Genomic DNA, 57,671 nt, shown 5'->3' with positions numbered 1-57,671 from the left:
TCCTTATGTCGAGCAAAAACAAGGGATGGTGATCTCGATTGACAAGATGTGAAAGCACGTTCACGGGGAGGACTCCAAGGAACAGATTGCTATCTTATCCGATGTTTCTCTAGAAATCGGTTATGGGGAAATTGTGATTATTTTAGGTCCATCAGGTTCGGGGAAAACTACCCTTTTAAACCTAATAGGCGGTTATGACTCAATTTCTTTGGGCAGCTGTGTGGTGGCCAATTGTCCCTTGGAAAAATGTACCACCGAACAGCTCTTAACTTACCGCAAGTTAAACCTGGGTTATGTGTACCAACGCTATAACCTCATAGAACTCTTAAGTGCGTATGACAACATTGCCATCTCGCAAAACCTAATTCCTAAAGAACAACGCCACTTAGACATCGAGGAGTTAGCGGCTAAACTCGACATTAAGGAAATCTTGTACAAGTTTCCGTACGAGATGTCGGGGGGTCAAAAGCAACGGGTGGCGATTGCCCGTGCCATTATTAAAGAACCGCGCTTGTTGCTCTGTGACGAACCTACGGGGGCTTTAGACAGTAATTCAGCCGAAAACATTATTGCCTTATTACAAGCAATCAATAAGGAATATAAGCAAACTATTCTAATGGTGACCCACGATGAAACGTTAACGCGGATCGCTAACAGGATCATTAAGATCTCCGATGGTAAGATAGTGTCTAACGAATTGGTGCGTCCTTTATCTTAGTTATAATACTTAGCGCTGTATCATGAAACGTACATATCAACCAAGTAAATTAAAGCGAGCAAAAACCCATGGCTTTTTAGCTCGCATGGCCACTGCTTCTGGTCGTAAAGTATTGAAGTTAAGAAGAAAAAAACAACGCGCCCAACTCACCGTATCCAGTGAGCGCTAAGACCAAGCACCACCTCCGTGATCGTAAAGTATTTGCTGCCCTTCTAAGGAGTAAAAGACGCTTCTTCTCGACCTTTTTGATGGCCTACTTTATGCCGAACCGCGTCCGCACTTGAAGGGCAGCGGTTTCGATATCAAAGACCAAATACAAGTTAGCGGTTGAGCGCAACTTAATTCGACGGCAAGTTAAAGCGATCATGCGGGAACAGTTTTGCAATTTAAACGCTGTTGATGTTTTGGTTATTATTAATCAAGGCTTCCTTGAATTAACATTTAAAGAAAAGCAAACGATCTTTTTAAACCTTTGCCAAAAGCTCCAAGAACTCGATGCCCCTAAACCTAAATAAGAAGCATAAAGAGCTCAAAACCACCTTTAACCCTTTTTGATCAGCGGCCGTTGTTAACGAAAAGAACGGCCTCAAAAATCTCAAAAAGGCCTGGGGCATTATCTTTAAAGTCCTTAAAGTAGCGATCTTTATCTTTTTAACCATAGTAGGTTTATGGGGTTGTACCCAAACCCTAGCACAGCCCTGAACGGGAACCAACCAACTGTTAGGTTCGGGGTTAGAAATTGGTTATAACTTTGGTACTACGGGGGACTACCGGTATGACTTGCAGTCCAATAATGTGGGGCCCTACTTTACCTTTAGTGACTATACCTTAGCGTATGGTCCCTTTTATGGTTGGTTTGTCTGACCAGCATCGCAAATAGTGTTGCCGATTATGTACGCTACCAGGGTTCCTCTAGGTAGCGGTCCGGAATTGGGCTTCAACATGATCTTGTCTTTGATTGTGTTGTTGTTCCTAGTACGGTTAATTACCATAGTGATTACCCTCAACTCCACGCTGGCGTTAGAAAAAATGAACGAGGTCCAGGGCAAATTAGCAGAAATTAATGCCAAGTACAAAGGGGCGTTGGACTTACAGAGCAAACGCAACCGCCAGATGGAGATCATGTCCTTGTACAAGAAGCACAACATTAAGTCTTCTGCTTCCTTTGTTCAGGTCTTTGTTACCTTACCCATCTTCCTCATTATTTACCGGATTGTCACGACTTTAAGACCAATTAAAGCGATTATCCTGTTTAACTTCTGGGACTTATCTAAGGTACCGTTAACGGAAATCTTCTCGAACTTTACCAGTACCGGGTGAACCTTTATTATCTTCTTAATCATTGTTTTACCAGTGCAATTTATCTCGCAAAAGTTGCCCCAAATTTGGGCTAGCAAACGCAATGAGAATGCTAAAGCGCATTCGCAAAAGAGCATTGAACAGCTCAATAAAACAAAGCGAATGCAGTTAATTTTCTACTTTGTGTTTGCTGTTATTACGGCTTTTAGTGCCGCTGGTGTGGGTGTGTACTGGTTCTTAAATGCCTTGTTTACCTTACTCCAGTCTTATCTAACCCACCTCTTTATTGTTAAAAGGCGTACCAGAAGACGGTTAACGTATTCCAAATTAGAACAAATGTTAGAACGTGAATAGTTTTTATCCTTCACGCAAATTAGGGCAAAACTTTACGGTTGACCAGAGTGTAATTGCCAAAACCTGTCGGTTAATTAAGAGTCTCAACCCAACGGCCTTAATTGAAGTGGGGCCGGGTAAGGGAGCGTTAACCAAGGCTTTACTCAAGTTACAACTACCATACCATGGCATAGAGTTGGATAAACGCTTAGCGGAATACCTCTTGGTCAACGAAATCTTAACTGAAGAACAACTAACCATTGGTGATGCCTTAAAACAAAACTTGGATCAGTATTTTCCTGACACTATACCTTTGCTTTGTGGCAACATTCCCTACAGTATTAGCTCCCCTTTGATTGCTAACTTTTTGGCTTCCAAACTACAACAATTTGTGCTGGTGTGCCAGTGGGAGTTTGGTCAAAGGTTAGTAGCACCGGTAAATTCGCCTAACTATAGTGCCTTTGGTGTGTTTTGCCAATACCATTTGCAAATTAAATCAGTTTTTAAAATTGATAAGGTTGCTTTTAAGCCCAAGCCCCAAGTGGATTCGGTGTTAATGTTGTTAAAAAAGAAACCCCAAGTAGCCTATGAAGCTCATTTTGGCCGGTTCTTAAAACAGTGTTTTCACCAGCGCCGCAAGCTGTTAGTCAATAACCTCAAGCAGCTTCTCCCACCCACCTTGTTAACTAATGTTTTACAACAACAGGACTTGGCGGCAACGGTTAGAGCCCAAGAGTTAACCCCGACCCAGTTGTTTCGTTTGTATCTTAGCCTTAAACCACATTTAAGCGATGGAAAAGATTAGAACCCGTTATGCCCCTTCCCCTACCGGTTACCTTCATGTTGGGGGTGCGCGTACTGCTATCTTTAACTTCTTGTTAGCAAAACACTTTAACGGCGAGTTTATTATCCGGATTGAGGACACTGACACTGAGCGCAATGTGGAAGGGGGAATTGAATCACAACTAGAAAACTTGCGCTGGTTAGGAATTATTCCCGATGAATCAATTTACAACCCGGGTAATTATGGGCCTTACATCCAAAGTCAAAAGTTGGCTACCTACAAAAAACTAGCTTATGAACTTGTGGGCAAGGGTTTGGCCTACCGTTGTTTCTGTACTAAAGAAAAGTTAGAACACGAACGCCAATTGGCTTTAGAACACCACCAAACCCCGAAGTATTTGGGAACGTGTCGCAACTTACACTCCAAGCACATTCAAACAAACTTAGACAACCAAGTACCCTTCACGATTCGCTTAAAGATTAACCAGGACGCTGAGTTTGCCTGAAACGACCAGGTTCGGGGCAAGATTACTATTCCCGGGAACTCCCTCACCGATATTGTTTTATTGAAGGCCAATGGCATTGCCACGTATAACTTTGCCGTAGTCATTGATGACCATGACATGGAAATTACCGATGTGTTGCGGGGGGCGGAACACATTTCCAACACCGCTTACCAACTAGCAATTAACCAAGCCTTAGGCTATCAAAAGATTCCCCGCTTTGGTCATTTATCGGTGATAGTCGACAAGAGTGGCAAGAAACTGTCTAAGCGTGATACCAAAACGATCCAGTTCATTGAACAGTTCAAACAAGAGGGTTACCTACCAGAAGCGGTGGTAAACTTCTTGGCCTTACTGGGTTGAAATTCGGACTTTAACCGCGAGTTTTTTACCATCAACCAACTAATTGAAAGCTTTACGGTCAATCGAGTAGTGGGCGCCCCCGCTTTCTTTGACATTAAGAAACTCCAGTGAATTAATGCGCACTACATTAAGGAGTTGAGTGATAATGCCTACTTTAACTTTATTGATAACTACTTAACGATTGACTTTGATTACCTCAAGGACAAGCGCAAAGAAGTCAGTCTGTTGTTCAAAAACCAACTAGCGTTTGGCATTGAAATTAACCAACTGATTAAGGAAACCTTTGCCCCCAAGTTAGGGGTGCAGCATTTAAGTGTTAAGCACCGTGAACTCTTCAAAGAGCTCCAACCAGCCCTACAACAACTGAGTGAACAACTCCAAGCCCTACCTGATTGGACGAAGGACAATGTCAAAAGTACCTTAACCCAAATTGGTGAACAGTTTAATCTGAAGGGCAAAAAGCTGTTTATGCCACTACGGTTGATCTTTACCAACAAAGAGCATGGTCCTGATTTGGCGGGCATCATGGTGCTGCACGGTAAGACTCAGGTATTAGCGCTGCTTCAAGAATTTATTCATGCAACAAATCTTTTTTAAAGATCCCATTTTAGGGGAAGTGCTGTTTGACCAACAAACTAAGTGGATGTATGAGTTGGTGGAAACGGAAGCGTTTCGCCGTTTACGTAACATTAAGCAGCTAGGAATTAACTTTCATTTTTATCCGGGGGGCGTGCACACGCGTTATTCCCACTCCTTGGGGGTTTATGAACTGTTAAGGCGGATCTTAAACACCCCCGCGTTTGCTCCGATTAATGAAAACAAAAAGCAAACGGTGTTAGTAGCGGGATTACTGCACGACATTGGTCATGCACCGCATTCCCATGCCTTTGAGATTTACTTTGCCAAAGCCCCTAACTTTAAGAAGGAGCTGTTTATCCACGAAGAAGTTACAACCTTATTTGTCAACAGTGAACCGATTAAATCAATCTTAAAGGCGAACCAGATTGATCCTAAACTAGTAGCTGCTTTAATTGATGAAAACAAGGAGTTAAAGCCATCCAACTACTGGATGCGCCAGTTAATTTCATCTGACTTGGATGCTGACCGGATGGATTACCTGTTGCGCGATTCCTACTTTACGGGTACCAGTCATTCCTTGATAGATTACCAAACGATTATTAAGGAGATGGACTGTGTCAAGGTCAAGGGGATTTACGAAATCTTCTTTAAGGATAAGTGCTTGCCCTTAATTGAAAACTTCTTAATTACCCGGCACCACATGTACCAATCAATCTACAGCGATGGCAGGAGTATTTCCACCGAGTTAAACCTTTGGTTTGTCTTTCAACGAATTAAGGACTTAGTGGACAAAAACCAGTTTGACTTCAACGGTTATAAAACCTTAGAACAGGTGTGCTTACCACTACTCAAGAACGAACACTTTGACAAAAAGATGCTGCCAGCGTTTGTTAAGTTAGATGACTATGTGTTCCAATCGTTCTTTGTTAACTTGTACCAAACCACCAAGGACAAGATCTTAAAGAAGTTGTTGGACAGTTATTTAAACAGTTTGAAGTTCGAAATTAAGTTTTACGAAACCAAGGAACAGAGGGACTTAGACTTTGAAAAACAGGCGAGCAAGTACAAGGATGCTAAGTACTTTATTACGAAGTTTAACAATCAGTTTAAGGGCTTTTATGAGGGTTGAAGTAGTCATAAGAATGAGCTCAAAATTAAAACTATGCAAAACAAGCACACTAACCTCAGTGAAATCAGTATGTTGGTAAAGCGTAGTAATGAACTGTTCTTTGAAAATGCACTGTACAAGTGGGCTAACGTTTTCTACCGCCTTTAAGCATTGATAGAAGATATTCAAAACCATGAAGTTGATACTTAAACGTTATCTTCAAGAAAAAGCCTAAGTTAGTTGGTTAAGCTTAATTAATTCACTGAGTTTATTTAATTGAAACTAAGAAAGCTTCTAAAAAGCTTTTTTGGTGTTAATAACTACCTTTTAGGTGAGTTTTTTATAACTAGATTGCAGTAGACAGAATTATTCAACTATTTTAGTCGCCTCCTGCTCAGTATAGAAAGAAAGCCACTCCGAAGGTTAGTTATTTCTTTTATAATAAAACTGCAGTTAGCGGAATGGGACAACCTATTTATTTAGTTCGCTTTCTGTGTATATGGAAAAGCCACCCTTCGGGTGGCTTTTATATTGTTCTTTAACACTATTTAATTACCTTGGGTAGTGTAAAAACTCCCTTTAATCTCATATGAACTCATTTTTATTAGCCCTTATGGGCATAAGTCTTTCGCGTTTGCAAAGGCATCTGTTGCGTTGGTTCTCGCATCAACATTTGTTGTTTCTAAAAGGAATTCGGTAGTGTCTACTTCTTTTTCTAATTACTTAAGTAAGAAAGGGGGTTTTGACTTTGAATAACAAATGATATTCCGAAAGGGAATACAAGAAGTTTAGAAGTCAGTGTGAGGTTCTTGAATTAAAATCAAATTGGATTCCGTTGCCAGACGGAACTTTTGATGTTATAATTAAGGAACGTTGGCAACGAAAAGTGAAAAAGCCAAAAACATAGTACGTTACCCGGAAAGAGTTTGAGGAATACAAGGTCATGGTTGATCGAAGGTTCGCAAACATTGAAGCGGAGTTGAGAGACTTCAAAGTAGAAGTTAGAGAAACTTTTAAAGTTGTGCTTCAGAGCCTTCAAGCCATCAACGAACGTTTAGATAGGCTTGAATACAAGAAATAACATTTCTTCAACAGAAAACGCCAACAGTTAACATTCAGTTAGCTGTTGGTATTTTCATTCTTTACAGATTTCTATTTAAAAATTCATTTTCTTGGTACTTCTAAATAACCGCTTCCATTTATTTAGTAAAGGAGCTTAAAAGAAATGATTAACATTTTTTGAAAAATTGGACCCTCTTTAAATTTGGCCCAACACTCATATAAAGCTTTCTGTTTTTTTAAATCCTGTAAAGAAAGGAGGTTTTGACCATTAAACGCGAAATTTCAATTACTTTGTTCAAAAGAAATTTGAAAAAAGATAAGATTAAAACAGCAAAGGCCTGAATCGAAGATCTATCTGATGGTAGCTATAACATGGGCTTTTATGGCAATTTAAACCATATGGAAAAAGGCAAAAGCGGATACGTAACCCATAAACAATTGGACAAAAAACTAGAAGTTTTTAAACAAGAGCTTTTAGTTGAGTTTGATCAAAGATATGTTACTAAGGCAGAATTTAAAGAATTCCAAATAGAAGTTAGAGAAGGCTTTCGAATTCAGGGTGAAGCAATGAACGCCCGCATGGATCGCTTTGAAAGTCTTGTGCTTAAAAGCCTGGAATCAATTAACAATACCTTAATAGACTTTGGCAAACGTATAGACAAATTGGAATCTAAATAATTCCAACTCAAACTAAAAATACCAGCATTTAATCTTTAAGGTTGAGTTGCTGGTATTTTTATTCTTTTCAAATAAATAAAAAACCATCTGCTCAAGTTGACAAGCAGACGGCTAAAAAATATTTTTTAACGATATTGAAAACTAACGAAGAATATTAGTTTGAGTTGTAAACACTAAGATGTATGAATTTAAATATTTTTCTAGTTGGCCGGGAGCAGCAAAAACTTTCAACAAAAGTCGGTCTTCCTGCTCCCACTTAATAAATTGAATGAATTTGACAAATACGCCAAAAAGTTTGCCTATTTTTTAATAAACAAAACAAGCACATCAACCCCAATGGGTCAGCATGCTTGTTTTGTTCTAGTAGTTAACTAGTTTATTTATGTCTACAGTTAAACTAATTCTTATAGTTTAGCTAACTTAATGTTGTCCTTCAATACTTGGATTGATTTGTCCAAGCCTGCTTTTTCTGTAGCAGACAATTCAATTTCCAAGATCTTTTCCACACCATTGCGTCCCAAGACACAAGGGGTGCCAAACATTACATCTTTAGCACCATATTGGCCATTAATTAACGATGCTACTACTCGTACTTCTTTAGTGTCGCGGAGAATTAATTCTGCTACTTCGGCAGTTGCTTCCCCGATGCCATAAAAGGTGGCTCCTTTGCGTTCGATGATTTCATAAGCTCGACGGCGAATAAAGTGGTCAATTTCAGCAAATTCTTTTTCTATATCACTTGCTTTCGAGAAGTGTTTGAGTGGTAAGCCAGCAATCTTAGCGGAGGAAATAATACTTACTGAACTATCCCCGTGTTCACCTAACACATATGCTTGGACATCCCTGCTGCTCATACCGTATTTTTCAGCAATCGCAAACTTTAACCGGGCGCTGTCTAGTAAGGTTCCAGAACCAATTACCTTATTCGGTTCAAACCCCGTTACCTTTAAATAGGTGTAAGCCATAATGTCGACTGGGTTGGAAGCAATTAAGGTAATGCCCTTAAAGCCCGATTCCTTCACGGCTTTGGCAATGTTCTTCATAATTTCGACATTACCTTCAAGGAGTTGTAACCGGGTTTCCCCACCTTGCTTTTGGGGTCGACCAGCACCAATAAAGATAAAGTCGTAATCTTTGAGTTGTTTGTAATCACCAGCAATTACCTTACTGTATTGCGGTGATGATGGTACAGCATCTTGGAGGTCAAAAACATTCCCTACTTGGGATTTTTCGTTAATGTCGATAACCATGTATTCACTCGCTAAACCACGGCTCATAGCAGCGTAGAGAAAGCTGGTGCCCACTGCACCAGAACCAATGAGTGCTACTTTAAGACTCTTCATAACTAATTTATTCAAGCTTGCCTTCATTTTAATTTGGTTTAAGCCACCAATCATTTACTGTTCCCAATTGAGATTTGATCTAAATAAAACCTGCTGCCAAGCTTTGTCTTTTTTAGCTCTCAACATAAAAGGAAAAGGGGGTGGGCAAAAGTATAATTAACAGATACCACGATGCAGTTTAGAGTTGGCCTAGGTAAGAAAAAATACCGCATTAAACCGAGAGCAGAACAGAAGAATAAATTTTGAATAGGTGGGGTGGAAATAGAAGATTCCAAGTACATTTATGACCACGATGCTAGTGATGACGCCAGTGACGTTATCCAGCTAGCAGTAGCTGATGCTTTATTTGGTGCTACTGCCTTAGGTGATGGACAAATTGTCTTCAATAAAGAAAAAACCCAGATCCCTTTAAAGGGTAATCCGCGTAAAGAAGCGCCCCGTATTTTGGCACGGACTTACAACTTTATTCGCAAGAACTGGTACATCAATAACATTGATATCACCTTAGAAATTCCCTCACAACAAAAGATGGATGACTATAAGCATGCCATCTTTGACTTTATTTGTACGGCTTTACGGATTACCGAACTGACAATTAACCTCAAGGTACGTGAACCGTTGAATTCGAATGAAATTAGTTGTTTAGCGGTCGTGTTAGTGGAACGACAAAGATTAAAGTAATGGGCATTAAATCTATCATCATTGATCAAAAACAGGTTGAAGCGGGTTGTAACGCTGCGCTCAAATGGTGTAATGAACATTTTGCTGGTAAACAGGTCATAGTATTAGGGATCTTGAAGGGTTGTATTCCCTTTTTGGGCAAACTTATTAGTCAGTTTACCTTTGATTTACAACTGGACTTTGTGGCAGTCGCTTCTTACCATGGTGGCAGTCGCCAACAAGAAGCACCGAAGATTGTCCTAGATATGTCCCATGACCCTAAAGGCAAGGACATTCTTTTAATAGAAGACATAATCGACAGTGGTCGTTCTATTAAATTAGTATTGGACTTACTCCACACCCGAAAGGCCAAAAGTGTGATCTTAGTGAGCTTCATTGAAAAGCTCAAACCCAGGGAAGCTGACATTAAGGTGGACTATTCTTGCTTTAAAAACCAAGACGAATTCTTGGTTGGTTTTGGGTTAGACTACCAGGGCTTTTATCGCAATTTACCCTATGTTGGTGTCTTTGATCCTGAAGATAATTAAGTCGCGCTATTTAGAATTTTATGCGATGGTTTAGTGTGTTGGTTTCCCTGGTAAAAAAGCACAAAAAAATCATCTTAATTACCTTTCTAACTTTGGCTGGTTTTGCAGCAGTGGGTGTATTAGTTACCCTTAGTGTTGTTAGAATAAAAACCAGTCAAATCACCCAACAAACAACAACAAATGAAAAAAAATAAAGGACTTAACGAGGCGACTACGAGCGAAAAACCGCAGTTTCCCAAACGCACAGCGTGAAAGATTTTTTGGTGAGTGGTTATCCTAGCCATTATTATTGGTATTTTGGTTTATATCCTAATGCCAAGGGCTACCACGGCTGTAATTGAAAAGTGGGAGCTTAGTGGAACTACACTTTCGGCTCAAATCAAAGGCTTATCAGGCAAACACACCTTCCAAAGAATTAATAATTCCACCTATGTCACCGATGACATTCTGCAGGTTTCCATTAGTTTCCAAGGGATAAATCCCATAGTAGTAACTGCCCACAAAGCTACTAATGGTAGTGGGGAAACTATCTTTAATATAGCAAACCTCTCGATTAATCAGTCAACTGGAAAGGCCATAGTTAATGGAATGATGACCCAAGACCAAAAAAGTAACAATGGCACTGAATTAGCTTCTATTAAAGGTCTCCATGACATCGGTACCTTTGTTGCTCCTGATACGAGAGCACGTGATGTGCTCAACATCTTCTTTGGCCTACTACCAATTATTATCTTTGTCATTTTCTTCTTACTCTTTTGACGTTCTGCTCGCGGTATCTCTGGTGGTGGTCGCAGTGAGGAGGACAACATCTTCTCAATTGGTAAGACCCAAGCTAAACTCGCAAAGTCTTCGGTGAGGTTTGACAACATTGCGGGACTCCAAGAAGAAAAACACGAGTTACTGGAAATTGTTGATTACCTCAAAAACCCCTTGAAGTATGCCCAAATGGGCGCTCGTTCCCCACGCGGTGTTATTCTTTACGGCCCTCCTGGTACGGGTAAAACGCTGTTAGCGAAAGCTGTTGCTGGTGAAGCTGGTGTGCCTTTCTTCCAGTCCACGGGTTCTGGCTTTGAAGATATGCTGGTTGGTGTGGGCGCCAAACGGGTACGGGACTTGTTCAATAAGGCTAAGAAAGCGGCCCCATGTATTATCTTCATCGATGAAATTGACTCGGTTGGTTCTAAACGGGGTCGCGTGGAGTTGTCCTCCTACTCGGTGGTCGAACAAACCTTAAACCAACTGTTAGCGGAAATGGATGGGTTTACTAGCCGCACTGGTGTTGTGGTGATGGCTGCTACCAACCGCTTGGATGTCCTTGATGATGCGTTATTACGCCCAGGTCGGTTTGATCGTCACATCCAGATTAACCTTCCCGACATTAAGGAACGCGAAGGCATCTTACAAGTGCACGCCAAGAACAAGAACTTGTCTTCCAAGATTAGCTTATTGGATGTTGCTAAACGTACCCCTGGTTTTAGTGGGGCTCAATTGGAAAACGTCATTAATGAAGCTACCCTGTTAGCAGTCCGTGATAACCGGACCACGATCAACATGAACGACATTGATGAAGCCATTGACCGGGTCATAGCTGGTCCTGCCAAAAAATCTCGGGTGGTCAGTGATGCTGATCGTAAACTAGTGGCCTACCACGAAGCAGGTCATGCTTTGGTTGGCCTCCATGTTCACAGTAACGATGAAGTGCAAAAGATTACCATTATTCCCCGGGGTCAAGCGGGTGGTTATACCTTGTCAACCCCTAAGAGTGGCGATCTCAATTTAAAGCGTAAATCTGACTTGTTAGCGATGATTGCTACAGCCATGGGCGGCCGTGCTGCAGAGGAAGAAATTTACGGTCCCCTAGAAATTACCACTGGCGCTTCCTCGGACTTTTATAAGGCGACCAATATTGCCCGTGCCATGGTTACCCAGTTAGGAATGTCCAAGTTAGGGCAAGTGCAATATGTACCTAGTCAAGGTACCGTCCCACCAGGTACCAAACTGTTCTCTGAGCAAACAGCAAAGGATATTGACTTTGAGATTAACGCCATTATTGAAGAACAGTACAAGAAGGCACGTACCATTATTAAAACGAACCGTAAGGAGTTGGAATTGTTAGTTGAAGCCTTGTTGATTGCCGAAACCATCTTAAAGAGTGACATCGATTACATTCACGAACACACTAAACTCCCTCCAGAGATCCTAGCGCAAAAGCAAGAACAGCAAGCCAAACAAAAGGCAGAAGCCAAGGAAGCTAAGTTAAATAAGAAGACTGAGAAGGATACAGAAAAAGACAGTGAAACAAACAGTTAAGTTTGCTAGTTTTGTCGATCAGCTCCTAGTTAACCTCGCGCACTTGCAAAAGCAGCTCAACCACTTGCAACCCGATTTGGGCACCTATAGCTTTCAGTGTTTTACCACCCTCAACGATGTTGGTAAAACCCCGCAAAACTTTATTGCAGTCTTAAAGCAACACTCCAACTTGTTGGGTTGTGAAACCAATGCTGTGCTAACTTGGTGGGAGGCTGTAGAATACCTGTTGTTAGAAGAAAACAAGGATGTGATTACCGTGGTGAAAACCCTTGTTAAACACACCGAAAAATTGATACAAACTAAAGCAATTACTTTAGGTCACAAACGGGTGTGGGATTTGTTGTATTACTTTTGTAAAAGCTTCTTGCAATTAGTAAACCGCACCAAAAGGCAGTACAAGCAGCTCGATGGGGTGTTAGTTGAACTGTATGAACGGCTTTGTCAAACCCGGGCGCAGTTTGGCAAGGCGCAGTTTTTAGGGAAACGTTCTGTAGGGCAAACAACTCCAGCGTTGTGTTTAACTTATCTTTTCTTACAATCTTTTATATACGCATGCCAGAGCTAACTCGTTTTCAAAAGTTCTTTTTAACACCTGAAAAGTTCAATAAATTTACAAGAGTTGTTGGTTTTTGTGGTGTCTTTGCTTTAATTGCCCTTTCTTTAGGGATTTACAGCTATGTTGGTCAGGGTTCAATTGTTCCTAAAGTGGCAGCTCTTTTCCTAATTGCCTTAGGCGGGTTTACCTTGCTGTTGAGCTTTGTGATTAACTTTGTAGCTTTGTACAAACGCAGTCAGTTAATTCATTTGGTCAACCGTCAAGATCGTACTGATTTGTGGTTACAAAAGATGGCAAACAACAAGCAGTTTGAGCAATTTGAATTGTTTGAAAAAGGTCCAATTAGTGCGGATATTCTACCGACTTTTTACCCTGCTACCATCTATAACTTTGAGTTAGTTCCCAAGCAATTTAAGGTACAGTACAAGAATGGTCAAACGCTTAACTTTGCTAAGTTAAGTGCCATTAAGAGAAGTACTTCCAAAAATGAAAAGGTGGCTTGCTTAGTCGCTATTATTGATGCTGTTAGTGACCAACACTGGTTCTTAACTAAAAGCGATTTCCCCTTAATTAACACTGGTTTTTACGAATCTTTAACTGAAAGTAACCGCCAGAACAACGTTTTGCTCTACACTGAAAAAGACGCTAGTTTTAACTTTAATCAGTTAGATAAGGAGATGATAAAGCAGGTGTTGTTTAACCCGGTTAATGTGTATGCTAACTTTAACGTTTACAACAATACCACACACACTTACCTCATGATGAGTGTACCGATTACCTTCATGGATACTTCTTTAAGAATGGAGGAAGCTGTGGGTGATTTAGAACTCAATATTACCCGTCAAGCTGGTTATGACGCTGCTACCTTAGATTCATTCCATAAGGTAGTGGAACTGTTAAAGACCAAACTCATTGGTGATTTCAACAACGCTGAAACTACCAGTGCAACAGAAACAACAGTTGTGGCTGAAGTTACTGAACCCACAACCAATTCCAAGCGCAAACCAGTTAAAGCGAAGAAGGCTAAGAAATAACACTAAGTTCATTAAAAGACCACTCTCAAAGATGGTTTTTTATTTGGTGTTAGCTATCACTTGCACCGTTACAAAACGCTTTTTGCCCTTACCAATCACTAGTGGTTGGGAACTCGCTTGTAGGACCATTTCCACATCAGTCACTTTTTCTTGGTTAATCGTTAAACCACCTTGCTGAATCACCCGGCGCGCTTCTGATCTGGATACAACTAAACCTAAATCAACAATCACATCCACTAACCTGGTGCCAGCTCGCACGGTTTTGGTTTCAGTATCAGGTTGAAAGGCAAAGATTCGGGCACTTTTCGCTTGGGCGGCTAAAGCTGCCTTGGTACCATGAATAGCGTCAGTTAACTCGAAGGCTAGTTTTGCCTTGGCCTCCTTAATGGCAGCGCCCTTCAAGTTGCAGAGGGTTTCAATTGCCTTGGTATCTAATTTAGTGAGCATAAGGAAAACCTTTTGCAAACTAGCATCATCAAGGTTAATCCAATACTGGTAGAAGTCATACGGACTGGTCTTTTGTGGATCTAACCATAAAGCTCCACTAGCACTCTTACCCATCTTTTCCCCATTAGCTTTCACTAATAAGTTAGTGGTCATGCCGTACACCTGTTTTTGGGTTTTGCGTCTAATTAAATCAGCCCCCGCTAGGATATTAGCCCACTGGTCACTGCCCCCTATTTGCAGTTGCACCCCATACTTTTGGTTTAAATAATAGAAGTCATAGGCCTGTAATACCATGTAGTTCAATTCCATCAACGTTAAACCGCGTTCCCAACGAGCACTAAAGGCATCGGTCGCTAACATCTTGTTGACCGAAAAGCAGGGTCCCAATTCCCTGATGACCTCAATGTAATTGAGTTTCTTTAACCAGGTCTCGTTTTGGCAAAACACTACATTACTACCCAAAAAGCGCCTAATTTGTTTTTTAATGTTGCGCGTATTTTCGGCAATTGTTTCACGACTCATCATCTGGCGCAGTTCCATTCTGCCAGTAGGATCACCTATTAAAGCCGTCCCACTACCCAACAAGACGTGGGGAATATGACCCATTGCTTGGAAGATTTGTGCTACATGGAGCAGCACATAGTTGCCAATATGGAGTGAGGGTGCTGTGGGGTCAAAGCCAACATAGAAAGCAAATGATCCTTGGTTTAATAATTGCTTTAATTCCTTTTCAAAGTTAGCTTGTACAAATAAGCCCCGTTCTTTTAAAAGTGCTAGGAGATCTTTTGTCATCTTTCTAAATATAATATCAGTAACAATGGCAGTAATTTACAAAACAACAGCACACGCTAGCGCCGGCAGGGAAGGCGTTGTCCAAACCGTTGATGGTTTTACCGTTAGTTTAGCATTTCCTAAACCTGGTGCTACTCACCAGGACAAAAACAACCCCGAACAGCTGTTTGCTTCAGCTTATGCTGGTTGTTTTTCGCAAGCTGTGCGTGTGGTTTTACAACAGCACCAACTGCAATTAGCTACTCAACCTATTGTGGGTGTTAGTGTCGAACTGCATGACCAGGACGGTCTGTTCCACATTAAAGCCGGTGTTGAATTAGCGATTACGGGCGTGGACCAAACCACAGCGCAAACAGTCATTACGGCAGCGCATGCCATGTGTCCGTTTAGCCGTTTAATTAAACCAGAAAACTTCTTGGGTTTAACCTTGAACGGTGCCAAGCTTTAAGCAAATTGTTTAAACAAATTCCTTGAGGATGGCCAAGACTTCATCCTTAGTAATGGCATCGGTTTTTAAAGCCGTGTACAGGTTCGCTTTAATAAAACCATTTTTAGTACCGACATCAAACCGGGTACCACCAAAGTGCTTGGCAAAGAAGGGTTCCCCTTGCTGTAAACAATAGTTCAACCCATCAGTCAACTGTAACTCACCTCCAACACCAAACGGTACTTGTTTAAGAGCTGTAAAAATACTGGGTTTAAGGATGTAACGGCTCAAAATGGCTAGGTTGCTCTTGGCTTCGTTGACAGCTGGTTTTTCCACCATGCCCAAAATTTTGACTAACGCTTGTTTTTGTCAATTAGCTTCAGGGGTTACTATGCCATACTTGTTGACCTGGTCATGGGGCACTTCTTGCACGCCTATTACCTGACAATCTGTTTGTTCATAAGCTTGAATACATTGTGCTAATGCCGGTTGTTCACCAAACACGACATCATCACCTAAAAGGACGGCAAAGTCTTCGTTACCAACAAACGACTTGGCGTGCAAAATGGCATCTCCTAAACCGTGTTGGTGTTTTTGGCGGACAAAGTAAATGTGCGCTAAGTTGGCAATATCCTTAATTTCTTGGTGTTCTTGATCTTTGTGCTTTTGGAGTAAAGCATTTTCCAAGATAAAGTCATAGTCAAAGTGGTCAATAATCGCTTCCTTTTTAGAAGACACAATTACTAGGATTTCCTTAATGCCACTCGCTACTGCTTCTTCCACAATGTACTGAATTGTGGGTTTATTGACTAAGGGCAACATCTCTTTGGGAATGGCCTTAGTGGCTGGGAGTAATCTGGTACCCAGTCCGGCTGCGGGAATAACGGCTTTTCTTATTTTGGGCATTTATTGGTTGCACACTTAAATTGTGCTTTTAGAGGTCTATTCAATAACTTACATTGCAAGGCATAAACCGCTAAGAAGCTCAAGGGAAAGTAAATGAAAAGGAAACAAATTACTACTGGTCAAGCGACGATCGGGTTATCCTTGGTGTTGGTAATCTCCCCATAAACCACATAGGTAGTAGACTTACCATCATCACTCACATAATGACCCCTTACATAAGGAATGGTCGCTAAGTACAACCCATACACTAAGGGATAGATCATGAAGTAACCCAAACTTTTTCAAAAATGATTAAAGGTTACATCCTTGTCCGTTTTCATCTTAACTATACCTGCAACCAAGAAAGCAATTGGTGCCAACACATGGAGAAAGACAGAACTTGCCAAGGAATAAGCATCCTTATCACTGTAAGCTTGTTGTGAAGCCGCCAAAATGACGTTGTAGCCTAAAAAAGTAAAGATGATGTAAGCAAAGGCACTCAAAAAGAACTGCTGGTTCTTGAGATAATGGCTCTTTGGTTTGCTTACATACCAACATGCATAAATGAGCAACATAACATTGCTCTGGTTAGTAAACTTATCTATCTCTTCTATAATGTGGCCTTTATTTTGCAAACTGATGACAATGTCAGCAATTACAAAAACAAAACAAATAAAAAATAAGGGAATTACCCCCAAGAAGACCTTTTGTGCTAACGCCAGTTTGGCAAATCAAGTTCTGATTTTGCAATTATTTTGCTCCATATGAATTACACTACTCCAAGAATTATAAGCCTCTCTACAGCTTTATCTCAAACTTATGTAAAATTAGAGACGTAATTCAAACACATGGCAAGAGAGAAATTTGACCGATCTAAACCCCACGTTAATGTAGGTACTATTGGCCACATTGACCACGGTAAAACAACTTTAACAGCAGCTATTTGTACTGTATTAGCAAAAGAAGGTAAATCAGCTGCTACTCGTTACGACCAAATCGATAAGGCTCCGGAAGAAAAAGCACGGGGAATTACGATTAACTCCGCTCACGTGGAGTACTCCTCTGACAAGCGTCACTATGCTCACGTTGACTGTCCAGGACACGCTGACTACATTAAGAACATGATTACTGGTGCTGCACAAATGGATGGTGCCATTCTAGTAGTTTCAGCAACTGACAGTGTTATGCCCCAAACCCGTGAACACATTTTGTTGGCCCGCCAAGTGGGTGTGCCACGCATGGTAGTGTTCCTAAACAAGTGTGACATTGCAACTGATGAAGAAGTGCAAGAGTTAGTAGCAGAAGAGGTACGTGACTTATTAACTTCTTACGGCTTTGATGGCAAGAACACCCCTATTATTTATGGTTCTGCACTTAAAGCGCTTGAAGGTGATCCTAAGTGGGAAGCTAAGATCCATGATTTAATGAATGCAGTTGATGAATGGATTCCAACTCCTGAACGTGAAGTGGACAAACCCTTCTTGTTGGCAATCGAAGACACCATGACGATTACTGGCCGTGGTACCGTGGTTACCGGTCGGGTTGAACGTGGTGAATTGAAAGTAGGTCAAGAAATTGAAATCGTTGGTTTACGTCCAATCCGTAAAGCAGTTGTTACCGGAATCGAAATGTTCAAAAAGGAACTTGATTCAGCAATGGCTGGGGACAACGCTGGGGTATTACTCCGTGGTGTGGACCGTAAAGAAGTGGAACGTGGTCAAGTGTTAGCTAAACCAGGTTCGATTAAACCGCACAAGAAATTTAAAGCGGAAATCTATGCTTTAAAGAAGGAAGAAGGTGGTCGTCACACCGGTTTCTTAAACGGTTACCGTCCCCAATTCTACTTCCGTACTACAGACGTTACTGGTTCGATTTCCCTACCAGAAAACACCGAAATGGTGCTACCAGGTGACAATACCTCGATTACAGTTGAACTAATTGCACCAATTGCTTGTGAAAAAGGTAGTAAGTTCTCCATCCGTGAAGGTGGTCGAACGGTTGGTGCTGGTTCAGTCACGGAAGTGCTTGAATAGTGAGAGTCGCATTCTTAGTTGACTCTGTTAGTAACCTCAAGGAAAGCCAGGCACAACATCTGTATGTGCTACCGCTTTTCATCATTGAATCAACTCCTGAAGCTGAAACCACCTTTAGTTCGGGGTTTGACATTGATTTAAAAACCCTCACGGACAAGATGGCTAACGCTCCGAAGGGAGTGAAGTTCTCCACATCGCAAACTACTGAAGAAATAGTGCGCGCTAAGGTGAGTGAACTAGTGGAGCAGTATGACCTGATTATCGGCATTCCGATTGATAAGGAAATCTCCGCTTCGTACGCGAACTGGAAGTTAGTTGAAAAGGATTACGCTTCGAAGTTCCATGTATTGGATGCCAGAGCGGTGGAAATGATCATTGATTGGCTAATCAATGACATTAAGGGTTGGTTGAATACCAATCCTTATTCCAGGGAAGGCTTGGATCGCTTTGTGGAGCAGTACCGCAAGAAAACGGCCGCAGTGTTGTTTGTCACTGATACCAAACCACTAGTGGCAGGCGGGCGGCTTTCCAATCTTAAATCCTTTATTATCAAGAGCTTAAAGTTTCACTTACTGATTAGTTTTTTAGGTGAAAATGGTAAGTTACAGTTCTTTGATAAAGCGCGTTCGACTCATGATGCGCATAAGCTAGCAGTCAAGTTTTTAAAGAAACAGCTGTTAAAACACTCCGCTAAACTGAAACGGGGTGCCTTTCTTACCACCGTCTTTGACGAACAGACCAACACTAATTTAGTCCAAGAGTTTGATAAACTGTTGGATCATTCCATTAATATAGAACAGAGCTTACTGTCCCCGGTCATTTGTACCCACACGGGATTGAACAGCTATGTAATTGTGCTGCAAGGCGAATAGTTAACAATGCGTTACGGTTTTTTTGATATTTCTCAGGACTTTATCACCATTTTTTGTCCCAAGAAAACACTTAAGAACTGTATGTTTGGTTTAATTGGTAGCCGCACGCAAGCTACTTTGCGCCAAGAAAAGAACCAGAACTTTAGCTTCTTTGTCAATGAAGCCAATGAGATTGCTGGGTTTAACTTCTTTGACATTAAAAAGAGCTTTCGCAGGGGATTAATTTCCCATCACTTTACCGCAGGGTTGAATTACCCTTCTTTGAAGTTGGTCAAAAAGATTAGTGAGCTGTTGAACTATGATTTAACACCCTTAGCCAAAAAGGTACCCTTTGTGGTTTGTGAGGTCATTTCGGCCATTCCGATTCCCAACACTCATTTGAAAAGGTGTAAGGTCAACACTGGTTCCAATAAGTCCTTGGATGTCGTGTGTGGGGCGGATAATGTTCGGGTTGGCCTTAAAACTGTTTTAGTCCATGTTGGTGGTGTTTTACCTGATGGCACGATTATCAAGAAGGCTAAAATTGCGGGGTATGATTCCATGGGAATGCTCTGTTCGGAAAAAGAGCTCCATTTAAAACCTAAAAATCAGGGTATAATTGAAATTAAGTCGCACATCAAAATAGGCAAAAGTTTCCTTGATGTTTACTTAAATAATAGTGAAAAATTCAGTGCATGAGTAAGTACCAAAAAAAGAGTGACGGGGAACTAAAGCGGACCTTAACTAAACTACAGTACGACGTTACCCAAAACGCACACACCGAACCGCCCTATACTAATGAATATAACCGCCATTACGAAAAGGGTATTTACGTTGACATTACGTCCGGTGAACCGTTGTTTATCTCAACTGATAAGTTCAAATCCGGTTGTGGTTGACCAGCGTTTACCAAACCAATTAGTCAAGACTTAATTGCTAACTACCGCGATGAATCACACGGGATGATCCGCACCGAAGTACGCGCCAAAAACTCCAACAGCCACCTAGGGCACGTCTTTCGTGATGGTCCCGAAGAGCATGGTGGTTTGCGTTACTGCATTAACTCCGCTGCTCTAAAGTTCATTCCGTTTGCGGAAATGGAATCGGCGGGGTATGGTGAATACCTCAAATTATTTAAGGAATCTAACTAAGTGAATAGCCAACAAGATCGTCTAGCGAAGCAAGTCCTCATCCAAAAATCCTTTGAATCGAAAAGACTGTTTCTAACGATCTTGCGCTTTGCTATTCCGACTTTTTTCTTTGCGCTGTTTTCCGCTGCTTATGTCTTTGTGGACCAAATTATGGTGATTAAGTTTGTCCCGCATGGACCACTTAATCCCGATTCAATCTTTACTGACCAGGCCTTAATTGAGGAATTTAAAGCATCCGCGTTTTATAAGGGTGGGGACATTCCCAACCACACGGAACTAACAGCTAGTCAATTAGTCAAAACAGTCTTAAATATTAGCCAGCCAATTGTAGTCATTCTCAACGCCATTACCATCTTTGTGCCGTTGGGTACGGGGGTGATCTTTTCCAAAACCATTGGTAAGGGTGATGAGAAAAAGATTAAGGATGCTTGGAATACCGGGTTAGTTTCCACTACCTTATTTGCCCTAGTGACCCAAATTATTGTGCTAGCGATTGCCAAAGAGTGGTTGCAGTTTAACTTGGATAAAGTCGATGAACAACACCACGTGCAAGTAGCGGATCAGTTTCAACACTTCTTTAACGAAAAGGCGGTTGCGATTGGTTCAGAGTACGTTTACATTTTGATTGGCTTTAACATCATACCGATGTTGAGCCGCTTGTTTTTTTACTTAGGCCAATCAGAGGGCCGGCAACTGTTTATTGCAATTGTGCCTCCTTTATCGAACTTACTGAACGTCCTGTTTGTTTTCTTGTTAGTGCGTTTTTCCACTTTAGGGGTTGTGGGCTCCGCGGTGGCTGCGATTTTGGTTTACTTCATTACCTTTATGGCTTATGTGGTGTACCTTATTAGTTTAAATAAACGTGGTTTAACCTACCTTTCGTTGAGGGACTTTTCCTTTAAACGGGTTAGTTTTAACCTCTTTTTGGTCATTTCAATGGTGGGGTTAGCCTCCTTTTTCCGTAATGGTTCGCTCTCAATTCTCAACACCTTTTACGAAAGCTTTTTGGTGAATTTGACCAAAACGCTTACGGACCAAAGTGATACCTTTTACTTGGTGTTACTAACGGGACCCATTGCAATTGCTAACCTAACTTCAGCCGCCATCTTTGGTGTTCTCCAAGGGGTGCGGACAGTGGTATCCTACAAGTTTGGTCAGGGCCAGTTGGCTGACATTAAAAGGATTAATGTTTATACGTTGTTAGTGTGTTTGGTATTTGCTGCTTTGCTGTATTTAATTCTGGCAGTTGGATTGGGCAAAGAAATCCTAGTGCACCTGTTTGATACAAGTGCAGCTACCTTAATGCTCGCTAATCAGTTTTCCTTAATTGTGCAAGCGCAAGTGTTCTTTGTGGCCATTGGCGCTACCAGTCAACAGTACTTCCAAAATACCAACCGGGTGTTGTATTCGTGAATAGTTTCCTTAATGCAAGGGGTTATTGTTTTTGTACCCTTGTTGTTTATCTTTCAAGCAATTACCTTACAAACAAAAAACATTGAAATCTTTATCTGGTTATTAACGGCTAACGCTGCTCTGGCTGGATTGATTAACGTTTTGATTGGCCAAGTACACATCCACTTCTTTATGGATAAATACTTCGCTCAAAAACATAAGAGTCGGATTGTCCAGTTCATTGAGCGCTATTCTTAGAGTTAGGTAAAACTACCTAACGGCAATGTATAATTATCCGCTTTATTTTAAAAGGAGACTTGATTGGTAAAAATAAGATTAATGCGCATGGGTCGTGTTCACTACCCAACCTACAGAATAGTAGCTGTTGATTCCAGAGTTAAACGTGATGGTAAGTACATTGCGTTAATTGGCCATCTCAATCCTGCATTAAAAGAAAATAAGTGCAAGATTGATGAAGCTGTGGCCTTGGAATGACTCAATAAGGGAGCAAAACCAACTGATACAGTTCGCTCTTTGTTTAGTCAGACTGGTCTTTGGAAAAAGTTTGTAGAAAGTAAGAAAAAGCCAGTAGCTAAGTCCAAGTAAGTGTGAAAATCACTGTTTTAACCCTCTTTGAACAGGTAGTTTGACCTTACTTAAACGCTTCGATTATGGCCCAAGCTCAAAAAGCAAAGCTCGTTGAGTTTGAAGTAATTAACTGAAGGCAGTATTGCAAGGACAAACACCAAACGGTTGATGATATGGCTTACGGAGGAGGTGGCGGGATGATTCTAAAAGCTGAACCAATTCTCAAAGCTTTAAAGGCTTGTAGAACTCCACAATCGAAAGTAGTTTTATTATCACCTGAGGGACAACAGTTTTCCCAACCCATGGCGCAAGCTTTAACCCAAACGGAACACCTCATTTTGATCTGTGGTCACTATGAGGGCTTTGATTACCGCTTGTATAAACATGTCGATCAAATTATTTCGTTAGGTGACTTTGTGTTGAGTGGTGGGGAGTTAGTGGCTTTAAGTGTGATTGATGCCACTGTTCGTTTAATTAAGGGTGTCATTAATGATCAGAGCTTAATCCACGAATCATTTAACAACTACTTACTGGATTTCCCCGCTTACACTAGGCCATATGATCTAGACGGGGATAAGGTACCTGAAATATTATTATCAGGTGACCATAAAAAGATAGAGGCTTATCGCAAAGAACAACAACTGCTCAGAACGGCTCAATACCGTCCTGATTTGTATAAGCAATATTTAGCAAAGAAAGATGAAAAAAATAAATAAACAAGCTTTAATAGATTTAGTAGAACAAAAGCAATTAAAGGCTTATGTGCCTGAGTTTAGCGCTGGTGACGAAGTGAATGTTGCCATCAAACTTAAAGAAAAGGAAAAGGTCAGAATCCAAAACTTTACGGGAACTGTCCTACGCCGTCGTGGTAAAGGTATTAGTGAAACCTTCATTGTGCGTAAAACCACTGATGGTATTCCGATTGAAAAAAACTTCCAAATTCATAACCCTAATATTTCAATTGAATTGAAAAGACGGGGTAAAGTAAGACGCGCTTACATTTCATATATGCGTGAGCGCTCTGGTAAAGCTGCCAAAATTAAAGAGCGAAAACAATAGTTTTACTTTTTCACCATGGATTGACTGAAAAGGTGATTCACAAGGAAGGATCAAGACAAAACTGAAACTACTTCAGCTTCTAAAAGGGCCAAGATTACTAGTTCGCTGTTGATGTTTAGTGCCCTTTATGAGGCTAAAAAACCTTTAAAGTACACAATTGTCTACATCCTGGCTTTAGTGAACGCCTTCTTTTTGCTGGTGTTTATCCAACAAACGGGATTGTACAGCTTTGGGATTAGTTCGCTAACCCAAGGTTTTGCGCGTTTACTGTTTGTCTTGTTGAAGAACCTCGAAGATGGACAACGCAACCTAGTGTTCAACATCTTTTACTGGCTGTTTTATGTAATAGTCAACATTCCCCTGATTATTTTTTCTTACAAAAAAATTGGGAAACGTTTCACCATTCTGTCAACCCATTACGTGGTCGCTTCCAACGTCTTTGGTTTTATCTTTAGTATTATTCCGGGGGCTAATCAATTGCCATCGATGTTGTCCGCAGTGCACCACACTGAATTTTGGGAAGCTGCAAAAAAAGCTGAAGGTGTTGATCAAAGCGCGTTATTTGTACCGTTCTTATGAAATGATACTTCACAAGGCAATGTCATTATTTCGACCTTTATTTATGCCGGGATCTATGGTTTTGTTAACGGTACGAGTTTAGCAATCCTCTACATCTTGGGATCTTGTGCTGGGGGTGCCGATTTCCTAACGCAATACTTTGCGAGAAAGAAAAACCGCTCCGTGGGGCCAATTCTCTTTTATGTCAATACCTTTATTTTGATCATTGCGATCTTAATGGGTTCGTTTGTCGCTGGCAGTATTGTGCTCCAAGATATTCCCGATTACAAAAAAAGTGCTTGACAGGTTAACCTTTTCTTTTCACCCAACTTAATCGCCACTTTCTTTTCGGTGTTATTTACGGGTACAGTAGTGAGTCACCTTTTCCCAAGGTATAACTTTGCTGAAATTAAGGTCTTTACTGACAAGATTGAAGAAGTGAGGTTGGCTCTGCTCAACGATAAAGCGACTCACAGTCTGTCCATTCAAGAAACGATGGGTGGATACTCATTAGCCAAAAAACGGATGATAGTTTCAGTAACTATGTATGTGGAAATTCCTAACCTCATCCGCATCATCCGGAAAATTGACAAAGATTGTTTAGTATCAATTACAAGGATCCGAGGGATCGATGGATACATTTACCTCTGCAGTCAAGATTAACTGGTTTCCGGGTCACATGAAGAAGACCCATGACCAACTCAAAAAACTAGCTAGTAGTTTAGATGGTGTAATTGAGGTAGTTGATGCGCGTGCACCAACGTTAACCCAAAACCCCGAAATTACGGCTTACTTTACCAATAAACCGAAACTCACTTTAGCTTTAAAGGCTGATTTAGCACAAACAGTGGCTAACTCCAATATTTTATGGGGAACCTTAAAGCAAGGTTTGCAACTTAAACGCTTAGTTATTAAGAAACTGCAAACTTTGTTTCAAGCAAAAAAGAATCAGTTAAAAGCCAAAGGTTTATTAGTGCACCAGTTTCGGTTAGCGGTTATTGGAATGCCCAACGTTGGTAAATCCAGTTTAATTAACTTGTTACTAAATAAAAATCACTTACAGGTAGCTAATCGGGCTGGGGTTACCAAGTCAATGAGTTGAAACCAAATAAGTTCGGAGTTTTATTTGAGCGATACCCCAGGAGTCTTCTTTAAACGAATTGATGAAATGGCTGTTGGTTACAAGTTAGTTTTAACTAACGTTATTAAAAGGGAAGTAGTCCCTTTGGAAGATGTAGGTGCGTTTGCTTTTTGTTATTTAAGCAAACATTATCCGCAATTGTTACCATATGAAGGTACAGACTTCACTGAGTTTTTACATAAATTTGCTATCAGTCGTAAGTTGTTGCAAAAATCGAATCAGCTCAACATTAATTTAGCGTGCGAACTGTTTGTTAGTGAACTGATAAACGGGAAGTACGGTAAACTGAGTTTTGAGTTAGATTAGACAAAATAAAAGCAAGCCGATTTTGGCTTGCTTTTATTGTTAGTCGTGCTCTATAAGCCACTTTAAGATTTTTTCATTCTCTAAAGATTGTTTGTATGTTTTTCTTTTTCAATTTGGACCTTTTTCTACAAGCTTAAGTTTCTTAGTCACTTCATAATCACCATTAGGTAATTTTTCAGAAAAAGCTTCAAAAGAAATTAGTTCACATTTTTTTAAAAGTTCCTTATATTCTTCTTTAGATTCGAAAAATCCTTTAGATTTAATATCACCTATCTTTTTATATTTCATAATTAACACCTCCTTTCTAGAGGATTCTAGAAAATCAAAAAAATTGCATTTTGCTCCTCCACTAAATAAATTGAAATAGCAATTAAAAAGTGCCAACAAAATTGCAAAAAATTTTTTGGGCAGTTTTAGATGAATAAAAATGCCAACAGCGTTTTAGCCATTGGTATCTTCTTTTTAGCCTAAAGCTATTTGGGCGAATCGATCTTGTCTAAGCGAGTTTCCATTCTGTCCAGACGATCGTTCATCTTTTGCAGTGTTTTCAAAATTAGCTGTAGGGTTTCACCCTGGGCTTTTTGCTCCACTTTCAGTTCTTTGATTTCTTCGCCCTGAGTTTGAACAATTTCAGCTAATTTGTCGACTTTGACTTCTAACTTATCAACCTTATTTTCAATCTTTGTAAGTCGTTGATTGTTTGAATCTTTGAATTCGTTGAATTCTTTACGAGTTACGTATTCTTCAGGTGTTGGCATCTTTTTATTTCCTGCATTAGGATTATCGGGACCACCTGGTTGATCTGTTTCTTTGGGTTCTTCTGGAGAATCCGGCTCCTCAGGATTGTCAGGACCTTTAGGCGGTTTAGGGGGTTTAGGAGTTTTAGGTGGCTTTGGCGACTCCGGTTGATCTTCAATTATTTTAATTGGTATTTTTGGCTTATTCTCAACTTCATGCAGTATTTTGAACTTTTGCCGACCGTTTTTCTTTTTTAGGACTTTCACATTAAAAAGAAGTTCAATTTTATTGCGGCGCATTTTTTTGTACTGTTTTTTAGTTATAGTGAAATATTTATTATTGTTGCTCATTGGTAATTTAAGTAAATAAAGTTAGGCAACACACTGATCAAGCTAAAAAAACCACTTGTCACCCTTCTAACTAATGAATTGCATGAGTAGAGAAAAAGTGCTAACAAAACTTGCAAAAAGTTTTTGAGTATTTTTTAGATGAATAAAAATACCAACAAAGATAGCTTTTCTAATTTAAAAAGTTCATTTTTTAAATAACGTTTAAACAGAAATTTCAATTAATTTCCTCTTCTTAAAAAGGCTTTTCCAAAAAAGCAAAATCATGCATTATTTTTTATGTTAATGCGTAAAAAGAAACTTTTGTCAAGGATTTCCTTCGGTTCTTTGTTTTTGTTATGTGGAACAATATTAAGTGCTTGCACATGGATCCAAGCCAATCTTAGGAATCTTCTTAAAGAAACAACTGGCAAAGATTTTGATTTGTCTAAAGCAATTAAAATTCCGGAAGGTAGGCAAAACCTCATAAATTCTTTAAAGAAATCTTATGAAGTTAATCCAAAAGATACAACAAAGCTATTGTTAGACGCATGAAAACAAAGCTCAGAAGAGGGCAAATTAGGCATTGCGGATCTTGATTTTGACCAAGTAACTAATCCAACAGAAAAAGATCCTTTTAAAAATGGAGCGAAAGGTAGAGCGTTTCGACATTGAATATCGAAGTATTAAAATTTTTCAATTAGTGCTAAGTTGATCTATACCTTTAATTGGCATGGACAGTATTCCAATAATGGCTTCACTGCCAAGAATGGTGATAAGAGTATTCTTTCGATCTTTCCCTTACTATTAAACCTAATCAAAAAAACAATTTACAGCAGAAAACTTCATCGTTAAAAATGAAGAATTAAAAGCTGAAAAAATAGTAACAGAATGAATTTAGCTTAAAGTTTCACTTAGCTGATCATTAAAAGGACAAGATGAACTTAGCCAAAAAAATCTGGATAAAATTTTTTAAATGACTATATTAGTTACAAAACTGACGAAAAGCAAGTTAATTTATTTAGTTACTTACTATTTTTAATTAAGTAATATTGTGACTGCTTAGTTGTGTTTTGCTAAAAATTCAAGTACCTTATCTTGTGTTAAATCCTTATCTTTAACTAACTTTTCCACTTCTTCAGGGTCTGAAAAAGCTATTGCTAAAGATTGCAACGCATCCATTTGGTGCTCACCTTTTAAGGCTAAACCACAGATAAATTTAATTGGTTGACCATCAATGTTAATTACATCTTTTAAACCAATAAACACCATTTTTTCTTTTTGAATGTTTGCTATTTCGTCATAAACTGGGTGGGGTAAAAAGAGGTAATTACCAATTGCTACACTAGCTGCTTTATCGCGTTCCACAATTGCTGGTAAAAAACTATCTAGTACAGCACCATCTTCTTTAAACTTTTTAAAAACAAATTCAAAAATTTCTTGTTTGTTTTTTAAATAAACGTTAATGTAAATGTTATTTTTTAGTAATTTCACGGCTTAATTCTTGTTTAATTAGGTTTCATTCTGACTCTTCTAAACTGGATAATTTCGCTAACTCTGTTCAAGCTTTTTCATTTATTAATTTAGCAATTTGTTGGCTTTCGGTATCATCTGTTATATTAGTTTTTAAAACCATCAGATAAACTTGCAAAATATTATTTAGTGCAATCTTATTCTTTTTAAAGAGTTTATAAATGGCATAAAAGCGTTCATTTTGGTTAAGTTTACGTAATGGTTCCCTAATTAAGCGTGTGTTTAAATCTTGAATCTTGGGATTAGCAAAACGGACTAAGTTATTTTTGCCATAACTTAACAAATTATTTTTATTAAATTCAGGATATTCAGCACAAAGGGCATCAATAATTTGTTGGGCTAATTTTTCTACAAAAGTCAAATTACTTTTAACTTGCAATGTTTCATGTACATACTTAAGCTTTTGTTGAAAGCCTAAAAGTCCAATAACACTGTGCAGTGCATTGACTAATAAAAGTTTTTTAATAATGAATCTATCTAAACTATTCGTTTGATTTACTCCCTTAATTTCTAGCGGGAAAGTTTCAGCATAAATTTCTGAATACTTCTCGCAATAAATATCCAAGAAATTCGCTTTCTTTTCGAAGTTAGGTGCAATTGTATCGATTACCACATCCACAAAATTTACTTGTGTGTTATTTAATTGCAAAATGTTTTTAAAGTTAGAACTAATCCGAAAGCCGTTTTCAAAGCAAAGCACTATAGCCCTTTTATGGAACTTAGCTTTGTCAAACAAAGTTTTTAAACTAGCTAAGTTTTTAGCACCTATTGAAGTGGAAATAACATCAGCTCTTTCCATTAGTTCAATAATCTTCGCTTCATCCTTTAAGTTTCAAGTATTAAAGTCATTAACTAACTGACTTTGATCACAATCAAGGTAATGAACTTGGTATTGTTTTTGCTTTTGTAACTCATTAACTGTATTTTGATTCAATTCCACTAAATCAATGGAAAAGTCATTTTGTTGGTAAATCGGTAATATAACACCTCTACCTATATTACCAGCGCCAAAGTGCAATACATTAATTCTTTTCATTTTTAATCTTTTCAATAATAGTTAAATAGCCTTGTTTATCTAAGAACTGATTGATGGTATAAATCGTAGCGTCTGCACGCTTCGCTTTTACGCGATCATAAAGTTGGGAAATGGTAATAATTACCTTTTCATCTTTTAAATCAACTATTGCTTTATTAATCACTGTAATGTCTTCAATATTTTGATTTTTTAGTTCTTTTCTAAATATAGCTGCTCCCATAGTAGAAGAACCCATACCTGCATCGCAAACAAAGGTAACTTGGGAAAAGTCTATCTTTGTAGCAATTGCTGGAGTATCTTTTTGTCTTGGTTTTTTTGCAGGCGTTTGCTTCATTTCTGCAACTTGTGCTTGCGCTTCTTGCAGTGTTTTCAATTGTTTTTTACGTGTTAAAGAAAGTAATAAAAGCGAAATTAACAACGAAGTTACAGCTGATAAAACGAGTGCCAAAGCATAACCAGCTACATCTAAAGGTGTTTTATTAATTTGGAGAAAACCAGCAATAACAGAACCAGGTGACACTGGTGCAATTGTCCCAGCATTAAATATTTGCAAAATGCCGTTTCCCACAACACCACCAGCAATTGTGGCCAGAATTAACACAGGTTTTAATAGCACAAACGGAAAGTAAACTTCATGGATACCACCAAAGAGGTGAATAGGACCAGAAGATGCCGCATTACTAGAAAGCTTTTTATCACGTTTAAAGAAAAAGATTAAGAAAGCAACAAGGAGACCCAAACCTGGACCAGGATTTGATTCCAATAAGAAAAGAATTGATTTACCACTGTCTCTTACTTGTTGTAAGCCTAATGGAGTTAGCACGCCATGGTTAATGGCATTATTTAGGAATAAAACTTTGGCCGGCTCTATCACAATGGCAGCTATTGGATAAAGTTTGTACTGTTGCATTATTTCAACAAGCAGTTTTAAACCTAATTGAATGTAACCAATTAAGTAAATTGATAGGTAAAAACTAGGAAATATTAAGGCGAAACCTAAAAAGCCAAGGTAAAAATTATTTACCAGCATTTCAAAGCCACTTTTAATACGGTGAATTCAAAACTTTTCAGTGTGTTTTAAGATTAGCGCTGCAATTGGGACGAATATCATCACACATAAAAACATTACTGATTTTTGACCAACAATTTTTGTAAATGCTTCGGTTTGACCAGCAGCTATTACAGCAATGGCAATAATGACAGCAATCACACCACCACGTATTTCAAAATCTTTTTACCACCAAAAAAACAATTATGGTCGGAATCACATATTGGATTCCTATTCCACCATTAAAGCTAGGTTTTTATCAGGTGTTCAACCAGATGGAATAAAAAAAGAAGCTAAAAGTCCCCAAGCAATAAAGATGCCAATAATCGGCATCGTCATTGATGAAAGCAATGAATCCAAAGACTGAATGTGAACTTTTACTTTTGCTAATTTCTTTCTCATTTTTGGTTTAGTCCTTATCTTAAGAATAAAACTTTTATTCTTTGCTTAAGGTGTCAAAAGGTCTTTTTGCAAAAAAAGCAGAATTAAGGAATTAAATTTAAGTACCTTTCAGTTCCATTTTTATCAGCAGTTTTATTGTTTAGCACCTGTGGTACTGGTATTATTCCAAATGATTTAATAGTCTTATGAGAGAAGAAGGTAGAAGTAATGTTTAACCTTTTTTATCAATCCATTCATTTAATTCCACAAGAAATCAATAACAATTAGCGAAAAAGTTGAATTGTTTGACATTCAGGCAAACAATAAAAATGATTTTAAGGTTGTTGTTAAAATGAACACAACTTTTAATGCTGATATTAATCAAAAACCAAATCAAGGAGGGTTAATAATGTCGGGCTTTGGCAACTACTTGCTTAATTTTGATCTTATTTACACATACAAACCATTTAAAAACAAACCAATTCTAGAGACAAGTATTGTTAAAAACTCTGATAATAAATTAGGGAATTTGTGATATTCCATTGATTTTTAAACAACAATGAGACTAGAAGTTTTTCCTAAGGATGAAATAACCAAAAAACTTTTAGATAATGGTTCTATTGGAAAATTGGTAGATAAAATTTACTTTGATTACAAAGTAAATTTACTGCTATATCTGGTTTATTCAGTCCTCTAATGAAATTTAAATATCTATCAACTCCGTTATTATTTTCAGCTTTATTATTTAGCGCTTGTTCTAGCGTCAATGTTGGAGCTAATTTGAAAAGTCTTATTAAGGAAACCACCGATCAAGACCTTGATTTGTCTGAATCAGTTAGTACTTCTGAGGGAAAGAAGAATTTAATAAGTTCTTTAAAGAAGTCTTACGAAACTAACCCTAGCAAAACAGCTAGTGTACTCTTGAATGCCTGGAAGCAAAGTGTAGAAAACGGTCAAATAGAGAGTTCTGAAACTAATTGAACTAATTGAAAATTTCCTTAAGCACTAGTTTCTTTAGTATCGAACAAAAGGTTGAGTATTTCAATTTGAATTACCAAAGCCTTAGTGATTTTTCAGTTGTTGCCAAATTGAACTATACCTTTACATGGTATGGCAATGATTTTTCAATAGGTTTCGCTCCAAAAAAAGGTGAAAAGCTTTATTTTGATCTCTTTTTTACTTTTAAAGCTTCTCCCAACCATCCATTTGCAGCAGAAAACTTTAAACCTGATTCAGAAGCAATCGACTTTTATGTTTCATTTAGCTGGAGATTAGAAGGAAAAGACGAAGTTAGCAAAAAACTTTTTGAATTAAGTGTTTTTGGTAGAGCAAGAGCTTTTCAAATTGATGACTACAAAATCAACCTTTTTAGTTATTTAGTTTACGTAATTAGATAACTTATTAAGATTTACTTAATTCCTCAAAACTTTTTAGTTAAATAAAAAACTTTTTTAAAAATTTTTAAAAGCTTTTTACTTCAAAATTACAAACCAGGAAACCTAAAAATTAAGTGATTTTGAAGTTTTCAAGCACGTCTTTTCCAAAAAAAGCAAAATGGATCAACATTTAATTCATCTATCTTCGTTATGTGTAAGAGTAAAGTTTTATCTAAAACAAGTCTAGGAGCTTTATTTATTTTGTGCGATACAGCTTTAAGTGCTTGTTCCAATGTCAAATCAGAGATATAAAGTTTGATTAAAACAATACTAACGAAGATTTAAATTGGTCTGAAGAAATTGAAACAGAAACAGGCCATACAAATCTAGTTAAATCTTTAAAAACTTCTTATGAAAAGATCACGATAAAACTACCAAATGCAACAATAGTTTTAATTTGGAACACGGAGAAATAATTCTTTATGGAACATCAAGTTGGGAATATATTGGTCAAAGTAATGCGGACAGAGAAGAGTTTGAAAATCATTTCGATGATCGAACAGAACAAGAAATAAGATTTTTTCGTTTTTTAAGACATTCAATTGAAAAATAATTTTTGGTTGAAAAATGAAAGCTTTTTTATTAAGAATCAGTTAACTTAATCGATCTACTTTTTTAGCTAAAAGTCAGTTTAGAATAACAGTTGAATATTGATTAATGCCAATTTAGTTAATTTTGCCATCTTACTTATTTGAATCGAGCTAGTTAAACGAGCTTATTAGCGGAATAAGCAACAATTAAAAGTTTTAAAATTATGGTCAATTAGACGAGAACTAATTTAGTTTCAGTCAAGCTGTTGGGTTTGTTTAGTTCAAAAAGCTTTCAATTTTAACCAACCTTCTTCTTCATGAAAAGCCAATTTAAAGCAAATGTACTAGCTATCTTACTAGTCTCCTTGTTTTTAATTAACGGTCTTGTTTTTCTTTCGAAAACATTATTTAAGTTATTTAATTTTCGTGTCACCCACTCATTAAATAACTACTATACCTTTAATCTGTTAATTAAAGCTTGAAGAAGTATTAAAAACGATTTTAGTTCTTTAAACAACTTTGTTTTCTTTATTGAACGCCAAGTTCATAATTTTATTGGCCTTTTAATTGAACAACCAAGCATAGAAGAAGACAATCAACCAGAAGTAATAGAAGAAACGCCTAAGTTAGAGATTGTAGTTGTCATTGAAAAGGAGGTAATTAATTCCAAACTTAGTGATTACTTCTGTTTTTTTAAATACCGCCCGCTTTTCTTTGAATTGCGTTAACTCATACTAAATAAGAGGATAAATCTCCTCTTATCTCATTGTTTGTAAACAAGTATTTTTAAACCATCTGACTAATCAATAAATCAACTAAAAAATTTACTTTTTTAAAAATGAACAAAAAATCGATTTTGTCAAAGACCAGTCTAGGTTCTTTGTTTTTCCTGTTTGGCACAGCTTTAAGTGCCTGCTCCTCTGCCACCACAGAAGTAATTTCCAGTTTTAGTAGTGCCCAGAAGTACTTTAGTGCCAACAAAAAAGAACTTAATAAACGTAATCTAGTAACCATTTTGAAGGATAGTTATAATTCTGATCCCAAGTCAACAGTTAATTCTTTATTAGCTGGCTGAAAATACAGCTTGCTGGATCAAAAGTTATTGGAGAACCCAATGGATCCTTCCCGTTTTTCTAAAGCTTTTGGTTCTAACACTAAAGATGATGTTACCCCGAACATCAGTGAAAAAGGTTTATATCTTGCAGAAACTTATCCCGGTGTAAGTAGTCAAATCGCTCAAGTTCTTGGTGTCCAAAGCCAAAAGGTAACTGGTTTTTCTTATAGCTGAACTAGCAAAACCAAGTTTGAGGTCAAAATCTTAATCAAAATGAAAGGAAAAGTTGGTAGTGATGGCACAAGTCAAACTTTAATTAAGTCTTTTTTAGGTACTGATAGCAAAGGCAGTGGAAGCAATAATCAAAATGGTGGTGTAACTGAAAAAGATTTTGAAGGTGACCAAGCTAACTTTGATGGCAATTTTATCTTTACTTACACTCAACCTTCCGATGGCAGAAGACTTGCGTCCAGCAACTTTGATCCAATTACTGGAACCATCAATTTTCCTGCTGATCTCCAAATTGAGGTAAGTACTAGTCATGAAAAGTTAAACACTTTAATGACAACTAATACTCAGGTAGGAATGATTAAGAACCGCTCTTTTAAAGGCAAATCATTTAATCTTTTGCCTTTTTTTTACTACGCCCTTCTCTAATTTTTAAACCTTATTTCGAAGCATGAATAAAAAAAGTATTTGATCTAAAACCGCTTTTGGTTCTTTGTTTCTTTTATTAGGAACAGCGTTTACTGCTTGTTCTAACTATGACTTTCAAGCTAACTTAACTAGTTTGAACCAATTGAGAACTTCAGCCAATAAAGACATTAATTTAACTCAGGACAAAAATACCTTAATTGATGCTTTAAAAACTGCCTTTGAAAATAATTCAGAAGGTACCACTAAGGTTTTACTAGATGCCTGAAAGTTTAGTCTTTATGATGCGAAGATTTTGGAAAAACAAGATCCAGTTAAATTTGTTAAAGCATTTGGTAGCGGTAAAAGTAAGGAAGACATAGAACCTAGTGCTGGCGTACGTGGTTTAAGATTTGTTGAACGTTTTGGTGATAACACAGCTAGTCTTATTAAAAATGCAATTTTATTGGATCAACAAAAAGTAGAGGTTTTTAATATTCGCTTTAAAAGTAGTCGTGATTTCACTATTCAGATTAAGCTGAATGCAAAAGGTAATTACAAAAAGAGTGAAGTCGAGAAATATAAGTCACAAATTGGTCTTCAAGATAATGAACTGGGCGATAAGGAAGAAGGCACTTTAGAAGCTGATTTAATCTTCACTTACACTCCACCTGCTTCAAATTTGTTTTCTAAGAGTAATTTTGACAAGTTAACTAAATCGATTAATTTCAATACCAATCTGAAATTAGAAATGGTTGGTAAAGACGAAGTAATGAGAAAGATTCTTAACAGTAGTGCCTTCACTAATAATCTTGCCAGTGTTAATTACCCAAACCAAGCAGTTAATTTACTGCCTTACGTACTTTACTCCATCCTCTAATGAAACTGAAACTTAAATTTCTATTAATTCCTCTTTTAGGTTCTAGTTTGTTGTTAAGCGCTTGTTCTTCAGCAGCTACTCAAGTAATTTCTAGTTTAAGTAGTGCTCAAAAATACTTTGAATCCAGTCAAGGTGAACTCAACAAAAAGAATGTCATCAAAATCTTAAAGGAAGGTTATGAATCTGATGCTAATAAGGCAGTCCATGCTTTGCTAGCTGGTTGAAAGTACACACTTATGGACCAGCAATTACTTTCTAAAGAAGTTGATAGTCGCTTTATCAAAGCTTTTGGTAGCGGACGCGATAAAGGCGATGTAACTCCTAGTGTTAGTGAAAAGGGATTGTACTTAAACGAAACTTACACTGGCTTTAGTATTCAAATTGCCAAAGTCTTAGGTGTACAAAGTCAAACTGTTAAACAATTTAATTACAAGTGATCCAGTAACTCTGACTTTAAAGTACAAATTCAAATTAGTATGAAGGGAAAAGTTGGAAGTGATTCAGAGAGTCAACAATTAATTAAATCTTTTTTAAGTTCTGATAACAATGGATCAAATCAAAATGGCGGAGTAAAAGAAACTGACTTTAATGGTGATTCTGCTAATTTCGATGGTTTCTTTACTTTTACTTATACACCTCCTACTCAAAGTAGAAAATTTGGTGCCACTTCTTTTGACCCTCTTACAACTAAGATTAACTTTCCAGCAGACTTACAAATAGATGTAAGCACTACTCACCAAAAGTTAAATACTTTAATGGAAGCCAATGAACAAGTAAAACAGATTAAAAGCCGTAAGTTTACTGGTAAAACCTTTGACTTGTTACCGTTCTTTTACTACGCACTACTTTAAAGATGAATAAGAAAAGGCTATTATTCAGAACTCCATTAGATGCTTTATTTTTATTGTTCGGCACTGCTTTAAGTGCCTGTTCATCAACTGCCACCAATGTTATTTCTAGTTTAAGTAGTGCGCAAAAATACTTTGATGCTCACAAAAGTGAACTAATCAAAAAGAATGTAATTAATCTTTTAAAAGAAGGTTACAGTACTGATTCAAAAGCTACAGTTAATTCACTTTTTGCTGGTTGAAAGTACACCTTAATGGATCAAAAAATACTGGAAAGAAATCTAGATGCTAGTCGCTTTACAAAAGCATTTGGTACTAACAAAGGCAAAGATGATGTCATTCCAAGTATTAGTGAGAAAGGTTTATTTTTAGATGAAACTTACAGTGGTGTAAGTCAACAAATAGTTAAAGTACTTGGAGTGCAAAGCCAAAAAGTAACTGGATTTTCTTACAGCTGATCTAGCACCACTAACTTTAAAGTAGTTATATCTTTTATGATGCAAGGCATTGTTGGCAGTGGTGAAGAAAGTAATTCTTTAATTAAATCTTTCTTGAGCTCTGGAAATAATGGCAATGTTACTGAAAATGATTTTAATAATGGAAATGCAAACTTTGATGGCACATTCATATTCACTTTTACTCCGCCTACAGATGGAAGAAGATTTGCATTTAGTAACTTTGATCCAATCACTGGAACAATTAATTTCCCTGCTAATCTTCAAATTGATGCAAGCACAACTCATGAAAAACTCAATATCCTAATGCAAAACAACGAACATGTTAAAAAAATTAAAAGTCGTTCGTTTACTGGTAAATCATTTGATCTATTGCCCTTCTATTTTTATGCCTTACTCTAAAAATATGAAAAAGAAAATTTGAAATAAGACAAGCTTAGGCGCTTTATTTATGTTGTTTGGAACAGCTTTAACTGCTTGTTCTAATTCTGGTTTTGAAGCAAATCTTACTAGCTTGAATCAATTAAGAACCAGTGCAAGTAAAAATACTAATTTAACCCAAAATAAAGCTGATTTAGTTACAGCCTTAAAATCAGCTTTTGAAAATAATCCAGAAGGCACTACTAGGGTTTTATTAGACGCTTGAAAGTTTACGCTTTTAGACGCTCAAATTTTAGAAAAACAAGATTTTTCCAAATTTAGTAAATCTTTTGGTTCTGGCAGAAGCATTGAAGATGTAGAGCCTAGTGCTGGAGTAAGGGGTTTACGCTTGGTGGAAAGATACACACAAGACACTGCCAATATAATTAATAACGTAATTAAACTGGACAAACAAAAAGTAGAAGCTTTTAGCATTCAATACAAAGATCCTAAAAACTTTAGAGTTCAAGTAAAAATTAATGCTAAAGGTAATTACAAAAAGGATACTGTAAAAACTTATTTAAGTCAAGTAGGTTTATCAGATGGTGATCTAAATGATACAGGTACATTAGAAGCTGAAATAATTTACACCTATATGCCACCTGCTGCCAGTTTCTTTTCTGCAAGTAAATTTGACAAACTAACAAGAGCCATCAACTTTAATACCAATTTACGAATACAAATTATAGGCAAAGATAGTGTGATGACTAAATTATTGCAACAAAGTAGTTTTGTAAAGCAACTAGCTGATCAAAAATTTCAAGACCAATCGATAAATCTCTTGCCTTACGTGCTTTACTCCATACTCTAATGAAACTTAAACTTTATTTAATTCCTCTTTTAGCTTCCGGCATTATTTTAAGTGCATGTTCTTCCACTACCAGCCAGGTTATATCGAGTTTAAGTAGCGCTCAAAAATACTTTGAAGCAAATAAAGGTGAGTTGAATAAAAATAACGTTATCAACATTCTGAAAGATGGCTATAACTCTGATCCTAACAAAACAGTTAACGCCTTACTAGCAGGCTGGAAGTACACCTTAATGGATCAAAAATTGTTGGAAAATAATTTAGATCCATCTCGTTTTAAAAATACTTTTGGCCCGAATAAAAATAAAGATGACGTTACTCCGAATATTAGCGAGAAAGGTTTATTTTTAAATGAAACTTTTACTGGTTTAGGAAGTCAAATTGCTGAAGTGTTTAATGTACAAAAACAAATTGTTAGTGGTTTTTCTTACAGCTGAACCAGCCCTAAAAGTTTTAAAGTAAACATCCACATAAAGATGGAAGGGATGATTAATGAAAAGAGTAAGGAAACAATTAAGTCTTTTTTGAGTAACAAAGATTCAAATGGAAGTAATAGCGTAGAAGAAAGTGAATATACTGGAGATAAAGCTAAATTCACTGCAGACTTTATCTTTTCCTATACTCCACCAACTGGAGGTACTAGATCTTTAACCGATAAATCATTTGATGTTATCACCAATATGATCAATTTCCCTGCTGATGTAAAGATTGATGTGAACACTTCGCATAATAAACTAAATGAACTGCTTGAGAAAAACGATCAAGTTAAGCGAATGAAAAGTCGTACATTTAATGGAAGAAATATTGACTTGCTACCCTTCTTTTACTATGCTCTACTTTAAAGATGAATAAGAAAAGACTATTACCCAAAGCTTCATTAGGTGCTTTATTCATGTTGTTCGGAACAGCTTTAACTGCTTGTTCTAATTCTGATTTTCAAACTAATTTAACAAGTTTGAATCAATTGAGGGAAGGCGTTAATCAAAATACCAGTCTAACCCAAGACAAGAAAGCTTTTGTGGAGTCACTGCAAAAAGCATTTGAAAATAATCCTGAAGGAACTACCAAAGTTTTATTAGACGCTTGGAAATTTACCTTATTAGATTCCAAAATTTTGGAGAGCAAAGACCCTTCTAGATTTGTCAAAGCTTTTGGCTCTGGAAAAAGTAATGAAGATGTTGAGCCTAATGCTAGTGTTAAAGGTTTAAGACTTGATAAACGATTTGAACCAAGCACTGCTAATATTATCAACAATGTTATTTCGCTAAATGAGCAAAAAGTAGAAGCATTTAATATCCAATACAAAAGTCGAACTAGTTTTAAAGTTCAAGTAAAACTTAATGCTCAAGGAAAATACCAAAAAAGTCAAGTTCAATCTTATCTACAACAAATTGGTTTAAATGATGGTGATTTGAAACAAGAAAGTGGCACTCTTTCTGCAGATCTTATTTTTACCTATACTGTACCTGAATCAAATCTTTTCTCTAGAAAGAACTTCGTACTTTAATGAAGAAAATTAATTTCAATACCACCTTAAAAATAGATATGGTTGGTAAAGACGAAATCATGAAAAAGATTCTTCAAAGTACTACCTTTACTAATAATTTGTCCAGTCAAACTTTCCAAGACCAATCAATTGATCTTTTACCTTACTTGCTTTATTCCATTCTCTAATGAAACTTAAACTGTTATTAATTCCTTTATTAGGATCTAGTTTATTGCTGAGCGCTTGTTCCTCTGCAACTAGCCAGGTTATATCGAGTTTAAGTAGCGCGCAAAAATACTTTGAAGCAAATAAAGGTGAATTGAACAAAAAGAACGTTATCAACATTCTGAAAGATGGCTATAACTCTGATCCTAACAAAACAGTTAACGCTCTTTTAGCAGGTTGAAAGTACACCTTAATGGATCAAAAGCTTTTAGAAAGAAATTTAGATGCTTCACGCTTTGCTAGCGCTTTTGGTTCTACTAGCAAGAAGGACGATATTACCCCTAACATTAGTGAAAAAAGTTTATTTTTAGCAGACACTTTTCCTGGTATTAGTTCAGAAATCGCTAAAGTATTTAAAGTTGAAAAGCAAACAGTTAGTGGTTTTTCTTACAGTTGAAACAGTCCAAAAAAGTTTCAGGTAAATATTCAAATCAAAATGGATGGAAAGATTGATGAATCAAGCAAAGCATTGATTAAATCATTCTTAGAGGGTAATAGTTCGGGAGGTAAAGGTAGCAATGGTAAAAACAGTATTGATGAAAGTGAATACACTGGTGAAAAAGCCAAATTCACTGGTAACTTTATTTTTACCTATACCCCACCAACTGGAGGTGCTAGAAACTTCTCTGATAAATCCTTTGATGTACCAACTAGTTCGATTAACTTTCCCGCTAATGTCAAGATTGATGTAACAACTTCTCACACAAAGCTGAATGAATTATTAGAAAGCAACGAACAGGTCAAAAAGATGAAAAGTCGTCAATTAACAGGTAAGTTATTTAATTTATTACCGTTTTTTTACTACGCTCTGCTTTAATTCTTTTAGTCCTTTTACAGTATTTGCGGTAATTTTTACAATTGTTTAATTACTGCATGTTAGGGAGTATGGCGCTTAAATTAAGGAAGTGAATTTGAGCTAGTATCCCTAGTTTAGCGCTTATTTTAAGCAGTTGTTCTGCTCTAGTTGCCAGCGTTGAACTTAAATCTTTATCAGAACTGCAAAACCTAGCAGATCGCAACACAGAACTAACGAAAAATAAACGTACCTTAATTACAACTTTACGCGAAAGTTACGGCTTAAATCCTAAAGGTACCTTAAACCTCTTGTTTGAAGGTTGAAGGTACACTTTGCTTTCACAGAGAATATTAGAACGTTGGCAAACTGAAGTAGGCCGCTTTGCTAAATCCTTCGGCAACGGTAGTAACCAAAACAGTGTTCAACCCAATGCTACGCTTAAGGGTTTAAAGTTAAGTGAACGTTCAACAACTGAGATTCAATTATTAGCTGAACAAGCCATCACTGTTAGCAAGCAAGAAGTGAAGGAGTTTACCTACAAAGTTGAATCGAATAAGCAATTTGAGGCTACGGTTAAGATTAAGGCAGATTTAAAAATTGATCCAACCAAGGCGATGAGCCATATAGAGAATATTTTTAAGGATGATGAAACTAAGAAAAAAGATGCTCAAAATTCTTTAACCATGAGTATGGGTCAAAATGAAGCTCTAGAAGCCACTTTTACATATAGTCCAGCTACTCAAGGCATCTTTGGCCGCGCTTCATTTGACCGTTTTACCAGTAACATCAAACTTAACACAAAGTTAAGAATTCAAGTTTCTAGTACGAGTGATCTAATGAAGAAGTTATTGGAGAATAGCTTAACCAGCAGTCTCAAAGACCAGAGCTTTGATAACGAAGGTGTTAACCTTTTCCCTTACACCTTATTTGCTTTGCTTTAAGATAGTGTTGGGAACAATTTGCCCAATAAGTTATCGCGAATACTGATTAAAGACTTAGCTTCTTCTTTGTATTCTTCAAGAGTTTTATCTAACAAGTAAATAATCTTACCGGCTTTTCTTTGGAGTGCAAACGATTTAACGAAAGGAACCTTAATTTCACCGGCTAGTTTTAAGGAAATAAACGGTGATTCATCACGTTTAAAGCGTTCCTTTAGATCCTTTTGCATGTATTTTAGAGCACAGTAAAAGAACGGCACATAGGTTTCATTAGGTTTTAATGCTTCCATGGCAATACCACCAGTACCATTAAACCAAGGAATAGTATGGTAGCGAATGTTTCCGATGGAGTAACCGTTAGCAATCATTGAAAGAGTATCACCTTTGGTGTTGGGTTCATTGACAAAGCTAGTGCTTTCAATACCAGCACCATAATAAGGGAATTTGCCATCCTCAAAGCGCTCATCAGCCTTTAAGTATTTACCACTCTTTAAGTGAAACACTTCACCTAAACTAATTTCACCCATTTGTTCATGGAGTTCATGTAGGTTTCAGTGTGTTAAGAAGTCTGGATCTAAGGTAAATAATTTGTGGGCATACTCGTCTCTGAGCTTACGGTTTACTTCAATTAATTCATTGAGGTGTTCGATGCGAAGGTCAAACACACTTAAAGCATGTGCAATAGTTCGTTGATCCTGAATGCTTTTAACAAGCGGAATAGGTAAATCCTTTAAATCACTTAGGCGAATGTTTTTAATGGTAGTTCCGCTAGCTAAACTGGTAATTTTTTCCTCTTGTGATTTAAGTGCATAATAAGCAAACTTGAGGTCAATTTCCAGGGGATCTAAAACAGTTAGGGTACAGCTACTCTGGCCACAGAAGTAATCCTTATCGGCTAATCTGACATAACCACAAGAACCGCCTATGATAATGCTAATGGTGTTCTTAAAGGTATTGAACTCATTGGTGCGTCCAGAGGCTTTAATACCACCGTTAAAGTATTCGTATTTACCATCGGGCGCCAATAGCTCTTTTTCGAGCATTTCACCCTTCTTGAGTTCAAATAAGCTGCCAAGGGTTTTCTTAGTTCAATTACTGTTAGTGTTAAGCTTTAATTTAGGAGTCATTTCCTTTAAATTCTAAAAACTAACTTACAGCACTGAAATAAGTGTTTGGTTCCATAAGCAATCTTTGGTTAGAAGAGATTCCCGCAATTACGTGGTAAATAAAGAAAAAACTAATTAAAAAAGAGCTGGAATCAAACCGGTCTAAGATACCACCGTGTTTACCCAATAACTTCGAAAAATCCTTAATTTTTGTGAGTCTTTTAATGTAACTAAAGAATAAATCACCACCTATGGCAAAAATGGAAGCAGTAAATATCAGTGCTAATGTGCTAACTCACCAGTAGATGTAAAAGGTACTACCACCGGAAATGAAGGAGATGAGAAAGACATTGGTAATAAGGTTATGCACATCATAGTTTTGTGGTGTTTGTAGTGCTGTCTTACTTGCATCCTTTATGCTAGGTTGTCTTACATAGTTAGGGATCGAGTACAAAACACAAATAATAGAAATGGTTAAAACTGTACCAGTAACCCCAAAGAAAGCACCTTCCCAAGTTTTTGAGGGAGAAATTTTAATGAGGGGATTTTTTCCAAAACGTTTACCAAACAGATAAGCAAAGGTATCAGTGCAAACGCCAATAGCAATTAAGAGAAAAATGGTAGTCCATCCCCTAATTACGGAAAAGTAAATTGTACCTATGCAAGCGATGAAACAGATCACTGCACCTAGGCTATAAATCACTTGCAATGATGGTCGGATCTTTATGAAGGAAGTGCTAATCATGTACACTGCCCATAAAAAGACAATCATGCCAGCCAACGAGGCAGTTCAAATTCAGTTAACGGTCGCATTTCATTCACGGAAATAGATTACGAAAAAGGTTGGAATCATCCCACCTGAAACCATAATTCCACTAAGTAGTGATAAGGATAAGTTGAGCTTTTCATAGTTTTTAAAGATACTGTTAGACAACTCCCAATTCATTAAAACGGCAATAACGCTAATAAATAAAACTATCACTAAGCCAAAAGCAAAACGGACTGCCTTAAAGTCAGGATGCAACTCATGGCTGACAATACTAGTGGTTTCTATATTACCGTCACTTTTAATGTGAATTACGCGTGAATTGAAATCAGTTGACCAAGGCGATCAAAAGTTAAAGCCGTCAGCAAAGGCTGAAAACATTAAAAAAAAACAAAAGACAATGAGCAAAACAACGAACACTGTCGATCGTTTTTTAGCGAAGGAATTATCTTTCAGATCCATTAGACCACTAATAGTTCTTTTTCTTTTTGTTTTTGAATAGTTTCTAACTGTGCAATATACTGCTTGTTAACTTTTTCTACTTCTTCTTTTAAGAATTCTTCAAAGTCTTCGTCTTTATGATCATCCTTCTTAATCATTTGAAGGGTATCACGTCGCACACTGCGCAACTCTTGGTGGATTTGTTCCACTACTTTTTTAGCTTGCTTAATGCTTTCCAAACGACTTTCTTGGGTCATTGGGGGAAAGTTAATGCGAATTTTATCTCCGTCAATCACTGGTTGTACACCTAAGTTAGCACGTTGAATTTCGCTGTAGATGGCATTAATATTGTTTTTAACGTCAAACGGCTTGATCACAATTTCCCGCGGTGGATTTACCGCAATTTGTGCTAATGCTACCATTGGCATTCTGTCACCATAGCTTTCCACAAGGATATTATCAAACAGTTTTGGATTAGGTCTACCAGTACGGATTTTGCTCAATTCTTCTTTGAGTCATTGGAACTTTTTATCAGCGGTTTCTTTAAAGAAGTTCAGGTATTTTTCTGGACTCATCACTTTATTCAGGCGTTAAATTATTTTAATGGAAAGCGGTTGCGGAAATTCAACGACAATGTAAAACACGGACTAATTATTTACTTTGCCCTAGTTTAAATAATGGATGAAAAGCATCAGTTAGACCCCTTTCAAACTTCTTCGTTCCGTCTCGACCATTAGTTGTTGCATGACAAATTTCATGCACTAAGGTATTCAATAAACTGTATTCATCTTTCAATATTTCTCTTGAGAGTTTGATAATTTTTTGATCGGTGTAACAAAGCCCGACATATTTGTGATTCTTTTCCATTAGAACAAACTGATATTCTTCATAAAGTTTTTCCCATCCTCTTATAAAACCACATAATTCTCTGGCCTTTTCCATCGCTCAATCCCAACCTTCTCTTTCAATTGGATTTAAATCTTCTATTGGCAAATCTTCTTCCTCAAATCGTTTTCGTGGCTTTTGTTCTTTAACTTTGATTTTCTCAGCCTCTTCTTCAATTCTTTGTTGTTTTAACTTTTCACTTACATGCATCAGTGTTTGCTTTTTTAAACGATCATCGTTTTCCATGCTTCTGTATTGCAAGGAATTTAACGCCAAAATTTCATATTTTTTGGTATCCATTCCATAAAGTTAATAAATTAGTTTTTCTATGTTTTTACTACTGCTATCGGCTCACAAAATATTTCTGTTTGTGTTTAAACCAATTAGTTTTTTGACATCAATAAAACTCCACTCGCCATTGTCATATTGGTCACGTGAATCTATTAATTCATCAATAAGTGTTTGTGTTCTATTGTTAATGTTGGACTTAAGAATGGTGATGATGTTTTCACGATAACAATCTCTTGGTAAATTTTTATTTTCCCGGTTAAGGGAACGCTGTAACTTTTTGTTAGGTTCTTTAATGTGATAGGAAAAGAGAAAGTCTTCATCGGTTGCAATTTTCATCCCGTTGAGAAAAATTTCTGCGCCGTTACCTGATGTATTACGGTAAACATCGCCTTTGGGTGAAGCAGCTAATAATTGCAAATCTTCCCGTAGAGCTAAGAAATTAACAATAGCTTTGTCATAGTCATCTTTTTTCAATCCTTCAATTGTGATTAAGGTACCCGCTTTTTCAATTTGTTCAGCTGGATCAACTTCCATTTGAATTGTTTTGATGCTACCTTCCAGTTCAGTTTTACTCCGTTCTACAGGAATAAAAGTACCTTGCTGACTTGTAAAACTCACTTTGATATTAGTGCGAAATAAAACAGCAATTGCATCCTTTAAAACAGTGCCAAACTTACCAATAGTTTTTTCACTTTGAACCTTTTCCTTACTTTCGTTTTGGATAAAGTGTTCGATTTTAATGCCGCGACCAAAGTCTTGAATTATTAATGTTGAGCTTGAATTGTTTTCGTTAAATTCAATTTTAGGGAATTGGGTTTCGGTTAAATGTGCTCATCAATGGCGTTAGCGATCAGTTCGCGAACAGCATCAGCTATCTCCCAATTGGTAAGAATATTTTGAATGTTTAAATCGAGATAAAACATAATCTGGGAATTTTAACAATTTGCCCAATTGGATTAAAAGAAGGGCAATACTTTGGTTGAAAAACTTTAATAAGGCCATGATGATTTTTTGAACAAGCTTCTACTTGAGGTCAAAAACGTTTGGCAAAAAAGTTTTAGCTAGACATTTATAGAAAAGAAAACCATTTTATTCTGGTTTCAATTTCATAACTGGATAAAATGCACTGGTTAATCCTTGTTCAAATCTTTTTGATACATCAGGACTAAAGCTAGTTGCATGACAAATTTCGTGCATGATAGTGTTGAACAAGTGAGAGCGTTCATTAAGAATTTTTCTAACTATTTGAATTCTTCCATTGCTATGTAATCCTTCAGCATTAGGATGTTTTTTAATGATCGAAAATTCATAGTGTTTGTATAAATTTTTCCAATTACTTCAAACCCTGGTAAGTTCTTTGACCTTAGCCATTACCCAATTCCAGTTGTCTTTTTCGATCTCAGTTAATTTGTGGAATGGCACCTCTTCCGTTTGGAATTCATTGACAAATCTATCACCAAAATCGTTGAGGGTATAGCTTTTAAATTCGGCATCATTTTCCATACTTTGATATTGTGATGAACCAATCGAAATAATTTCATAACCTTCCTCTTGTGCTCATGTTTGATAAGCAGGTGCTGCAATGTCACTGCTTTCATTGGATGTTCACAAAATCTTTCGGTTAGTGTTTTGCATTACTAACTTTTTGACATCAATAAAACTCCATTCACCAGTTTCAAACTGATCGCGGTTGTCAATTAATTGGTTAATTAAAGTTTGGGTATTTTTATTAATGCTGGACTTCAAAATGGAAATGATATTGTCACGGTAGCTATCACGGGAAAGTGTTTTACGCTCCCGGTTTAAGGATTTTTGCAATTTCTTATTGGGTTCTTTAATGTCATAAGAAAACAAGAAGTTTTCATCGGTTCCGATTTTCATCCCGTTAAGAAAGATCTCTGAACCATTTTCACTGCGATAAATATCACCCTTTTTGGAAGAAGCCAGTTTTTGATAGCCAGTTCTTAATTCCAAAAAAATAGCAATGGCTTTTTCGTAATCACTTCTACTAATCTTGCTAATGAGGATGTCAGTGCCCTTGTCAATCTTCTTGGTTTCATCCACCGTTATTTGAATTGTTTTGGTGCCGTCTTTCATACCTTCCTTCATTCGCTCAACAGGGGTAAAAGTGCCTTCACTACTGGTAAAGCTAACTTTGACATTATGACGGAAAAGAACAGCTATGGCATCTTTGAGACCAATGCCAAACTTACCAATAGTTTTTTCACTTTGAACCTTTTCCCTACTTTCGTTTTGGATAAAGTGATTGGACTTAATACCCCTACCATAATCTTTAATCACTAAAGAAGAGTTTAGAAAGCCTTTTTGCAATTCAATTACGGGGAAAGCGGTGTTGCTTAAGCGGTGTTCATCAATCGCATTGGCAATCAATTCACGGATCGCATCAGCAATTTCTCAATCAGCTAAGATGCTTTTAATATTGAGGTCTAAGTAGCGCATAGAAAGTTATTTTGAAAATGGCTAATAAAAAAGCTGGAAAGCTGCAGGAGATTAAACAGCGATCCAGCTTTTAATTATGTTATTAATCTAAAAAACAGTTGCTTATTTTTCTATTAAGGTGTATTTACCTTGTTTGCTCAATGCCTTAATGATGGCATGCTCGGCATTGATGTTAAATATGATCACCTTTAAGTTATTTTCCTTACACATTGTAAAGGCGGTAATGTCCATGATTTGCAGGTCATTCTTAATCGCTTCAGCGTAAGTTAAGCTAGCTAAAAACTTAGCATGCTTATCCTTTTTAGGATCCGCAGTGTAAACCCCATCAACACCATTCTTGCCAATTAGAATAATATCGGCTTGCATTTGGGTAGCACGCAACGCCACAGCGGTATCAGTCGAAAAGTACGGGTTACCAGTACCGCCCGCAAAAATGACAATGTCATGGTTTTTAAAGGCATCATCAATCGTGGCCTGGGACACAATGTGGGTCGCTAAACTAGGACAGCTCACTGCACTCAACAGGGTGCTGTTAAGTTTATGACTATCAAACTTAGCCTTTAAAAAAGCGCCGTTAATAACCGTGGCCATAATGCCCAAGTGGTGCCCTGCTATTTCGGTAATGTTGTAGTCACTACAAGACTTACCGCGCATAATGTTGCCCCCACCAATCACAATGCCTATTTGGTAGTTGGGTACTAGTTGTTTTAGTTGAGCGATGACAGTTTCTAAAAATTGGTTGGAAAACGGTTCGGAACTATCAGCGCTCATGCCAGCACCGCTTAGTTTGATTAGGATCTTTAGGCGCATCTTATTTTTTCATTTGCGCACTTACTTCACTAGCGAAGTCAACTGCTTCTTTGACAATGCCTTCACCAACTTCAAAGCGCACAAAATGGATTACTTTACTGTTCTTTTCCTTTAAGAATTGACCAACTGTTTTGGATTCATCGACCAAGTACTTTTGGTTTACCAGACAAATGTCAATTAAGAGTTTGTTCACGCGTCCAGCAATAGTTTTGTCTAAGAACGCTGCTTTCTTCGGATTGTCTTGGACTTCTAGTTTGGCTTGGGACTTAATGATGCTGGTTTCGTTAGCTAACCATGTTTGATCCACATTGTCCTGATCAATGAACTGCGGTGAGTTAGCGGCAATGTGCATTGCTAAGTGTTTACCATCTTGTTCATCAAACTTGCCTTCCACTTCCAAGATTACGCCAATCCGTTTGTTAGCGTGGAGGTAGCTAAAGATGTGGTTAGTTTTGCTTTCAAACACCATTAAGCGGCGCAACACAATCTTTTCATCAGTTTTGGAAGCGACTAAAGCCAAACGTTCTGCTACCTTTTCTTTGCCTTGGAGTTCGTACTGGGTTACTTCTTCAATAGTAGTGGTAGGGGTAGCCTTTTTAAAGACTTCACTAATCATTAATTGCGCAAAGTCCGTTAACTCTTGACTACGCGCTACAAAGTCCGTTTGAGAATTAATTTCCACCATCACTGCCTTGTGGTGATCACTGTGTAACACAATGCAACCATCAGCGGCTACTTTGCCTAATTTCTTAGCAGATTTAACAATTCCGTTTTCTCTCAATCACTTAATGGCCTTTTCGAGATCATCGTTATTTTGTTCCAAAGCCTTTTTACAGTCCATCATGCTCGCTTGTGTTGTTTTACGTAGTTCTTTTATGAGCTCTATTTTTGTTGCCATTAATGTAATCGATTTTTGTACCTAATAAATATTAAATTTAAGCCTGTTAGCAATTGGCAAAATGATGAAAAAGGAGGACTTGGAATATGCAAGATAAAAACGTCAAAATTCAGGGCAATCTGGTACGGGTACACCTTTCGGGATCGTTTCTGAAGTTCCAGGCAATTTACAAGGTGAAAAAGCTGTACTTACAGCTGTTAATTCTCTCCGTGATTGCCTTCTTTTGGGGCTTGTTAGGGGTTGTGTTTGTCCAGTTTTCTGGATTATATGACATTGGCATTGCTTCCATTAGTCAGGGCTTAGCACGGTTAGCGGATTATTTAATTAGGTCGAACAAGGTCAGTGTGGATGCTGACACCATTTACAACGTCATCTTCTGGTTGAGTCAAATTCTGATTAACATTCCCTTATTTGTTTTGGGTTGGTACAAGATTTCCAAAAAGTTTACCTTGTTAACCCTTTACTTTGTGGTAGTCTCCAACGTTTTTGGGTTTGCCTTCTCTTACATTCCGGGCGTGGAAAACTTCTTCTTGTTTGCTAATTTAACTGAACTTACTAAGGCCAACGGTGGCTTAGAACAAGCGATTAACAACCAAGGGGTGCAACTGATCTTTTGGGAACAAACCGCTGAAAAGCAAATTTCGTTAATGTTCTATGCGCTGATCTGGGGTTTTCTTCAAGCTGTGTTTTACTCAGTTATCCTAATTATTGATGCATCGAGTGGTGGGTTGGACTTTTTGGCCTTCTGGTATTCGGAAAAGAAACACAAGGACATTGGTGGTATTTTGTTTATTGTTAACACCCTTAGTTTCTTGATCGGTTACACCATTGGCACTTACCTTACCGGTAGCTTACTAGCACAAGGCTTTCAAGGAGATAGACAAAAACCGTTTGGAGTGGCTTTTTTCTTGTCCCCTAACTTAGTGTTTACGATCTTCATGAACATTATCTTAGGGATCTTTACCTCCTACTTCTTTCCTAAATACCAGTTTGTCAAAGTGGAAGTGTATGGTAAACACATGGAACAAATGCGCAACTACTTGTTGAGCAGTAACCAGTCCTTTGCGGTCACTATGTTCGAAGTGGAAGGGGGGTATTCGCGCCAAAAGAACCAGGTGTTAGTTACAAACTGTTTGTTTACGAAAACGGCCGAACTTTTAGAAGCTGTTAGACGAGTCGATCCGGATGCTCTGTTCTCAATTACCTTCATTAAAAAGTTGGATGGTTATATCTATGAAAGAAAAGCACCTGATAAAGTAGTCCCACCAGTAAAAGACCCAGTTAAAGCCCAGGAAAATTAATCAGGTATTTCCCGCTGGGGTTAATCAATAAAACTTATAAAATCTTTAACGTATGCGTACGAAATACCTAATTGGTAACTGAAAGACAAATAAGGATTTACACCAAGCGTTGGCCTTTGTGGAGCAATTTAAACAGCACCCTGCTAAAACTAAGGCGGTTTTGGGTATTGCCCCAGTCCACGTCCACTTAACCGAGGTAAACAAAGTCTTGCCTAATAACCTCTTACTGTTAGCCCAAGACGCTAACTTTATTGCTAGTGGTTCTTACACTGGTACGGTGAGCTATACCCAACTGCAAGACATTAAGGTCAACAGTGTCATTATTGGTCACTCGGAACGGCGAAAGTACTTTAACGAAACAGCGCAAGTTATTAATCAAAAACTAAAAGCCTGTTTACAAGCTGGAATGTTAGTCGTGCTCTGTATTGGTGAAACGGAAGGTCAACCAATTAGTTTTCTCAAAGAAGACTTAACCCAAGTCTTGCAAGGCATTGACCTAAGCTTACTCAAACAGTTAGTGATTGCTTACGAACCAATTTGAGCAATTGGTACGGGTAAAACCGCTACACCGGAAATTGCTAATAACACAATTGCCCAAATTCGCGTGTACCTTAGTGAACTGTACAACAAGGAAATTGCCCAACAAACCTCGATTCTCTATGGTGGTTCGGTTGCTAAGGACAACATTAAGGAGTTAGCACAAACCGAGCAAATTGATGGCTTTTTAGTGGGCAAGGCATCTTTGGATGTCAACGACTTTTTAGTAATGGCACAAGTATATGCATAAGAAGGTCTTACTAGCCATTTTGGATGGTTATGGTATTAGTAATAAGCAACACGGTAATGCGGTGTACCATGCTAAAACTCCAGCTTTAGACAGTTTGATTAAGGATTATCCCTGTGTCATGTTAGAAGCTTCGGGGGAAGCCGTTGGTCTACCACAAGGACAAATCGGTAACTCGGAAGTGGGTCACCTCAATATTGGGGCTGGTCGAATTGTTTACACTGGTTTATCGTTAATTAACCAAAACATTAAAACCGGGGCCTTTCACCACAACCAGGTGTTACTAGAGGCGATTGCTAGGGCCAAGGCTAACAATGCTAAGTTGCACTTAATTGGTCTGTTTTCCCATGGCGGGGTACACAGTCACATGGACCATTTGTATGCCTTGATTAAACTAGCAGCACCGCAGGTCAAAATGGTGCTCCACCTCTTTGGTGATGGGCGGGATGTAGCACCTTGCACGATGAAGAGTGACCTTGAAGCCTTCATGGTGTTCTTAAAGGATTACCACAATGTCATCATTGGTACCTTAGGTGGGCGTTACTATGGTATGGATCGTGACCAGCGCTGGGACAGAGAAGAGATTGCTTATAATGCCATTTTGGGTAACAGTAAGGCTAGCTTTACTGATCCGGTAGCTTATGTTCAAAGTGCCTATGACCAAAAGGTAACCGATGAGTTTTTGTACCCGGCTGTCAATGGTAATGTAGATAAAGAGCAGTTTGCGCTCAAAGATCATGACAGTGTGATCTTCTTTAACTTCCGTCCTGATCGTGCGCGGCAAATGTCACACATGCTCTTTCAAACAGATTACTATGACTACACCCCTAAAGCAGGACGAAAGCACAACCTCTTCTTTGTCACGATGATGAACTATGAGGGGATTAAACCAAGTGCCGTGGTCTTTCCGCCCGAAACTATTCCCAATACTTTTGGGGAAGTCATTGCGCACAATAAGTTAAAGCAACTGCGAATTGCAGAAACGGAAAAGTACGCCCATGTAACCTTCTTCTTTGATGGTGGAGTGGAAGTGGATCTACCCAATGAAACTAAGTGCATGGTACCTTCGTTAAAGGTGGCTACGTATGACTTAGCACCGGAAATGGCATGTAAGGGGATAACTGATCAATTACTAAATCAAATTAACCAGTTCGATTTGACGGTGTTGAACTTTGCCAACCCTGATATGGTAGGTCATACTGGTAACTATGCCGCTTGTGTGCAGGGCTTAGAGGCCTTGGATGTGCAAATACAGCGCATTATTGATTTCTGCAAGGCTAACCACATTACCCTGTTCTTAACTGCTGACCATGGTAACGCGGAAGAGATGATTGACAGCAACAATAACCCAGTTACCAAACACACTGTCAACAAGGTGCCGTTTGTATGTACTGATACAAACATTGACTTACAACAAGACAGTGCTAGTCTAGCCAATATTGCCCCAACCATTTTGGCTTACTTAGGGCTCAAACAGCCCGCAGAAATGACCGCAAACTCCCTTTTAATAAGTAAAAAGTAAACAAATGAAAAAACTATCTGGTATCGGTGTATCTGATGGCATGGCCCTAGCCAAAGCCTTCCTTGTTAAAACACCGGAATTCGCTGTTAACAAATACCTCAAGCACCAATTAACGAAGGCGCAGGCCAAAAGACTCTTGGACTCAGCTTTCAAAAAAGCCGTTAAGGACTTAGAGGAAATTAAGGAAATTACCGTTAACAACATTAACACTGAAGCGGGCATGATCTTTGATGCGCACATTCAAATACTCAACGATCCCACGATCACCGAGCAACTAGAACAACAGTTAGCGCAAAATGTTCATCCTGTTATAGCCGTGGACACTGTCTTTAGCCAAACGGCTACCATGTTTAGCCAAATGCAGGACAAGTATTTCCAGGAACGTGCTGCAGACATTTTGGACTTGCGCCAACGCTTATTAGCTTATTTAACCGGACAAAAACCACATGACCTGGTCAAGATTAAGAGTGATGTCATTATTGTGGCCCATGACTTAACGCCGAGTCAAACTGCTACCCTTAACAAAAAATACGTCAAGGGTTTTTTAACCGAAATAGGTGGTCGTACCAGTCACGCTGCCATTATGGCGCGTTCACTGGAAATTCCCGCAGTGGTGGGCATTAAGGGCATTACTACTAAGGTCAAAGACGGTCAAATAGTTGGGGTTGATGGGCGCAAAGGAATAGCTGGCTTAGACCTAAACTCCAAGGACACTACCGAGTGGAAGAAACAAAAAGCGTTGGAAGAAAAATACCAACAAGAACTCAAGCAGTACACCAACAAGGAAACCGTGACTTTAGATGGTCATGCGGTTGTGGTGGCTGCTAACATTGGTAATGTGAAAGACATGGAATTGGCATGTCAGTACAATACCAACGGGGTTGGTTTATTCCGCACTGAGTTCCTCTACATGAACAGTCAAGAATGACCCGATGAAGAAACGCAGTACCAGGCTTACAAAGCAGTGTTAGAACAAGCGCACGGTGATTTAGTGATTATCCGCACCCTAGACATTGGTGGGGACAAGAAGCTTAATTACTATGAGTTTCCTCACGAAGATAACCCCTTCTTGGGCTACCGCGCTTTGCGTTTAACCTTAGACAAACAGGACATCTTTAAAACACAATTGCGGGCTTTACTACGTGCTGCTGATCACGGTCAGTTGGGCATTATGTTCCCGATGGTCGCTACCTTGGATGAACTGTTGCAAGCCAAGCAACTGTTAAACCAGGTGCACCAGGAGTTGGGTGGCAATAAACAGTTTAAGCTCGGGATTATGATCGAAATCCCCGCTGCTGTTTTAGCGGCTAACACCTTAAGTCACCACGTGGATTTCTTCTCCATTGGTACCAATGACCTGATCCAGTACAGCTTTGCGGCTGACCGGATGAATAAGAATGTTAGTTATCTCTACCAACCTTTAAACCCAGCTTTATTAAAACTCATTTACCTCACCATTGAAGGGGGTAAAGTGAATGATATTTGAACGGGAATGTGTGGTGAGATGGCCGGTGAACCGTTAGCGATTCCCCTACTTTTAGGTTTGGGTCTCAAAGAGTTTTCCATGAGTGCTAGTTCCATGTTTAAGGCGCGGATGATTATCGCTAAGCTCAATTACACAGAGTGTCAGACATTAGCACAAAAAGCATTAACCTTAGCGAACGCCAAGGAGGTGGAAAAGCTAGTGGAAAAATTCTTCAAGAAGAAGGATATCTTCATCTAGTAACCATACCGTTTAGTCAATACCTTAATGTGATCCTTAAAGATTGAAATTAGGTAGCGCACTCTACGGGTCGTTAGGTTGAGTTTTTTAGCAATCTCTAAATTTTTGTAACCCTTTACATAAAGCGCAAACACCTGACGTTCATCCTCATTCTTGGCTTTCTTAAACGCTAAGTGCACCATTTCACGGAATTCTACACTTCTTAAATAGTTTTCAGGAGTGTAAGAGACTGTGTTTTGTTCCTCGAGTGTTTTCATGTCCTTAAAGTCAATTCAGTCATCAACCTTATTCATTAAGCTACGGTAACTCGACTTAATGAAGTTAGCACCATTTAACTTCAAGTAGGTCTCAAAGCTCAAACCGTATTTGGGGTCATAGCGCTTCTTGGAGTCATGCTCGGCGTGGAGCGCAATTGACACAATTTCATCTTCAGACAGTCCTAGGTGTCTCCAGGACTTTCAGTAAATCTTAGCTGCTAGTAATCCTAGCTTTGTATTAAAAATTTGTAGTTTCATACGGGAAAATTATCCCGGAATGAACAACGGATCAATTTCTCAAATTTACTCTTTTTTTAGGGCAAATTTTGCATAAAAAAATACCTGAAAGACTCAGGTATTTTTTCAGCATTTTTCGCTCGTTTTTTACCCAATTAATGCACTAAAGTTACATTAACGTTAATCTTGAGTTGACTCACACCTTGGAGCGTATTGTGCGCTGGGCAGCGTTTGGAAACAAAGTCAATGAACTCCTTGATTTCCGTTTCACTGTTAGGGGAGTGGATTTCCCAGTGCAGGTTAATTTCCCTTAAACCAAAATAACCATCGGTGGGGTTGGTTGAGCGTGAACCAGTGACATTCATCAACAGTTTATTGATGGTAATCATTTTAGCTGGTGCCATCAAGTTAGCGGTTGCCAATTCACAAGCAGCTAAACCAGAGAGCAGAGCAGCTAAAGGACCAAAACCCTTAGCGGTGTGCTTGGGACGGGCATCGAGTGTAATTTGAAACTGATCACTGATGGCAGTCATGGAGCTGTCTTCGTTTAAAACAGCAGTGATGTCGTACTTTTTGTCCATATTTACTATATGGATTTAAGTTTAATTTAACTCTAGCGCGCCACTAAGAGAGGCGGTTGTGTTTCTTTAAGGTGCGCAGTGTTCTGGTAGAAACTAAGATTCTGGTGGTCTTGCCATCAGCAGTTTTGACCTTGCATGGTTGGAGGTTAACATTCCACTTTCTGCGCGTAATAGTCTTGGAGTGGGAACGATTGTTGCCATACAAAGGCCCTCTTAAAGTAAGTTGGTCTTTTTTTGCCATATCAAATAATTGTAACAAAGCTTACATATTGCTTTGTCAATCACTGTCATGCAATTTGTTCTTTTGCATGTCCCGCTCAGGTTGACGCATCCGGCTTTTAAACAAATCCCCCGCTAAAGGTACGCGTTTAAAGGTGCCATTGGAACGAGGATTGACGTAAATCTTTTGCACTGACTGTAAGGAAAGTTTCCCCTTCTTGGGTTGGGTTTTGCACTTCAAGGGAATTAACCTTAAGCGCATGGGGCGGAGAGGGCTAATGCGCTTGTCGTTAACTTGTTCTAATAACTTTAAAAATGCTTGCTTTTCGTGTGAGGTACAGAAGGTAATACATGAGCCCTTGTGGTTGTTCCGTCCTGTGCGACCCATCCGGTGCAAATAAGTTTCAAAGTTTACACAAGCGGAATAGTTGACTACCATGTCCACCCCTTCCACATGGATACCACGACCGATTAGATCAGTTGTTACTAATACTATAGGAGCAGTTGTGTTAGCAAACAGCTTTAAGTTGCGTTCGCGAATGAACTGCGCTTTGTCCCCGTGAAGTGGATAAGTTTTGACATCATTCTTGCGCAAGAAGATGCACAGCTCATCAACTAACTTCTTGGTGTCACAAAAAACAATAATCGACTTCGCTCTAGTTTGCGATACCAAAGAATAGAGGGCTTGTTTCTTCCGGTTAGAAAAAAGATAACAAACAAATTGATCAATGAGTTTGTTATCTGGTTCAGGGGCATTTTGTTTTAATTCTGGTGCTGCTAGGAAAATACCATTCTTGGTAATTTGTTTAGCTGTTTCAATTGTCTCTTCATTGTAACTAGCAGAATAAACCGCAATTTGTTCAAACTTTTCAATGCGACCTAACAGATCAAACAGTTTTCTCTTAAAACCACGGTCGAGCATTAGGTCAACCTCGTCAATAATGAGGTGTTCTAGGTGTTCAAACTTAATTACACCCCGTTCTAACAGGTCCATCACCCGCCCCATAGTGCCCACAACTATTTCTGGTTGGTTTTCTAGTTGTTTGAGTTGTTGTCAAATGGGGATGCCACCAATTAAGCTCACTACCTTTAAATGGGTGTGTTTAGCAAAGTTAATAAAGGTGGTTTTAATCTGTTCGGCCAGTTCACGGGTAGGTGCAACTACCAATGTTTGGGTCGTACCTTTACTTGGTTTTTTAAGGAGTGTTTCAATGACCGGAATGGCAAAAACAGCGGTTTTACCAGTGCCGGTGGGGGAGTGGACAATCAGGTTTTGATGTTGGAGAAACTGGGGAATAGCCAGTTGTTGAATCGTAGTTGGTTGGTTAATGTTGTTATCTTTGAGTGTGGCAATTAAGGCAGGAGAGACGCCTAGTTCATTAAAAGTTGAGTCCATAGATGACTTTGATAGTTATTAGTAATTAATTAGTTAACAGCCCACTTAAGGTGGTTGTTTTGGTTTATTTATTATAAGTTTGGGGGCTGATTTTGTGGGGTTCACCCCTTGACTGGGCTAATTTCTTATTTTGTTATAATTCAACAAGTATTAATTCATGCAAATTGATAAAAACGGGATCATTAAATCCGCACAACTCCACGACAAGGACGTGGGTAGTATTCAGGTACAAGTGTCCCTTTTAACGAGCCAAATTAAACAGCTCACCGACCACTTACTAGCTAACAAGAAGGACTTTATTTCCAAACGTGGTTTGTACGCGAAAGTATCAAAGCGCAAGCGCTTGTTGAAGTACTTAAAGCACAACGATTTAGAGGCTTACAGAAATTTAGTTAAAACCTTAAATCTCCGGGGTTAGTTTCATGGCTAAAATTAACTTCTTTGCCTTCGGTGGTCAGGACGAGAGGGGCAAGAATTGTTTTGTTCTCGAAATCAATAACGATGTTTTTATTTTTAACGTTGGTAGTTTGACACCAACAACCGCTGTTTTAGGGGTCAAAAAGATCATCCCTGACTTTAGTTGGATCCAGGAAAACCAGGCCCGCATTAAGGGCATCTTTATCGGTAATCCAGTAACGGAAAACATTGGTTCGCTGGAGTTCTTATTCCACACCGTTGGTTTCTTTCCGATTTACACCAGTACGATTGGCGCTGTGGTTATTAAAACTAAGATCCACGAAAACAAGCTCAATATTCCCCATGACGAGTTGGAAATCCACGAGCTTAAACCGTTAGAAACGGTCAAGATCGGGCACCATAACATTACGCCCTTTAAGGTATCGAGTTCGATTCCTTCCTCGTTTGGCTTTGCGCTCCACACTGATGATGGGTACATTGTCTATGTCGATGACTTCAT

Annotated in this window: 66 protein-coding genes and 1 pseudogene (2 of these 67 cut by a window edge); 46 read left to right on the top strand and 21 right to left on the bottom strand. The window is 38.1% G+C overall.

Annotated elements, in window-relative coordinates:
• The 8 genes from F539_RS03845 to F539_RS03810 all read left to right on the top strand — a co-directional run.
• Positions 1–718, top strand: the 3' portion of a protein-coding gene (locus F539_RS03845; protein ID WP_014325678.1) for an ABC transporter ATP-binding protein. It extends 302 nt beyond the left edge of the window; only the last 718 of its 1,020 coding nucleotides appear in the window; its start codon lies off the left edge, out of view; the stop codon is at positions 716–718.
• A gap of 22 nt (positions 719–740) precedes the next feature.
• Complete coding sequence (gene rpmH / locus F539_RS03840) at positions 741–887, top strand: 50S ribosomal protein L34 (RefSeq protein ID WP_010875039.1); 147 nt, start codon at positions 741–743, stop codon at positions 885–887.
• Positions 877–1,233: a ribonuclease P protein component gene (gene rnpA, locus F539_RS03835; protein ID WP_010875038.1), complete on the top strand. Its 357-nt coding sequence runs from the start codon at positions 877–879 to the stop codon at positions 1,231–1,233. Before rpmH ends, rnpA begins: the two co-directional genes overlap by 11 nt.
• Positions 1,214–2,371: a membrane protein insertase YidC gene (gene yidC, locus F539_RS03830; protein WP_010875037.1), complete on the top strand. Its 1,158-nt coding sequence runs from the start codon at positions 1,214–1,216 to the stop codon at positions 2,369–2,371. The genes rnpA and yidC overlap by 20 nt, the downstream gene beginning before the upstream one ends.
• Complete coding sequence (rsmA, locus tag F539_RS03825; RefSeq protein WP_010875036.1) at positions 2,364–3,155, top strand: 16S rRNA (adenine(1518)-N(6)/adenine(1519)-N(6))-dimethyltransferase RsmA; 792 nt, start codon at positions 2,364–2,366, stop codon at positions 3,153–3,155. The genes yidC and rsmA overlap by 8 nt, the downstream gene beginning before the upstream one ends.
• Complete coding sequence (gltX, locus tag F539_RS03820; RefSeq protein WP_014575057.1) at positions 3,142–4,596, top strand: glutamate--tRNA ligase; 1,455 nt, start codon at positions 3,142–3,144, stop codon at positions 4,594–4,596. The genes rsmA and gltX overlap by 14 nt, the downstream gene beginning before the upstream one ends.
• Positions 4,577–5,854, top strand: coding sequence for an HD domain-containing protein (locus F539_RS03815; RefSeq protein WP_014325676.1), 1,278 nt, complete (start codon positions 4,577–4,579; stop codon positions 5,852–5,854). Before gltX ends, F539_RS03815 begins: the two co-directional genes overlap by 20 nt.
• Positions 5,855–7,039: 1,185 nt before the next feature.
• Positions 7,040–7,426 carry a DUF16 domain-containing protein gene (locus F539_RS03810; RefSeq protein ID WP_017532720.1) on the top strand — a complete coding sequence of 129 codons (387 nt, stop codon included), beginning with the start codon at positions 7,040–7,042 and terminating at the stop codon, positions 7,424–7,426.
• A gap of 404 nt (positions 7,427–7,830) precedes the next feature.
• Here the strand turns inward: F539_RS03810 and F539_RS03805 are convergent, their stop codons facing one another.
• Positions 7,831–8,769 carry an L-lactate dehydrogenase gene (locus F539_RS03805; RefSeq protein ID WP_010875031.1) on the bottom strand — a complete coding sequence of 313 codons (939 nt, stop codon included), beginning with the start codon at positions 8,767–8,769 and terminating at the stop codon, positions 7,831–7,833.
• 171 nt (positions 8,770–8,940) lie between these two features.
• Between F539_RS03805 and F539_RS03800 the strand changes: the two genes are divergently transcribed.
• From F539_RS03800 to F539_RS03780, 5 genes are all read left to right on the top strand, one after another.
• Positions 8,941–9,450 carry a 2-C-methyl-D-erythritol 2,4-cyclodiphosphate synthase gene (locus tag F539_RS03800; RefSeq protein ID WP_014325674.1) on the top strand — a complete coding sequence of 170 codons (510 nt, stop codon included), beginning with the start codon at positions 8,941–8,943 and terminating at the stop codon, positions 9,448–9,450.
• Positions 9,450–9,977 (top strand): hypoxanthine phosphoribosyltransferase, encoded by a 528-nt coding sequence (hpt, locus tag F539_RS03795; protein WP_014325673.1) that lies wholly within the window; start codon positions 9,450–9,452, stop codon positions 9,975–9,977. The genes F539_RS03800 and hpt overlap by 1 nt, the downstream gene beginning before the upstream one ends.
• Before the next feature lie 180 nt (positions 9,978–10,157).
• Complete coding sequence (ftsH, locus tag F539_RS03790; protein ID WP_010875028.1) at positions 10,158–12,287, top strand: ATP-dependent zinc metalloprotease FtsH; 2,130 nt, start codon at positions 10,158–10,160, stop codon at positions 12,285–12,287.
• Positions 12,271–12,852: a hypothetical protein gene (locus F539_RS03785; protein ID WP_014575052.1), complete on the top strand. Its 582-nt coding sequence runs from the start codon at positions 12,271–12,273 to the stop codon at positions 12,850–12,852. The genes ftsH and F539_RS03785 overlap by 17 nt, the downstream gene beginning before the upstream one ends.
• On the top strand, positions 12,840–13,877 hold the full coding sequence (locus F539_RS03780; protein WP_010875027.1) for an MPN670 family protein: 1,038 nt from the start codon (positions 12,840–12,842) through the stop codon (positions 13,875–13,877). Before F539_RS03785 ends, F539_RS03780 begins: the two co-directional genes overlap by 13 nt.
• 39 nt (positions 13,878–13,916) lie before the next feature.
• On the opposite strand, the gene tyrS is transcribed toward F539_RS03780, so the two are convergent.
• Positions 13,917–15,116, bottom strand: coding sequence for a tyrosine--tRNA ligase (tyrS, locus tag F539_RS03775; RefSeq protein WP_014325672.1), 1,200 nt, complete (start codon positions 15,114–15,116; stop codon positions 13,917–13,919).
• 25 nt (positions 15,117–15,141) lie between these two features.
• Between tyrS and F539_RS03770 the strand changes: the two genes are divergently transcribed.
• Positions 15,142–15,564: an Ohr family peroxiredoxin gene (locus F539_RS03770; RefSeq protein WP_010875025.1), complete on the top strand. Its 423-nt coding sequence runs from the start codon at positions 15,142–15,144 to the stop codon at positions 15,562–15,564.
• Positions 15,565–15,573: 9 nt separating this feature from the next.
• Here F539_RS03770 and galU read toward each other — a convergent pair whose 3' ends face one another.
• Positions 15,574–16,449, bottom strand: a complete 876-nt coding sequence (galU, locus tag F539_RS03765; RefSeq protein ID WP_014325671.1) for a UTP--glucose-1-phosphate uridylyltransferase GalU — start codon at positions 16,447–16,449, stop codon at positions 15,574–15,576.
• Entirely contained in the window at positions 16,437–17,192 is a 756-nt protein-coding gene (locus tag F539_RS03760; RefSeq protein WP_010875023.1) for a DUF1600 domain-containing protein, read from the bottom strand. Before F539_RS03760 ends, galU begins: the two co-directional genes overlap by 13 nt.
• An 84-nt stretch (positions 17,193–17,276) precedes the next feature.
• Here F539_RS03760 and tuf point away from each other — a divergent pair, with 84 nt between their 5' ends.
• The 10 genes from tuf (at position 17,277) to ylqF (ending at position 25,507) form a co-directional block, all read left to right on the top strand.
• On the top strand, positions 17,277–18,461 hold the full coding sequence (tuf, locus tag F539_RS03755; protein WP_010875022.1) for an elongation factor Tu: 1,185 nt from the start codon (positions 17,277–17,279) through the stop codon (positions 18,459–18,461).
• Positions 18,461–19,333: a DegV family protein gene (locus tag F539_RS03750; RefSeq protein ID WP_014575051.1), complete on the top strand. Its 873-nt coding sequence runs from the start codon at positions 18,461–18,463 to the stop codon at positions 19,331–19,333. The genes tuf and F539_RS03750 overlap by 1 nt, the downstream gene beginning before the upstream one ends.
• Positions 19,334–19,339: 6 nt before the next feature.
• Entirely contained in the window at positions 19,340–20,044 is a 705-nt protein-coding gene (ytpR, locus tag F539_RS03745) for a YtpR family tRNA-binding protein (RefSeq protein ID WP_014325669.1), read from the top strand.
• Positions 20,008–20,463 (top strand): peptide-methionine (R)-S-oxide reductase MsrB, encoded by a 456-nt coding sequence (msrB, locus tag F539_RS03740; RefSeq protein ID WP_010875019.1) that lies wholly within the window; start codon positions 20,008–20,010, stop codon positions 20,461–20,463. Before ytpR ends, msrB begins: the two co-directional genes overlap by 37 nt.
• Positions 20,464–22,113 (top strand): MATE family efflux transporter, encoded by a 1,650-nt coding sequence (locus tag F539_RS03735; protein WP_014325668.1) that lies wholly within the window; start codon positions 20,464–20,466, stop codon positions 22,111–22,113.
• 63 nt (positions 22,114–22,176) lie between these two features.
• Positions 22,177–22,461, top strand: coding sequence for a 30S ribosomal protein S16 (gene rpsP / locus F539_RS03730; protein WP_010875017.1), 285 nt, complete (start codon positions 22,177–22,179; stop codon positions 22,459–22,461).
• Positions 22,462–22,463: 2 nt separating this feature from the next.
• Entirely contained in the window at positions 22,464–23,159 is a 696-nt protein-coding gene (trmD, locus tag F539_RS03725; RefSeq protein WP_014575049.1) for a tRNA (guanosine(37)-N1)-methyltransferase TrmD, read from the top strand.
• Positions 23,143–23,502 (top strand): 50S ribosomal protein L19, encoded by a 360-nt coding sequence (rplS, locus tag F539_RS03720; protein ID WP_010875015.1) that lies wholly within the window; start codon positions 23,143–23,145, stop codon positions 23,500–23,502. The genes trmD and rplS overlap by 17 nt, the downstream gene beginning before the upstream one ends.
• A gap of 15 nt (positions 23,503–23,517) precedes the next feature.
• Positions 23,518–24,723 carry a YitT family protein gene (locus F539_RS03715; protein ID WP_014575048.1) on the top strand — a complete coding sequence of 402 codons (1,206 nt, stop codon included), beginning with the start codon at positions 23,518–23,520 and terminating at the stop codon, positions 24,721–24,723.
• Positions 24,692–25,507: a ribosome biogenesis GTPase YlqF gene (ylqF, locus tag F539_RS03710; RefSeq protein WP_010875013.1), complete on the top strand. Its 816-nt coding sequence runs from the start codon at positions 24,692–24,694 to the stop codon at positions 25,505–25,507. Before F539_RS03715 ends, ylqF begins: the two co-directional genes overlap by 32 nt.
• A 39-nt stretch (positions 25,508–25,546) precedes the next feature.
• On the opposite strand, the gene F539_RS03705 is transcribed toward ylqF, so the two are convergent.
• Both F539_RS03705 and F539_RS04630 read right to left on the bottom strand, forming a co-directional pair.
• A complete protein-coding gene (locus tag F539_RS03705; protein WP_015344930.1) occupies positions 25,547–25,795 on the bottom strand; it encodes a hypothetical protein in 249 nt (82 codons plus the stop codon).
• Positions 25,796–25,980: 185 nt separating this feature from the next.
• Positions 25,981–26,544, bottom strand: a complete 564-nt coding sequence (locus F539_RS04630) for a DUF16 domain-containing protein (RefSeq protein WP_080996632.1) — start codon at positions 26,542–26,544, stop codon at positions 25,981–25,983.
• Between the two features lie 333 nt (positions 26,545–26,877).
• Here F539_RS04630 and F539_RS04545 point away from each other — a divergent pair, with 333 nt between their 5' ends.
• Positions 26,878–27,261: a lipoprotein gene (locus F539_RS04545; RefSeq protein WP_026088304.1), complete on the top strand. Its 384-nt coding sequence runs from the start codon at positions 26,878–26,880 to the stop codon at positions 27,259–27,261.
• Positions 27,262–27,633: 372 nt separating this feature from the next.
• Here F539_RS04545 and F539_RS03690 read toward each other — a convergent pair whose 3' ends face one another.
• Genes F539_RS03690 through F539_RS04540 form a run of 3 tightly spaced genes read right to left on the bottom strand, consistent with a single transcriptional unit; the run spans position 27,634 to position 30,050 of the window.
• A complete protein-coding gene (locus F539_RS03690; protein WP_010875010.1) occupies positions 27,634–28,065 on the bottom strand; it encodes a PTS mannitol transporter subunit IIA in 432 nt (143 codons plus the stop codon).
• Positions 28,046–29,140, bottom strand: coding sequence for a mannitol-1-phosphate 5-dehydrogenase (locus F539_RS03685; RefSeq protein WP_014575046.1), 1,095 nt, complete (start codon positions 29,138–29,140; stop codon positions 28,046–28,048). Before F539_RS03685 ends, F539_RS03690 begins: the two co-directional genes overlap by 20 nt.
• Entirely contained in the window at positions 29,127–30,050 is a 924-nt protein-coding gene (locus tag F539_RS04540; protein WP_225971125.1) for a PTS sugar transporter subunit IIBC family protein, read from the bottom strand. Before F539_RS04540 ends, F539_RS03685 begins: the two co-directional genes overlap by 14 nt.
• 160 nt (positions 30,051–30,210) lie before the next feature.
• On the opposite strand from F539_RS04540, the gene F539_RS04535 reads away from it, so the two are divergent.
• From F539_RS04535 to F539_RS03610, 15 genes and pseudogenes are all read left to right on the top strand, one after another.
• Positions 30,211–30,639, top strand: coding sequence for a hypothetical protein (locus tag F539_RS04535; protein ID WP_225971124.1), 429 nt, complete (start codon positions 30,211–30,213; stop codon positions 30,637–30,639).
• A 231-nt stretch (positions 30,640–30,870) separates the two neighbouring features.
• Entirely contained in the window at positions 30,871–31,122 is a 252-nt protein-coding gene (locus F539_RS03670) for a hypothetical protein (RefSeq protein WP_017532715.1), read from the top strand.
• Positions 31,123–31,128: 6 nt separating this feature from the next.
• Positions 31,129–31,266 carry a hypothetical protein gene (locus F539_RS04715; RefSeq protein WP_017532714.1) on the top strand — a complete coding sequence of 46 codons (138 nt, stop codon included), beginning with the start codon at positions 31,129–31,131 and terminating at the stop codon, positions 31,264–31,266.
• Positions 31,266–31,571 carry a lipoprotein gene (locus F539_RS03665; protein ID WP_010875007.1) on the top strand — a complete coding sequence of 102 codons (306 nt, stop codon included), beginning with the start codon at positions 31,266–31,268 and terminating at the stop codon, positions 31,569–31,571. Before F539_RS04715 ends, F539_RS03665 begins: the two co-directional genes overlap by 1 nt.
• Positions 31,556–31,966, top strand: coding sequence for a lipoprotein (locus tag F539_RS03660; protein WP_026088303.1), 411 nt, complete (start codon positions 31,556–31,558; stop codon positions 31,964–31,966). The genes F539_RS03665 and F539_RS03660 overlap by 16 nt, the downstream gene beginning before the upstream one ends.
• Before the next feature lie 886 nt (positions 31,967–32,852).
• Entirely contained in the window at positions 32,853–33,263 is a 411-nt protein-coding gene (locus tag F539_RS03655; RefSeq protein ID WP_053344063.1) for a DUF5426 family protein, read from the top strand.
• Between the two features lie 110 nt (positions 33,264–33,373).
• Complete coding sequence (locus F539_RS03650) at positions 33,374–34,246, top strand: lipoprotein (protein WP_014325660.1); 873 nt, start codon at positions 33,374–33,376, stop codon at positions 34,244–34,246.
• 22 nt (positions 34,247–34,268) lie between these two features.
• On the top strand, positions 34,269–35,102 hold the full coding sequence (locus F539_RS03645; protein ID WP_014325659.1) for a lipoprotein: 834 nt from the start codon (positions 34,269–34,271) through the stop codon (positions 35,100–35,102).
• On the top strand, positions 35,102–35,953 hold the full coding sequence (locus F539_RS03640) for a lipoprotein (protein ID WP_014575044.1): 852 nt from the start codon (positions 35,102–35,104) through the stop codon (positions 35,951–35,953). Before F539_RS03645 ends, F539_RS03640 begins: the two co-directional genes overlap by 1 nt.
• 2 nt (positions 35,954–35,955) lie before the next feature.
• The gene (locus tag F539_RS03635; protein ID WP_014325657.1) at positions 35,956–36,807 is read left to right on the top strand and encodes a lipoprotein; all 852 of its coding nucleotides are present in this window, start codon (positions 35,956–35,958) and stop codon (positions 36,805–36,807) included.
• 4 nt (positions 36,808–36,811) lie between these two features.
• The gene (locus tag F539_RS03630) at positions 36,812–37,636 is read left to right on the top strand and encodes a lipoprotein (protein ID WP_015344929.1); all 825 of its coding nucleotides are present in this window, start codon (positions 36,812–36,814) and stop codon (positions 37,634–37,636) included.
• Complete coding sequence (locus tag F539_RS03625) at positions 37,636–38,475, top strand: lipoprotein (protein ID WP_010874999.1); 840 nt, start codon at positions 37,636–37,638, stop codon at positions 38,473–38,475. The genes F539_RS03630 and F539_RS03625 overlap by 1 nt, the downstream gene beginning before the upstream one ends.
• Before the next feature lie 2 nt (positions 38,476–38,477).
• Positions 38,478–39,307, top strand: a pseudogene (locus F539_RS03620) (lipoprotein).
• On the top strand, positions 39,307–40,161 hold the full coding sequence (locus F539_RS03615) for a lipoprotein (protein WP_014575041.1): 855 nt from the start codon (positions 39,307–39,309) through the stop codon (positions 40,159–40,161). The pseudogene F539_RS03620 and the gene F539_RS03615 overlap by 1 nt, the downstream one beginning before the upstream one ends.
• A 68-nt stretch (positions 40,162–40,229) precedes the next feature.
• Positions 40,230–41,081, top strand: coding sequence for a lipoprotein (locus tag F539_RS03610; RefSeq protein ID WP_014575040.1), 852 nt, complete (start codon positions 40,230–40,232; stop codon positions 41,079–41,081).
• Here the strand turns inward: F539_RS03610 and F539_RS03605 are convergent.
• The 8 genes from F539_RS03605 to tsf form a co-directional block, all read right to left on the bottom strand.
• The gene (locus F539_RS03605) at positions 41,078–42,205 is read right to left on the bottom strand and encodes a restriction endonuclease subunit S (protein WP_014325652.1); all 1,128 of its coding nucleotides are present in this window, start codon (positions 42,203–42,205) and stop codon (positions 41,078–41,080) included. The two genes, F539_RS03610 and F539_RS03605, sit on opposite strands and share 4 nt — an antisense overlap.
• A 19-nt stretch (positions 42,206–42,224) precedes the next feature.
• On the bottom strand, positions 42,225–43,412 hold the full coding sequence (locus F539_RS03600) for a phosphatidate cytidylyltransferase (RefSeq protein WP_014325651.1): 1,188 nt from the start codon (positions 43,410–43,412) through the stop codon (positions 42,225–42,227).
• Positions 43,412–43,966 carry a ribosome recycling factor gene (frr, locus tag F539_RS03595; protein WP_014325650.1) on the bottom strand — a complete coding sequence of 185 codons (555 nt, stop codon included), beginning with the start codon at positions 43,964–43,966 and terminating at the stop codon, positions 43,412–43,414. The genes F539_RS03600 and frr overlap by 1 nt, the downstream gene beginning before the upstream one ends.
• A gap of 76 nt (positions 43,967–44,042) precedes the next feature.
• Positions 44,043–44,576 (bottom strand): SprT-like domain-containing protein, encoded by a 534-nt coding sequence (locus tag F539_RS03590; RefSeq protein WP_014575038.1) that lies wholly within the window; start codon positions 44,574–44,576, stop codon positions 44,043–44,045.
• Between the two features lie 9 nt (positions 44,577–44,585).
• Positions 44,586–45,185: a hypothetical protein gene (locus F539_RS03585; RefSeq protein ID WP_017532712.1), complete on the bottom strand. Its 600-nt coding sequence runs from the start codon at positions 45,183–45,185 to the stop codon at positions 44,586–44,588.
• A 471-nt stretch (positions 45,186–45,656) separates the two neighbouring features.
• Positions 45,657–47,027, bottom strand: coding sequence for an ATP-binding protein (locus F539_RS03580; protein ID WP_014325647.1), 1,371 nt, complete (start codon positions 47,025–47,027; stop codon positions 45,657–45,659).
• A 102-nt stretch (positions 47,028–47,129) separates the two neighbouring features.
• Positions 47,130–47,858 carry a UMP kinase gene (pyrH, locus tag F539_RS03575; protein ID WP_017532960.1) on the bottom strand — a complete coding sequence of 243 codons (729 nt, stop codon included), beginning with the start codon at positions 47,856–47,858 and terminating at the stop codon, positions 47,130–47,132.
• Entirely contained in the window at positions 47,839–48,735 is an 897-nt protein-coding gene (gene tsf, locus F539_RS03570) for a translation elongation factor Ts (RefSeq protein ID WP_010874988.1), read from the bottom strand. The genes pyrH and tsf overlap by 20 nt, the downstream gene beginning before the upstream one ends.
• 86 nt (positions 48,736–48,821) lie before the next feature.
• Here tsf and F539_RS03565 point away from each other — a divergent pair, with 86 nt between their 5' ends.
• From F539_RS03565 to ptsP, 4 genes are read left to right on the top strand one after another with little or no spacing between them, the layout of a single operon-like run.
• The gene (locus tag F539_RS03565; RefSeq protein ID WP_014325645.1) at positions 48,822–50,036 is read left to right on the top strand and encodes a YitT family protein; all 1,215 of its coding nucleotides are present in this window, start codon (positions 48,822–48,824) and stop codon (positions 50,034–50,036) included.
• Between the two features lie 52 nt (positions 50,037–50,088).
• Positions 50,089–50,823: a triose-phosphate isomerase gene (tpiA, locus tag F539_RS03560; protein ID WP_010874986.1), complete on the top strand. Its 735-nt coding sequence runs from the start codon at positions 50,089–50,091 to the stop codon at positions 50,821–50,823.
• Complete coding sequence (gene gpmI / locus F539_RS03555; RefSeq protein WP_014325644.1) at positions 50,816–52,342, top strand: 2,3-bisphosphoglycerate-independent phosphoglycerate mutase; 1,527 nt, start codon at positions 50,816–50,818, stop codon at positions 52,340–52,342. Before tpiA ends, gpmI begins: the two co-directional genes overlap by 8 nt.
• A 4-nt stretch (positions 52,343–52,346) precedes the next feature.
• Positions 52,347–54,065, top strand: coding sequence for a phosphoenolpyruvate--protein phosphotransferase (gene ptsP / locus F539_RS03550; protein ID WP_014325643.1), 1,719 nt, complete (start codon positions 52,347–52,349; stop codon positions 54,063–54,065).
• Here ptsP and F539_RS03545 read toward each other — a convergent pair.
• The 4 genes from F539_RS03545 to F539_RS03530 form a co-directional block, all read right to left on the bottom strand.
• Positions 54,062–54,580, bottom strand: a complete 519-nt coding sequence (locus F539_RS03545; RefSeq protein WP_014325642.1) for a sigma-70 family RNA polymerase sigma factor — start codon at positions 54,578–54,580, stop codon at positions 54,062–54,064. The genes ptsP and F539_RS03545 overlap by 4 nt on opposite strands.
• 134 nt (positions 54,581–54,714) lie before the next feature.
• A complete protein-coding gene (locus F539_RS03540; protein ID WP_010874982.1) occupies positions 54,715–55,140 on the bottom strand; it encodes a hydroperoxide reductase in 426 nt (141 codons plus the stop codon).
• Between the two features lie 43 nt (positions 55,141–55,183).
• On the bottom strand, positions 55,184–55,381 hold the full coding sequence (rpmB, locus tag F539_RS03535) for a 50S ribosomal protein L28 (protein WP_010874981.1): 198 nt from the start codon (positions 55,379–55,381) through the stop codon (positions 55,184–55,186).
• A 21-nt stretch (positions 55,382–55,402) separates the two neighbouring features.
• Complete coding sequence (locus tag F539_RS03530) at positions 55,403–56,755, bottom strand: DEAD/DEAH box helicase (RefSeq protein WP_014325641.1); 1,353 nt, start codon at positions 56,753–56,755, stop codon at positions 55,403–55,405.
• Between the two features lie 157 nt (positions 56,756–56,912).
• On the opposite strand from F539_RS03530, the gene rpsO reads away from it, so the two are divergent.
• Together rpsO and F539_RS03520 are read left to right on the top strand one after the other, a co-directional pair.
• Positions 56,913–57,173 (top strand): 30S ribosomal protein S15, encoded by a 261-nt coding sequence (gene rpsO, locus F539_RS03525; protein WP_010874979.1) that lies wholly within the window; start codon positions 56,913–56,915, stop codon positions 57,171–57,173.
• Between the two features lie 4 nt (positions 57,174–57,177).
• On the top strand, positions 57,178–57,671 hold the 5' end (the start) of the coding sequence (locus F539_RS03520; protein ID WP_010874978.1) for an RNase J family beta-CASP ribonuclease. Its footprint extends 1,192 nt past the window's final position; only the first 494 of its 1,686 coding nucleotides appear in the window; its start codon is at positions 57,178–57,180; its stop codon lies beyond the right edge, outside the window.

This window comes from Mycoplasmoides pneumoniae FH, assembly GCF_001272835.1.
Taxonomy (GTDB): Bacteria; Bacillota_I; Bacilli_A; order Mycoplasmatales; family Mycoplasmoidaceae; genus Mycoplasmoides; species Mycoplasmoides pneumoniae.
Note: the sequence above shows the minus strand (reverse complement) of the source record. Positions and strands in the feature narration are given on the sequence as shown.